The sequence below is a fragment of the Kluyvera huaxiensis genome (genome assembly GCF_040149365.1).
Taxonomy (GTDB): domain Bacteria; phylum Pseudomonadota; class Gammaproteobacteria; order Enterobacterales; family Enterobacteriaceae; genus Kluyvera; species Kluyvera intermedia_A.
Genome location: NZ_JBEFLV010000002.1, coordinates 1 through 57671, shown reverse-complemented (window position 1 = coordinate 57671; position 57671 = coordinate 1). Strand labels below are relative to the sequence as shown.

Sequence of the window (57671 nt, the reverse complement as noted above, 5' to 3'; positions counted from 1 at the left end):
ACGCGTTCGCCAAATCCCTAACCATCACGAACAGCACTTTCTGGCACTGCTGTTTATGCTGCTCAAAATCCCTGACCCGCATGATGATGCTCGTGAACAGGACCAGCAGTTACAACACGCCGTGACCCGATTAGTTGACCATTTTCAGCAGGTCGCCGGCTGCCGCTTTACCGACGAAAGCGGAGTCAGCAATCACCTTTATATTCATCTGGCGCAGGCGCTCAACCGCTGCGTCTTTGGGATCGGTATCGACAACCATTTATCCGAAGAGATCCACCGCCTTTATCCTCGGCTGATCCGCACCACTCGCGTGGCACTGCTGGAATTTGAAACGCGCTATTCCCTGCGTTTTAGCGATGATGAAGCGGCGTTGATTGCGGTGATTTTTGGCGCGGGGCTGATGCAGGAGAGCGAATTGCACGAAAAACAGGTGGTGTTATTAACCGGTGATAATCCGTCGCTGGAACAGGAAATTGAGCAACAGCTGCGCGAGTTGACCCTGCTGCCGCTCAATGTGAAGTATCTGGCGGTACCGATATTCCAGAAAGAAGGTGCGCCGAAGGACAGCACCCTGGTTATCTCGCCTTACGCCATCGTCCTGCCGTTGTTCTCACCGCCGCTGATTCACGCCGAGCAGTCGCTCAGCGAGCATCAGCAGCAGCACATCTGTAAAATACTCGAGACTTAGCGCGCGACGGTTTTAGGCCGTAACAGCAAGGCCGGTAGCGCCACCAGAGCCATTACCCAGAACAGCCCCTGATGCAGGTGCTGGTAGAGGAAACCGGCAAACATGGTCATCACCGCAATGCTACCGCCCATCGCCACCGCTGAGTAAATGGCCTGTAGGCGAATAACCTCACCGCCCTGACGCGCCGCAATGTAGCGCATCGCCGCCAGGTGGCAGACGGTGAAGGTACCGCAGTGGAGGATTTGAATCAAAATCAGCCACGGCAGGCTCGTCGTCCAGCCCATTAGTCCCCAGCGAATCACGCCGCAAATGGCCGACAGCAACAGCAGATCGCGGGCGCTAAAGCGACGGAAGACCTTTTTACTCAACGCAAAGGTCACCACTTCCGCGACCACGCCTAACGACCATAAATAACCAATGGCCGATGCCGAATAGCCCGCCCCTTCCCAGTAGATCGCGCTAAAGCCGTAATAGGCCGCGTGCGCACCTTGCAGCAGACTGACGCAGGCAAGGAATCGCCAGTTTTGGGCGACTAACGTACGCCAGGCCGACCAGCCGACCGACTCCTGATGACGAGATTCGCCGAGCGGCATCACCGACGGTTTTAGCAACATACCCAACAGCATGGACGCCACACCCAGGCTCAACATCAACAAAATGACCTGATAACCGTATAGGCTCACCAGTTTGCCGGTCAGCGCGGAGCCAATCACAAAGGCAATAGAGCCCCACAGGCGTACCCGCCCGTAGTCCATGGTTATCTGTTTTTGCCAGGTATTGGCCAGCGCGTCGGTTAACGGCACCAGCGGCGAGAAGAACAGGTTAAAGCCGATCATCACCACCATCAGCCAGGCAACGTTGGTACCCGCCCAGAACATCAACGCAAACAGCAGCGTCATCAGGGCCAGAATACGCAGAACGTTGATTAGACGCGACGGGTCACTGACGCGCGGAGCAATCAGCAGGCTGCCCAGGAAACGAGCCACCAGACCCGCGCCGAGCAAAAGACCGATGGTTTCGGGCGACAGTCCCGCCCCTTTGAGCCAGACGCTCCAGAAAGGTAGAAAAATACCGTAGCTAAAGAAATAGGTGAAGTAACTGAGCGCCAGCCAGCGCGTGGAGTGCAAAACCATGGTTCCTCCCGTTTTGGAGGCCTTAGTCTACTGACTTAGCACTCATTCTGAAGAGCATTACTCACCTCGCTTACCGAATAAATGTGATGAGCATCACTTTTACTTGTGCGTTTCAGGATACAACCAGTGACGGTTAGGCCAGCTGCGCAAAGTACACTCCATTTTTAAAAGCCGCGTGAATAGCGTGCTGGTTCGCGCAAGCTCTCATTTAGCCTGTTAGATAAAGTCCTCAAAGACGGGCTTAAGCTTGCCCTTTTCCCAAAGCCTTTACCGCGACCATGTTATCCGCCCGAAAAACCACCTTATTTAGTATTTAAAAAATACATATAACCGGGTATCAAAGTCACACCCGCTCTCACCTGGCGAGGTTTACGGTCAGCCAAAATACTGATTTCACGCTCCTGTGTGGCAGGTCACAAAATTGTGTATTACGTTTAAATCATACGCACTTACACAAAGGAACTGCCATGAACTGTCTTCGCTATCTCGACTTTGGCGCTTCACGCGATCTACTGCTGCTGATCGCCCGTATCGCCATCGTGCTGCTGTTTATTCTCTCCGGCTATCCCAAAATGCTTAACTTTGACGGTACGGTACAATACATGACCTCATCCGGCGCGCCGATGCCGTCACTGGCCGCCATCATTGCTATTTTGATGGAGGTGCCGGCCGTTATTCTGGTGATCCTGGGCTTCTTCACGCGCCCATTGGCGGTTATCTTTGTCTTCTATACGCTGGGGACGGCGGTCATTGGCCACCATTTCTGGAATATGACCGGCGATGCGGTGATGCCGAATATGATTAACTTCTATAAGAACATCAGTATCGCTGGCGGGTTCCTGCTGCTGGCGATTGTCGGGCCGGGGAAAATCTCGCTGGACAGACGTTAAGGCATTGCCCGATGGCGGTTTCGGCGGGGGCGCTGCGCATATCCCGTAGGTCGGATAAGGCGCAGCCGCCATCCGACAATCAGGCAGCTCACGTGCCGGGTTTTTGGCGGGGGCGCTGCGCTTGCCCGCCCTACAACCGAGTATATTGGTAGGTCGGCAGCCACCATCTGACACAAAAAAGGCCGCATTCGCGGCCTTTTTCACATCTGACGATTAACGCTTATGCGTAAACCGGGAAGCGTGCGCAGATATCCAGCACTTTCGCTTTGATGCGTTCGATGGTGGCTTCATCATTGATGTTGTCCAGCACATCGCACATCCAGCCAGCCAGCTCTTTCACTTCAGCTTCTTTAAAGCCACGGCGAGTCACCGCTGGGGAACCGATACGAATACCAGAAGTCACAAACGGGCTCTTCGGATCGTTTGGTACGCTGTTTTTGTTGACGGTGATGTTAGCACGGCCCAGCGCAGCATCCGCTTCTTTACCGGTCAGGTTTTTGTCGACCAGATCCAGCAGGAACAGGTGGTTCTCAGTACCGCCAGAAACCACTTTGTAGCCACGGTTCAGGAACACTTCTACCATTGCTTTGGCGTTTTTCGCGACCTGCTGCTGGTAGATTTTGAACTCTGGCTCCATGGCTTCTTTCAGCGCCACCGCTTTACCCGCGATAACGTGCATCAGTGGGCCGCCCTGAGCGCTTGGGAAGACAGCAGAGTTCAGTTTTTTGTACAGCTCTTCGCTACCGTCTTTCGCCAAGATCAGGCCACCGCGTGGGCCAGCCAGAGTTTTGTGGGTAGTGGTGGTGACGACGTGAGCGTGTGGAACCGGGTTCGGGTAAACGCCAGCGGCAATCAGACCCGCAACGTGGGCCATATCGACGAACAGATACGCGCCGATGCTGTCTGCGATTTCACGCATTTTTGCCCAGTCAACGATACCGGAGTAAGCGGAGAAACCACCGATGATCATCTTCGGTTTGTGGGTCTGCGCCTGCTTAGCCATATCTTCGTAGTCAATTTTACCGGACTCATCAATACCGTAAGGGATGATGTTGTACAGTTTACCGGAGAAGTTAACCGGGGAACCGTGAGTCAGGTGACCGCCTTGCGCCAGGTTCATACCCAGAACGGTATCACCTGGCTGCAGCAGCGCGGTGTAAACCGCGAAGTTAGCCTGAGAACCGGAGTGCGGCTGGACGTTAGCGTAGTCTGCGCCAAACAGCTCTTTCGCGCGGTCAATCGCCAGTTGTTCAACGATATCAACGTATTCACAGCCACCGTAGTAACGCTTGCCCGGATAACCTTCAGCATATTTGTTGGTCAGCTGAGAACCCTGAGCCTGCATGACGCGCGGGCTGGTGTAGTTTTCGGAGGCGATCAGTTCAATGTGCTCTTCCTGACGTACTTTTTCTTGCTCCATAGCCTGCCACAACTCGGCATCATAATCGGCAATGTTCATTTCACGCTTTAACATCCGCATCTCCTGACTCAGCTAACAATAAAATTTTGACCTGAAAAAGGCAGTCCCGTTGGACAACGGCCAACAGTATAACCGAATCGTTCTGTGATAACAGGTCTTGACAAACGAAATTACGCAAACGTTTACCTTCAAGCCACACAAGGGCTTGAGGAATAAAGGCCTTACGTCATGAAGTGGATTTCTTTTCAGGATTGTGATGCGAATAATTCATCTTGTAACCGAGTTGGTGCATTCTCACAAAGAACCATTTACAAAGCAGGGGTATTTTTATAAGATGCATTTAATATGCAACATTAAGTGATAATCAAAGGAAAACCTGCCATGCTTGATGCTCAAACCATCGCTACCGTAAAAGCCACAATTCCACTGCTGGTTGAAACCGGCCCAAAACTCACCGCCCACTTTTATGACCGGATGTTCGCCCATAACCCGGAACTGAAAGAGATTTTCAATATGAGCAACCAGCGCAACGGCGACCAGCGTGAAGCACTGTTCAACGCGATTGCCGCCTACGCCAGCAATATTGAAAACCTGGCGGCCCTGCTGCCTGCCGTTGAGAAAATTGCGCAGAAGCACACCAGTTTCCAGATTAAACCTGAGCAGTACGACATCGTCGGCGGCCACCTGCTGGCAACACTTGATGAAATGTTCAGCCCGGGCCAGGAAGTGCTGGACGCCTGGGGTAAAGCCTACGGCGTGCTGGCTGGCGTGTTTATTAATCGCGAAGCTGAGATCTACCGTGACAGCGCCAGTAAAACCGGCGGCTGGGAAGGCACCCGAGCTTTCCGCATCGTCAACAAAACTCCACGCAGTGCGCTGATTACCAGCTTCGAAATGGAACCTGTCGATGGCCTGCCGGTGGCTGACTATCAGCCGGGGCAGTATCTGGCGGTATGGTTGAAGCCGGAAGAGTTCGAGTTCCAGGAAATTCGCCAGTACTCACTGACGCGTAAACCGGACGGTAAAAGCTATCGTATCGCGGTAAAACGCGAAGATGGCGGCCAGGTTTCAAGCTGGTTGCATAACGCAGCCAAAGAAGGTGATGTGATTTATCTGGCAGCACCGGCCGGGGATTTCTTCTTGCAGGTTACGCCACAAACTCCGGTGACGTTGATCTCTGGCGGCGTAGGCCAGACGCCAATGCTGTCGATGCTGGACACGTTGGCGAAAAACCGCCATTCGGCGCAGGTTAACTGGTTCCATGCGGCGGAAAATGGCGAAGTTCATGCCTTTGCCGACGAAGTCAACGCGCTGGGCGCACAGCTGCCAAACTTTACCTCTCACCTGTGGTATCGCACCCCAACCGACGCTGACCGTCAGGCAAAAGCCTTTGACAGCGAAGGTCTGATGGCGCTGTCCCCGCTGGCCGATAGTCTGCAAGACGCACAGATGCAATTCTATCTCTGCGGTCCGGTGGTCTTTATGCAGTACGCAGCCAAACAGCTGGTTGAGCTGGGCGTGAATGCCGACCATATTCATTATGAATGTTTCGGGCCGCATAAAGTACTGTAAGGTTATCTTTCCTGGCGAGCATTTTTTGCTCGCCTTTTTACCCCTCCAACAAGCGCCAACGCAGGCTACAGCCCAAAATTGAGAAGGGAATTATGTTATCATCGCTAACTTATCCCGTTCTTTTCTTTGGCGACTCATTTTTATGCAACAACCGGTTGTACGCGTCGGTGAATGGCTAGTCACGCCTTCTGTTAATCAAATCAGCCGTCCTGGACGCCAACTCACCCTCGAACCTCGACTCATCGATCTGTTGATGTTTTTTGCCCGTCATCCCGGCGAAGTACTGAGCCGCGATGAGCTCATCGATAACATCTGGATGCGCCATATTGTGACCAGCCATGTGGTCACCCAGAGCATTTCTGAGCTGCGTAAATCTCTACGCGATAGCGCCGACAGTAACGCTGATTACATTATCACCGTGCCCAAAAGAGGCTACCAGCTAACCGCGCCGGTGGTGTGGCTCGATAATACAAGCGACGAACCGCTCGACGAAGAACCCGCGGCGGAATCACTGCCTGCACCGCTATCAGCGCCAGTATCAACGCTCGTACCAGCATCAGCATCAACACCACGCCCGATATCCAGACCTCGTCGCTGGTTCGCCAATTTATGGACTCTGGGCGCCTTGTCACTGTCACTCGGCGTGCTCATTGCCATGGTGTTGCTGTCCGTGGCCCGCCCTCACCCGCAAGTGACTCGCGCCCATCTGTTGCTCAACCCACGCGATATTGATGTACGCTTTGAACCCGGTGCCTCGTGCAACAACTGGGCTTCACAGCAGTCCTATGTCATTGGGCTGGGGACGTTGATCACCACCTCGCTGAATACCTACTCCACCTTTATGGTTCACGATAAAACTGACTATAACGTCAATGAACCTAGCAGCTCCGGGAAAACGTTGACCATCAGCTTCGTGAACCAGCGTCACTACCGCGCACAGCAGTGCTTTATGTCCGTGCTGTTAATCGACAACGCCGACGGTTCTACGATGCTGGACAAGCGCTACTTCGTCACCGACGGCAACCTGGTATCGATTCAAAGCGATCTCTTCGACAGCCTTTCTGCTGCGCTGGTACAGCCATGGCCTGAAAATCTGCAAAAGGAACTGGACCATTTAAAGCTGGCGCAAACGCTCTCTCTGGCGCAGTTCTACCAGGCATTGCAGCTCATTACCGTTGGTGACGCTCAGTCTTTAAATAAAGCCAGTGACCTGCTGGGCAACACCATTAAATCCTCCCCGGACTTCACCTACGCGTATGCCGAAAAGGTAATGGTGGATGTTTTACGTCATTCACAGCAGCCTTTTGATAGCCAACAGCTCATTTTACTTAATGAGGAATTAACCCGCGTCGCGCAAATACCTGCGATGCAGAACAGTGCCGTTCTCTATCGCATTCAGGCTATCGATTTTTTGACTAAAGGCAACGTGGATAATGCATCCGCCGCTATTAATAAAAGCATTGAACTGGAAATGTCATGGTTGAATTACGTGCTGCTGGGCAAGGTATATGAAATGAAAGGTGAGAGCCGTCTGGCTGCCGATGCTTATATTACCGCATTTAATTTACGCCCCGGTGACAACACCCTGTACTGGATTGAAAACGGTGTATTTCAAACCTCAATAGAAAAAATCGTCCCTTATTTACAGACATTCCAACCTAAAGAATCTTAAACGTTCCCGCGGATTAATTACTCAGGTTAAATATCCCCTAGCAGAATGTAACCATGATGTTGTTGTGAGGTTTTAATTGTTACCTCACAACAACATTATACCTCTCCAAAAATCAAGACTACCACTTTGTAATTACTCGTTATTTATCTTTCCATGATATAAAGATTTTATCCTGACATGTTAATGTAAAAAGCTAAAGACCTCATTTTTTTCATGTTTGTTTTTATTTCACTTTAACTTTAGGACTTCTCTTAACCCGCTCAGTAACATTGCCATCAGTTGGTCGGGTCACTCGTCATTACTCATCTCGCGATCCGGTCCTAAAAATACTGTTCAGGAGAAACGAACATGAGTTCTACCAAAAAGATCGGGCTATTTGCCTGTACTGGCGTGGTTGCCGGAAATATGATGGGGAGCGGGATTGCTTTATTACCCGCGAGCCTCGCCAGCATCGGTGGCATTGCCATCTGGGGTTGGATTATTTCTATTATTGGCGCCATGTCACTGGCTTATGTTTACGCCCGATTGGCGACCAAAAATCCACAGCAGGGTGGTCCTATTGCATACGCTGGTGAATTATCTCCGGCCTTCGGTTTCCAGACCGGCGTACTGTATTACCATGCAAACTGGATTGGTAACCTGGCTATCGGGATTACCGCAGTCTCTTATTTATCTACCTTTTTCCCAATTTTAAATGACCCAATTCCTGCCGGTATCGCGTGTATTGCTGTTGTTTGGCTGTTCACCTTTATCAATATGTTGGGCGGAACTTGGGTAAGCCGTCTGACCACCATTGGTTTGTTCCTGGTACTGATTCCGGTTGTACTGACCGCGATTGTCGGCTGGCACTGGTTTGACGCTGCGACCTATCACGCAAACTGGAATACCTCTACCACCACCGATCCACACGCGGTAATCAAAAGTATTCTGCTGTGCCTGTGGGCATTCGTTGGCGTTGAATCCGCCGCGGTCAGTACCGGTATGGTAAAAAATCCAAAACGTACCGTTCCGCTAGCAACCATGCTGGGTACCGCCATGGCCGGTATTATCTATATCGCTGCCACTCAGGTTATCTCTGGTATGTATCCGGCTTCCGTCATGGCAGCCTCTGGGGCACCGTTTGCAGTCAGCGCCTCGACCATTCTGGGCGGCTGGGCAGCACCGCTGGTTTCCGCTTTCACCGCCTTTGCGTGTCTGACTTCACTGGGTTCCTGGATGATGCTGGTTGGTCAGGCAGGCGTTCGTGCCGCAAGCGACGGCAACTTCCCGAAAGTGTACGGCGAACTTGATAAAAACGGCATCCCGAAAAAAGGCCTGCTGCTGGCTGCCGTCAAAATGACCGCGCTGATGATTATCATCACCATCATGAACTCCAGCGGTGGTAAAGCTTCCGACCTGTTCGGCGAACTGACCGGTATCGCAGTCCTGCTGACTATGCTGCCGTACTTCTACTCATGCGTTGACCTGATTCGCTTCGAAGGCTTCAACATCCGTAACCTGGTAAGCCTGGTGTGCTCGGTTCTCGGCTGCGCCTTCTGCTTTATCGCGCTGATGGGCGCCAACTCTTTCGAACTGTCCGGCACATTCATCATTAGCCTGGTCATCCTGATGTTCTATGGTCGCAAAATGCACCAGCGCCAGAGTGATGACAAAGACAACAAACCGGCCCAGGCGCTTTAACCGCTAACCCCTTTTTCACAAGGTCCTTTCCTCACCTGCCACATCGCTGCGGGAAGGGCCTCTTTTACCTGGAAAAATGACTATGAACGTTATTGCTATCATGAACCACATGGGCGTCTACTTTAAAGAAGAGCCTATTCGTGAACTTCACCGTGCGCTGGAAAGCCTCGACTTCCGTATTGTTTACCCGAATGACCGCGAAGATCTGCTGAAGCTGATTGAAAATAATGCCCGTCTGTGCGGCGTTATTTTCGACTGGGATAAATACAATCTGGAGCTGTGCGAAGAGATCAGCGCCATGAACGAGTACATGCCGCTGTATGCGTTTGCCAACAGCTACTCGACGCTGGACGTTAGCCTGAACGACCTGCGTATGCAGGTCCGTTTCTTCGAATACGCACTGGGTGCGGCAACTGATATTGCGGCTAAAATTCGTCAAACCACCGATGAGTACATCGACAACATTCTGCCTCCGCTGACTAAAGCGCTGTTCAAATACGTTCGCGAAGGCAAGTACACCTTCTGTACCCCAGGCCATATGGGCGGTACGGCTTTCCAGAAAAGCCCTGTCGGCAGCATTTTTTATGACTTCTTCGGCCCGAATGCGATGAAGTCTGACGTGTCGATTTCCGTCTCTGAACTGGGTTCTCTGCTGGATCACAGCGGCCCACATAAAGAAGCTGAAGAGTATATTGCCCGCGTGTTTAACGCCGAGCGCAGCTATATGGTGACGAATGGCACCTCAACCGCCAACAAAATTGTCGGCATGTACTCTTCTCCTGCGGGCAGCACGGTACTGATTGACCGTAACTGCCACAAATCGCTGACCCATCTGATGATGATGAGCGACATTACGCCTATCTATTTCCGTCCAACCCGTAACGCCTACGGTATTCTGGGCGGCATTCCGCAGAGCGAATTCCAGCGTGCGACCATTGAAAAACGCGTCAAAGAGACGCCGAATGCCACCTGGCCGGTACACGCCGTCATCACCAACTCCACCTATGACGGTCTGCTGTACAACACCGACTACATCAAGAAAACGCTGGATGTGAAATCCATTCACTTCGACTCAGCCTGGGTGCCTTACACCAACTTCTCCCCAATCTATGCGGGCAAGTGCGGTATGAGCGGCGGGCGTGTAGAAGGCAAAGTTATCTACGAGACGCAGTCCACGCACAAACTGCTGGCCGCGTTCTCTCAGGCCTCCATGATTCACATTAAAGGTGACGTTAACGAAGAGACGTTCAACGAATCCTTTATGATGCATACCACCACCTCTCCGCACTACGGTATCGTGGCTTCCACCGAAACCGCCGCCGCGATGATGAAAGGTAACGCCGGTAAGCGTCTGATCAATGGTTCGATTGAGCGCGCAATCAAGTTCCGTAAAGAGATAAAACGTCTGAAAGGCGAGTCTGATGGCTGGTTCTTCGACGTCTGGCAGCCGGATCACATCGAGGGGCCAGAATGCTGGCCGCTGCGTTCCGATAGCCCATGGCACGGTTTCAAAAATATCGATAACGAGCACATGTATCTCGACCCGATTAAGGTCACGATTCTGACCCCGGGGATGAAGAAAGATGGCACCATGGATGAGTTCGGTATCCCGGCCAGTCTGGTGGCGAAATATCTCGACGAGCGCGGCATCATCGTGGAGAAAACGGGCCCATACAACCTGCTGTTCCTGTTCAGTATCGGTATCGATAAAACCAAAGCACTGAGCCTGCTGCGCGCGCTGACTGAATTTAAACGCGCATTCGATCTGAACCTGCGAGTGAAAAATATTCTGCCAACGCTGTACAGCGAATCACCTGAATTTTATGAAAATATGCGTATCCAGGATCTGGCGCAGAATATTCATAAACTGGTTGAGCATCACAACCTGCCGGATCTGATGTTCCGCGCATTTGAAGTGCTGCCAGAAATGCAGATGACGCCTTATGCCGCGTTCCAGAAAGAGCTGCACGGCGAAACCGAAGAGGTATATATGGAAGAAATGGTGGGCCGCGTTAATGCCAACATGATCCTGCCGTATCCTCCAGGTGTGCCACTGGTTATGCCGGGTGAAATGATCACTGAGCAAAGCCGCCCGGTATTGGAATTCCTGCAGATGCTGTGCGAAATTGGCGCGCATTATCCAGGCTTTGAAACCGATATCCACGGTGCCTACCGCCAGACTGACGGTCGCTATACCGTTAAAGTACTGAAAGAAAATAAAAAATAAGATGAAACACCCAGGGAAGCGGCTTGTCGCTTCCCTTTTTTCACGCCGCTTTTCACACAGTAAGGAGTCGACATGAAAACACCCTCACAACCGCGCGCGATCTACTACATCGTGGCGATTCAAATCTGGGAATACTTCAGCTTTTACGGCATGCGTGCCTTACTTATCCTTTATCTCACCCACCAGCTCAATTTTAATGACAGCCACGCGATAAGCCTGTTTAGCGCCTACGCCTCTTTGGTCTATGTCACCCCTATTCTGGGCGGCTGGCTTGCCGACCGCCTGCTCGGCAACCGTACAGCGGTGATGACTGGCGCAGTATTGATGACACTCGGCCATATTGTTTTGGGCGTCGAGTCCGATTCTATCTGGAGTCTGTACCTCGCGCTGGCGATTATTATCTGCGGCTACGGTCTATTTAAATCGAATATTAGCTGCTTGCTCGGCGAACTGTACGAACCAGAAGACCCGCGCCGGGACGGTGGTTTTTCGCTGCTGTATGCGGCGGGCAATATCGGCTCTATTGCAGCCCCAATTGCCTGCGGGCTGGCCGCGCAGTGGTACGGCTGGCACGTCGGCTTTGCGCTGGCAGGAATCGGCATGTTTATCGGCCTGATGGTTTTTTTAAGCGGTCATCGCCACTTCCGTCATACCCAGGGGGTGAATACACCCGCACTACGCGCAGTGACGTTTGCCCTGCCGACCTGGGGCTGGCTGGTTCTGATGCTCTGCATCGCGCCGGTGTTCTTTACTGTGCTGCTGGAAAATGACTGGGCGGGTTATCTGCTGGCCATTGTTTGCGCCATCGCCGCCGTTATCATGGCGCGCATCATGATCCGATTTCCACACGCCCGACGGGCGTTGTCGCAGATTGTCTTACTGATGCTTACCGGGACGCTGTTCTGGGTCCTCGCTCAGCAAGGCGGTAGCTCGATTAGTTTGTTTATCGATCATTTTGTGAACCGCCATTGGCTGAACACTGAAGTGCCAACCGCCCTGTTCCAGTCGGTCAATGCGGTAGCGGTCATGGCGGCAGGCGTAGTGCTAGCATGGCTGGTTCGTCCATCGGGAAATATCCGTTCGGCGCTGCGCGTCTGGCTGAAGTTTGCTTTCGGTTTGGCGCTGATGGGCGCGGGCTTTATGCTGCTCGCGCTGAATGCACGTGGCGCACAGTTGCACGGCCAGGCATCGATGGGAATGATGGTTGCCGGGCTTGCATTGATGGGCTTTGCGGAGCTCTTTATTGACCCGGTCGCGATGGCGCAAATAACCCGCCTGAACCTACCTGGCGTCACCGGTGTGCTGACCGGCGTCTATATGCTGGCAACCGGTTCAGTCGCCAACTGGCTGGCGGGCGTAGTCGCGCAGAAAACCACCGAATCACAGATTAGCGAAACGGCCATCGACGCCTATGGGCGCTTTTTCTCACAAATGGGGGAATGGACGCTGGGCTGCGTGGCCTTGATTGTCCTGTTGGTCGTCGCAAAACGTCTGCTCTGGACGCCGGTTGCACCGCTAGTAGAAGAGTAAATAGAGGACGCTGCCTGCACACGATGCGCAGGCAGCGTTGAACATTAAATTGCCGCGTCGTCTTCTTCGCCGGTACGGATACGAACCACGCGCGCAACGTCAAAGACGAAAATTTTACCATCGCCGATTTTACCGGTCTGCGCGGTACGAATGATGGTATCCACACAGGTATCGACGATATCGTCGGTTACTACGATTTCAATTTTGACCTTCGGCAGGAAGTCCACCATGTACTCCGCGCCACGATACAGCTCGGTATGGCCCTTCTGACGACCAAAGCCTTTCACTTCCGTTACCGTCATCCCGGTGATGCCCACTTCCGCCAGCGCTTCACGTACGTCATCGAGTTTGAAGGGTTTAATAATCGCATCAATCTTTTTCATGGTGTTCCTGTCGTTTTTATCGCGTAACCGGTTGCTCACCGTATCATAAATCAGTCGTTTGTCCGGTGCTACTCTTTAAAATCGTTCGCATCCAGTTCATGGCGGGAGAGTAATTTATAGAATTCGGTACGGTTGCGCCCGGCCATTCGGGCAGCATGGGTGACGTTGCCTTTGGTGATTTGCAGCAGCTTACGCAGGTAGTTGAGCTCAAACTGATTACGCGCCTCGACGAAGGTCGGCAGCGCGGTATTCTCCCCTTCCAGCGCCTGCTCCACCAGCGCGTCGCTGATTACCGGCGAGGAAGTTAGCGCCACGCACTGCTCGATAACGTTGACCAGTTGGCGCACGTTACCCGGCCAGTTTGCGGCCATCAATCGCTTCATCGCATCCGTCGAGAAGGCACGCACAAAAGGTTTGTGGCGGTCGGCGGCCTGACGCAGCAGGTAGTTTGCAAGCAGCGGAATATCTTCGGTACGCTCGGCAAGCGTCGGGATCTTGAGATTAACCACGTTGAGGCGGTAGAAGAGATCCTCGCGGAACTCGCCACGGGCCATTGCTTTAGGCAGATCCCGGTGAGTGGCGGAGAGGATACGAACGTTGATGTCCAGATCGCGGTTACTGCCCAGCGGGCGCACCTTACGCTCCTGCAATACGCGCAGCAGCTTCACCTGCAGCGGCGCGGGCATATCGCCAATTTCGTCGAGGAACAGGGTGCCGCCTTCCGCCGCCTGGAACAGCCCTTCCCGATTGCTCACCGCGCCGGTAAACGCCCCGCGCGCGTGACCAAACAGCTCAGACTCCAGCAGTTGTTCCGGCAGCGCGCCGCAGTTAATCGCCACAAAAGGCCTGGCGTGACGCGGACTGGCGTTGTGAATAGCCTGCGCCAGAATCTCTTTCCCGGTACCGCTTTGCCCGTTAATCAACACGCTGACATCGGACTGCGCCACCATCTGCGCCTGCTCCAGCAGGCGTAGCATCAGCGGGCTGCGGGTGACAATAGCTTCCCGCCACTGTTCATCCATCGCCGGAGACGAGCGCTCCAGCGCTTCGTCAATCGCCTTGTACAGCGCGTCTTTATCAACCGGTTTGGTTAAGAAGCTGAAAACACCCTGCTGAGTGGCGGCCACCGCGTCGGGAATGGACCCGTGAGCGGTGAGGATAATCACCGGCATACCGGGCTGCACTTTCTGGATTTCACTAAACAGCTGCAGACCGTCCATCTCATCCATCCGCAAATCGCTGATGACCAGATCGATACGCTCTTTCGCCAGCACCCGTAATCCTTGCTGGCCGCTTTCGGCGGTCTGCACCCGATAGCCCTCGCTGGTTAAACGCATGCCCAGCAGTTTTAACAGGCCGGGATCGTCATCCACCAGCAGCAGGTGTGCGGGTTTACGGTTAGTCATGTTTATCCTCGTCAGATGCGCCGCCGTGAGTCATATCCGCCCCCGGCTTGCGGCTGGAGAGCTGGCGTTCAATATCCGTCAGGTTTTGCAGTTTACGGGTGGTTAAATCCAGTTCCGCCTGCAATTGCTGTTGCTGCACACGCAGCGCGTCCAATTGAGCATCGCTGGTTTCCTGCAGTTTACTGTAGCGCTGTCGTTCTTCGGCGAGTGACAGCTGTAGCACCTGACCGTCGCGCCAGACCTGATACAGAGGGCGGATGCGCGACGGGATAGCGGAACTAAGCGCGTCAATATCTGCAACCGCCTGTCGACGTTCGGTTGGGGTAATTTTAGCATTCGCCAGCAGGATGCCGCGCTTGAAAGCTCCCTGCCAGTTTCCTATCGGCAGCACGTTAGCATCGGCACGCGCACGAGCCGCAGGAAGGCGATCGGCGCAGTCCATGCCGCGCAGCCAATAAAGAGGGTTATTTTCAGCAGCATCGCCGCTGAGCGCCCAGATATCATCGCAATCGGTCGACAGGTAATCGGCAACCTGTTGACGGGGTTCATTACCGTCGGCGCTGGAACCGGCATTATGCGGCGTCAGCGAGGTATTACACCCGGACAGCAGCAGGCAGGCGAGGCCAAATAACCCGCCACGCCACGGCAGCGGCCGCCGACCCGTACGCGTTAAAAATTGGGGCATAGTGACTCGATATCGTTTCATGTGGTTGTTTTTTCAAGCCCTGGGGTTGGGAGTTCAATACGAAAACAGACGTTGCCGTCCTGTGCGTCGCTAAGATATAGCTCGCCGTGCATTTTCCGCACCGAATCGCGCGCCAGGCTTAAGCCAAGACCGCTTCCCTTCACCGCGCCTTTGCGCTGATGGCTACCCTGATAAAAAGGCTCGAAGATCATTAATTTTTCAGCATCCGGGATCGGGGCTCCAGTATTGATTATATCAATGATTACCTTAGTTCCTTCCCGGCGGCTATGCAGATAAATGTTACCGGATTCAGTGCCATAGTGCACCGCATTCGAATAGAGATTATCCAGCGCATTCATCAGAAGCGTCGGTTCTGCCAGGCAGGTGGGAGCCTGGAGGTCAACCTGCGTGCGCATCATTTTAGCCCTCGCTGGCAGGCTGTGCGCGGAAACCACCATTTCGACCAACGGTGCGAGGGTCACGGGCTCCATGTGTATGGCTGTTTCGCTTAGCTTACGGTTATAGTCCAGCAGTTGCTCAATCAGCGTTTGTAAGTTGCGACTGCTGCTGTCGAGAATAGCCACGACCTCTTTTTGCTCCGCATTGAGCGGCCCAACAATCTGATCGGCCAGCAGCTCGGTACCCTCGCGCATGCTGGCGAGCGGCGTTTTCAATTCATGAGACAGATGACGCAAAAACTGGTGGCGCTGCGACTCGAGCCACGACAGGCGTTCACTTAACCAGACGATGCGCTGCCCGACGGAGCGCAGTTCACGCGGCCCGCGGAACATGACTTCGCCGTCAAGAGACTGCCCTTCCCCCAGACGATTGATCATACTCTCAATTCCCTTCACCGGGCCGATAATCATGCGTGTGAATAACAGCACCATCGCCAGACTGACCAGAAACAGCACCAGCGCCTGCCAGCCAAAGAACTGGCCACGTTCGGCAATCGCCTGCTGTAATTGCTGTCCGCGCGAGAACACGACGGTACGCGTTGCCTGAACCAGTTCGCTATTGGCGCTGGAGAAGGCCGCCAGCCGTTCTGCCGCCGACTTTTGCGGCCCGCTATTGGTACATTGCAGCAGCGCCAGATCATTGAGGTTCTGACGTAATTGCTGATAAAGGGTGACATCAGGCAGCACGCCCGCATGCGCCTCCAGCATATCGCCATAACGCTTGCGTTGATTCTGGTAAACCTTCGCCAGCGTTGGATCGTCTAGCACGCAGTACTGGCGGTAGCTGCGCTCCATATCCAGCGCAATGTTAGCCATCGCTTCGCTGCGTCGTGCATCGATAAGCGTGGTGCGGTTGGTCTGTTCAGCCTGCGCACTGAGCATATTCAGGCTCTGCCATGCCTGCCAGGCCAGCACTAACAGCGGCAGCAGGATCAACAGAAAGGACAACGTCACCAGTTGGCGCAGCGATCGTGGAGAAAGAGAGAGGCGTTTCAAAAGCGGTGTCTCAATAAAGCAACATACTGGAATGCTAACTGAGGTTATCGGAGAGGGAAAGGCCAGAAACAACAAAGCCGGGCATAAGCCCGGCTTTGTTATGGAATAAGGCGGTGCCTAACTCAACGTTTCGCCCGATGATTGATAAAGCAGAGCTGTTATCAGTTGCTGGACGGCAGGCACCTTGTTGTGCGTCATTCGAAGTTTATGTAGCACGTCCCGAAGGGGCTGACATAAGGAGGTGAATGAGCCACTGATTAATATTATGCACGATGCGTGCCACAATACAAAACAATAAATTAACACAATGATAAATATAAGAAATATACCCAAAAAGGCACGGTGGTGTTTTGGGCGTTTTTTAACCACCCTGTCGCTAATTAGCAACACTCATAGGGCTACAAAATAAAACCATTTAAAATCAATAAATTAAATGTCTCCATTTAACGACAGTGCGATACCCTCAATGTCGGGGTTTCCCGACACAGCGGAGAGACCTGGAGGATAAGCCCGGCAATTTTCAGAAACCAATAAAAAAGCCCCTCACAAGGAGGGGCCTGATCTTATGGTACGACAACCTTAGCCGAGCTGTTTACGCGCGTTGCGGAAAATACGCATCCACGGGCTGTCCTCACCCCAGTTTTCCGGGTGCCAGGAGTTCGCCACTGAACGGAATACACGCTCAGGGTGCGGCATCATAATGGTGACGCGACCGCTTTCGTTAGTGACTGCGGTAATGCCGTTTGGCGAGCCATTTGGGTTGGCCGGGTAGGTCTCAGTGACCTTGCCGAAGTTATCGACGAAGCGCAGCGCCACCAGGCCTTTGCTTTCCAGCGCCGCCAGATGAGCGCCATCGCGGACTTCTACGTGGCCTTCACCGTGAGAAACGGCGATTGGCATACGCGAACCTTCCATCCCCTGCAGCAGCAGAGATGGGCTGCTGGCTACTTCAACCAGGCTAAAGCGCGCTTCAAAGCGGTCGGAGTGGTTACGCACGAAGCGCGGCCACAGGTCGCTGCCCGGGATCAACTCACGCAAGTTAGACATCATCTGGCAGCCGTTACAAACGCCCAGCGCCAGCGTCTGCGGACGGTGGAAGAAGGTAGCAAATTCGTCACGAACGCGATTGTTGAACAGAATGGATTTCGCCCAGCCTTCGCCCGCCCCTAACACGTCACCGTAAGAGAAGCCGCCACAGGCAACCAGCGCGTCGAAAGCGTCAAGACCGAGACGACCGGCCAGCAGATCGCTCATGTGGACGTCAATGGCGTCAAAGCCCGCACGATGGAAGGCCGCCGCCATCTCTACATGGGAGTTCACGCCCTGCTCACGCAGTACGGCCACTTTAGGACGCGCACCGGTAGCAATGTACGGTGCTGCTATATCGGCATCGATATCGAAAGTGAGCTTCACGTTGAGGCCCGGATCGTTATCGTTCGCTTTTGCGTTATGTTCCTGGTCGGCACATTCCGGGTTATCGCGCAGACGCTGCATCTGCCAGGTGGTTTCTGCCCACCACATGCGCAGCTGGGAACGGCTTTCACTGAACACCGGCTGGCCGTTGGCCGTCAGGGTGAAACGGTCGCCTGCAACTGCCTGACCAAGGTAATGTACGCAGTCAGCCAGACCATTAGCCGCCAGAATCGCTTCTACCGCTTCACGGTCGGAGGCACGAACCTGAATCACCGCGCCCAGTTCTTCAGTAAACAGCGCCGCCAGACGGTCGTCGCCTAAGGTCGCGATATCAGCTTCAACACCGCAGTGCCCGGCAAACGCCATCTCTGCCAGAGTCACCAGCAGGCCGCCATCGGAACGGTCGTGATACGCCAGCAATTTACGCGCGGCAACCAGCGCCTGAATGGCATCGTAGAAGCCTTTCAGCTGCGCAACGTCGCGGACGTCGGCAGGCTTGTCGCCCAGTTGACGATAAACCTGCGCCAGCGCAGTCGCCCCCAGCGTATTGTGGCCTTTGCCGAGATCGATAAGCAGCAGGGCGTTATCTTCCGTTACCAGCTGCGGGGTGATGGTATGACGCACATCTTCCACGCGAGCAAAGGCAGTAATCACCAGCGACAGCGGCGAAGTCATCTCGCGCTGTTCATTGCCTTCCTGCCAGCGGGTTTTCATCGACATGGAGTCTTTGCCCACCGGAATTGTCAGGCCCAGTTCAGGACACAGCTCTTCACCAATGGCTTTCACCGCTTCATAAAGACCGGCGTCTTCACCCGGATGGCCGGCAGCAGACATCCAGTTAGCGGAGAGTTTGATCTGTTTGATATCGCCAATCTGCGTGGCGGCAATGTTGGTCAGCGCTTCACCCACCGCCAGGCGAGCGGAGGCGGCGAAGTCCAGCAGCGCCACCGGCGCACGTTCGCCAAGCGCCATCGCTTCACCGTAGTAGCTATCGAGGCTAGCGGTGGTCACAGCGCAGTTCGCCACCGGGATCTGCCATGGGCCAACCATCTGATCGCGTGCAACCATACCGGTAACAGTACGGTCGCCGATGGTCACGAGGAAGGTTTTCTCGGCCACCGTTGGCAGGTGCAGCACGCGGTTTACCGCATCGGCCAGGGAGATATTTTCCCGCGCCAGCGCTTCACCTTTCGCCTTCAGCGTCTGGACGTCACGGGTCATTTTCGGCGTTTTGCCTAGCAGCACGTCGAGTGGCAGATCGATAGGTTGATTGTCGAAATGACGGTCATTCATGGTCAGATGCTGTTCTTCGGTGGCTTCGCCGATAACCGCATAAGGCGCGCGCTCGCGTTTACACAGCTCTTCAAACAGCGGCAACTGGTCAGCAGCGACCGCCAGCACGTAGCGCTCCTGGGATTCGTTACACCAGATTTCCAGCGGGCTCATGCCTGGTTCATCGCTAAGAATGTCACGCAGTTCGAATTTACCACCGCGTCCACCATCGCTTACCAGTTCCGGCATGGCGTTAGACAAGCCGCCCGCGCCGACATCATGGATAAACAGAATTGGGTTCGCATCCCCCAACTGCCAGCAACGGTCGATAACTTCCTGGCAACGGCGTTCCATTTCTGGGTTATCGCGCTGTACGGAAGCAAAATCAAGGTCGGCATCAGACTGGCCGGAGGCCATGGAAGAAGCCGCGCCGCCGCCCAGACCGATGTTCATTGCCGGGCCGCCGAGGACGATCAGTTTTGCACCGACAACGATCTCGCCTTTCTGCACGTGATCGGCGCGAATGTTGCCGATCCCACCGGCCAGCATCACCGGCTTATGGTAACCGCGCAGCTCTTCGCCGTTGTGGCTGTTAACCTTCTCTTCGTAGGTACGGAAGTAGCCGGTCAGCGCCGGACGACCAAATTCGTTGTTAAACGCAGCGCCGCCCAGCGGGCCATCGGTCATGATATCCAGTGCGGTAACGATACGATCCGGTTTACCGAAATCTTCTTCCCACGGCTGTTCAAAGCCTGGGATACGCAGGTTAGATACCGAGAAGCCCACCAGCCCCGCTTTTGGCTTCGCACCGCGTCCGGTTGCGCCTTCATCGCGGATTTCACCGCCGGAGCCGGTTGCAGCACCCGGCCACGGAGAGATCGCCGTCGGGTGGTTGTGAGTTTCGACCTTCATCAGAATATGCGCTGGCTCCTGATGGAAATCGTAGCGGCCAGTTGCATAGTCGGCAAAGTAGCGGCCAACCTCAGAACCTTCCATCACCGCGGCGTTATCTTTATAGGCTGACAGCACATGTTCCGGCGTGGTTTCGAAGGTATTTTTAATCATTTTAAACAGCGACTTCGGCTGTTTTTTACCATCGATAATCCAGTCGGCGTTGAAGATTTTGTGGCGACAGTGCTCGGAGTTCGCCTGGGCGAACATATACAGTTCGATGTCGTTCGGGTTGCGCCCCAGTTTGCTAAATGCGTCCTGCAGATAGTCGATTTCATCATCGGCCAGCGCCAGGCCAAGACGGATGTTGGCATCAATCAGCGCCTGACGCCCCTGCCCCAGCAAATCAACGCTGGCAACCGGTGCCGGTTGATGATGAGCAAACAGTTTTTCCGCGTCCTGCAGGGAGGCAAATACGCACTCCATCATACGGTCGTGCAGTTCTGCGGCGACGGCATTCACTTGTTCAGCGGTCAGACTCGCGGCATCAATATAGTACGCCACGCCGCGTTCCAGACGCAGAACCTGCGGCAGGCCACAGTTGTGAGCGATGTCGGTAGCTTTCGAAGACCAGGGGGAGATAGTGCCAGGGCGGGGAGTGACGAGCAGCAGTTTGCCGGTAGGCGTATGGCTGTTGAGATTTGGGCCATACTGCAACAGTCGCTCAAGTCGGGCCCGCTCTTCTTCGGTCAGCGGCGCTTCCAGGTCAGCAAAATGGACATACTCGGCGTAAATATTGCTTACCGGGAGGTTGGCTGCCTGAAAACGCGTCAGCAGCTTGTTAATGCGAAATGCAGACAGTGCAGGCGAACCACGCAGAATTTCCATCATAAGTCTCTCGTCTTCTCAGCTTTCAGTGTGCGCAATGGGGGAGAACGGGCGCTATTATAGAGAATCCTGCGCCCTGACGAAACCGTTTGCGTCGAAATAAAATCATTGCCGCGCTTTACCAATAGATGTGACTCACTTCTCGAATCAGTTGCCAACTGGCGTAATGTTAAGCAAAATGCCGCTCAATCTGTAGCAAACCTTAGTGTCGTCAGGGATAACTTTTAACATCTCAGCGAATTAACTATTTGAAAAAACTAAAGATTAATTACCTGCTCATCGGCGTTGTGACGCTGTTGCTGGCAGCGGCCCTGTGGCCATCTATTCCCTGGTTTGGCAAACCAGAAAACCGAATCGCCGCGATCAAAGAGCGGGGGGAGCTGCGCGTCAGTACCGTGCTCTCGCCGCTGACCTATAGCACCTTTAATGATAAAGATATCGGCCTCGACTACGAGCTGGCTCAGCAGTTTGCTGACTACCTTGGCGTGAAGCTGAAAATTACCGTACGCCAGAACATCAGCCAGCTTTTCGATGACCTCGATCACGGCAACGCCGATATGCTGGCCGCAGGGCTGGTCTATAACAGCGAGCGGAGCAAAAACTATCAGCCCGGCCCCACCTATTACTCCGTTTCGCAGCAGATGGTTTACCGTGTCGGAAACACGCGCCCGCGTAATCTGAGCAACGTCACCGCCGATAAGCTCACCGTAGCGCCGGGTCAGGTGGTGATTAGCGATCTGCAAAGCTTAAAAGAAACGAAGTACCCCGACCTCTCATGGACCGTTGATGAAAAACGCGGTTCGGTAGATCTGATGCAGGCGGTGATCGACGGTAAGCTGGACTACACCATTGCCGACTCGGTCGCCATCGGTCTGTTCCAGCGCGTACACCCGGAACTGGCGGTGGCGCTGGATATCACCGACGAGCAGCCGGTCACCTGGTTTAGCCTTCAGGACGATGACAATACGCTCTCTGCGGCGATGCTCGACTTCTTCAATAATATGAATGAAGACGGTACCCTCGCTCGCCTGGAGGAGAAGTATCTCGGGCATGGCGACGATTTTGACTATGTCGATACCCGCACGTTCCTGCGCGCAGTGGATAACGTGCTGCCCGATCTGCGGCCGTTATTTGAAAAGTACGCCAGCGAAATAGACTGGAAGCTGCTGGCCGCCATCTCTTATCAGGAGTCTCATTGGGACCCGCTAGCCACCTCACCCACCGGGGTACGCGGGTTGATGATGCTGACCCGAAATACCGCCCAGAGCCTGGGACTGAGCGACCGTACCGACACTGAGCAGAGCATTAGCGGCGGCATGCGCTATATCCAGGATATGATGACCAAAGTGCCGGAGAGCGTTCCGCAGGAAGAGCGGATCTGGTTTGCACTGGCGGCTTATAACATGGGCTACGCTCATATGCTTGACGCCCGGGCGCTTACCGCCAAGCAAAAAGGCAATCCGGACAGCTGGGCTGACGTTAAACAGCGCCTGCCGCTACTAAGCCAGAAGCCATGGTACAGCAAGCTAACCTACGGCTATGCGCGCGGGCACGAGGCCTACACCTACGTCGAAAATATCCGTAAGTATCAGATTAGCCTGGTCGGTTATTTGCAGGAAAAAGAGAAGAAGGCAACGGATGAGATGGCGATAGCGCAGGCTTATCCGGCGGTATCCGCAGATGAGCTAAATCGGAATCACTACAGCCTGTTCTCATTTATACCGTCACCGAATCAAAACGACGCGGTGTCGTTTTTAATGTCACGGCATAAAAAATAAGCTATTGGGCCGCGGGGGGATTCGCTTTCGTGGCCTGCTTCAGCGTTTTTTGCTGCTGACGACGGTAGCGGAAAAAATCGCTCAGCATGCCAGAACACTCGTCGGCCAGCACCCCTTCGGTAAATTCAATCCGGTGATTCATTCCAGGGTGATGCAGCACGTCGATTAATGACCCCGCCGCACCGGTTTTCGCATCGCGGGCGCCAAACACCAGATGCCCAATCCGGCTGTGGACCATCGCCCCGGCGCACATCACGCAGGGTTCCAGCGTCACATACAGCGTGGTATCAATCAGACGATAGTTTTGCAACACCAAACCGCCCTGACGCAGTGCCATGATTTCCGCATGCGCGGTTGGGTCATGGCGGCCAATCGGACGGTTCCAGCCCTCACCAATCACCTGGTTGTTATGTACCAATACCGCACCCACCGGCACCTCGCCCTCTTCCCAGGCGCGTTTGGCCAGCATGAGCGCATGGCGCATCCAGTATTCATGGTTTAGTTCAATGTCGGACAACGTGAAGACTCCAGATGATAAAACGCCGCGCATTATACACAAAATCCGCCAAAGCGCAGCGCCCGCTTATTCCAGCTGTTCAAGCTCACCGCGCGGCGTCACCCGCCAGCGATGCTCACAGAAAAAGAGTAGCGGGTTATCCTGCTTGCTGTCGCTGTATCCGCTATATAAACGTAGCGGTGCGCCAAGACGTTGCTCCAGTTGTACCACTTTCTCATGCCCCAGGCAGCGGACTGATAACACGCGGCCACCGAACCCACGCTGCATCTGGCTGCCAATCAGGTTCACCCGGGCCATCCACGGTACATCGACGTAGGCACGTTCGACCAGCGTCTGCGGCGAGCCGGTAATCAGCCAGACATCGGCATCCTCACGGCTCAGGTAGCTGTCTAAGCGCTGCTGCACCACGGGAAATGGCGTCACCGTAGCGCGAAACCAGTCGATAAAATTCTCTTCCAGCGTGTTTAACGTCGCTTCCCGGCGGGCAAACGTACAACCCCAAAGCAGCACACTCATCGGCCAGCGTGCCGCGCGTCCTTTTATCAGCATTGCAGCACCGATAATAGGCAACAGTGGCACAACCAGCAGCCCATTGAGCGGCAGACGGCGCAGTAGATAGCGAATGAATGCGCCAAACAGATCCTGCTGGTGCAGCGTGCCATCAAGGTCAAAGAACACCACGCGGCGGGAATGGCTAGTCAAATGAGACTCCTGTTATTCGGTATCAGTCCAGGCAATAGATTAACAGATCCCCCACCCGCTTTCGCCAAACGGGCCTTCAACAAAGATTCGGGTGAAAAGAGTTGAGTTTTGCCGGTACACGGAATATTTAATTCGCTGTATCTGGTTATAATAGAATACATAATTCTTTCAAACGAGCAGAGTGGTGCTTCGGTACACAGTGGTCATTGTGCCCGTGAGGTTCTTATGAATTGTTTAATCAGTATTCGCCAGCGTTATCTTCAACTGGCGCAAAGCGATAGAAAGCTGGCGGATTTTATTCTGGCACAGCCGGATCAGGCGCGTCACTTAAGTTCACAGCAGCTGGCAAGCCAGGCCGGCGTCAGCCAGTCAAGCGTGGTCAAGTTTGCCCAAAAGCTCGGGTTTAAAGGCTTCCCCGCGCTAAAACTCGCGCTCAGTGAGGCGATGGCCAGTAGCGTCAATCCGCACTCGGTGCCGGTGCATAACCAGATTTGTGGCGACGATCCGCTGCGTCTGGTGGGCGAGAAGTTAATAAAAGACAACGTGGCCGCCATGCACGCGTCGCTCGACGTGAATAGCGAAGACAAGCTGGTGGAAACCGTAACGCTGCTGCGCAGTGCGCGGCGCATTATTCTCACCGGCATTGGCGCATCTGGACTGGTGGCGCGTAATTTTAGCTGGAAGCTGATGAAAATCGGCGTTAATGCCGTTTGCGAGCAGGATATGCACGCCCTGTTGGCTTCCGTTCAGGCAATGACTAAGGACGATTTGCTGCTGGCTATCTCCTATTCCGGCGCCCGCCGGGAAATTAATCTTGCCGCTGATGAAACGCTGCGAGTCGGAGGGAAAGTGCTGGCGATTACCGGGTTTTCGCCGAATGCCCTCCAGCAGCGGGCGACACACTGCCTGTATACCATCGCCGAAGAGCAGGCCACGCGCAGCGCCGCCATCTCTTCAACCAGCGCCCAGATGATGTTAACCGACCTGTTGTTTATGGGGCTGGTGCAACAAGATCTGGAAAACGCACCGGAACGTATTCGCCACAGCGAAGCGCTGGTGAAAAAACTGGTTTGAACGGGCCGAGTTCGACCCGTTCAGGATTATTCCTCTTTCCAGGGAATAGCCGGCACGTCTTCTTCACCGGTAATAACGCGGTCCGGATGTGCCACCTGTTCGCCTTTCACAAACCTCGCGCTGACGGCACCAAATAAGGTGAACCCCAGAATGGTTGCCACGCCGCCATACATCAACGCCTTATCACCAGAGTTCATGAGCGCGAAGTAGCTGTAAGCCGCCCCTACGCCCGCGATGGCGTTATTAATAAGTGCCCGATGTTTCGGTACTTTATTGATTGCCTGGATGGTTACCAGTGCCGCCATCGACAAAATATAAGGGATAAGATTGGTCACCACCGATAAATCCACCACCGCCGAGAACTGGTCGGAAACACCAACGTTGCTGGATACCTGGTGGTGAGCCCAGCCATAGCGCGTGCCATCCGGACTTGCGGGAATAGAAAACCAACTCAGAACCGTCTGTATCACCAGCAAAATAAGCATCCCCGCGATGGGCGTGCCATGCTTATTGCACTTCGCAAATATCTTCACAAAGTAACCAACATCGGCGGAACTCTTAAAGACCTGCGCTGTAGTGAACTGCCAACCCAACAGGGAGCCGATGCAGGCGATAATCATCAAGCCCGTCACGATATTCCCCACAACCGGGGTAAACATGGTGGCGAATGCGAGGCCAAAAGGCGCGCTGGAGTGAGCAAGTTCCAGGTTAGGAATGATGCCGCCAATGACGTTGGTTGAGACAATGTAGATAATTGCCGAGCCGAGAGTGCCGAACAGTACCGCAATTGGAACGTTTTTCTGCGGGTTATCCACCGCATCGCTATTGGCACAGGCGGACTCCAGCCCTAAAAACGCCCACAGAGTAACCGCAACCGAAGAGCCTGCGGCGCCAAACAGTGAACTGTTATGCGGGTTCCAGCCGGCTGCATAGATTTCGGGTTTAAACCAGAACCAGCCAACGGTACACACCACTACCACGGGTGCAATCACGCCCCACACCGTAATTCCACCAATTTTACCGGTGATACTTGCCCCACCGAAATTGGCGAATGTCGTTATCCACAATAACACTATCGTCATCAGACCAATCTGTAACGGATTGGGATTAATATGAAACAGGCCGATAATATAGCCTACAGCCGTAATGGCGATAGCCACATTGCCTATCACAATTGCTACACCATAGGTGTAATTGGCAATATAGTTTCCGGCTTTCCCGAAAGCATATTCTGCATAACCGCCCATCCCCCCGGGTTTATTACTCATGGTCCCGCAGCAAGCAAAGGCCCAAGCCAACGCCATTGACCCGGTGGCAGTCACCAGCCACGATACAATGGAAATATTGCCTACCTGCGCGAGCTTAGCTGGTAGTAAAATAATTCCCGAGCCCAGCATATTTATCGCAGTCAGCATTGTTAACTGCGTAACGCTCATTTTTTTAATTGCCATAATATTTTCCCATTAAAAGGATTAACGTGCGTTACTTGCTGGTTTTCAGGCACTGGACGTAATAAATGCCATTTTCATTTTCTACGCCATGAATATCATGAGCAAAGCCAGGGAAACGCTGATCCCACTGCTGCAGAATTTTTAAATAACGTATGTAAGGGCTACCTTTCCCACCGGCGCTCTCCCCAGGCATCAGCATCGGTATTCCAGGCGGATAAGGCACAACGCCGGTAGCGAGAATACAGTTGTACAGGTTATCTACACTTACGGTTTCAATGTCGTTATGCACTAATTTGACGTAAGCATCCGCCGGGGTCATTACCGGTTCAGGAAGTGTGGTAAATGCCTCTGCCTGGACGTGAGTTAACCCAGTATCTTTAAAGAAGGTAAACATTTCATCCGCCAGGGTTTTCAGCCCCTTGCCTTTGTAAACTGCCGGGCAATCACTCTCCTGGGTATACAGCAACTGTTCGACAGGGACGTTGGCATCATAAGCATCTTTAAACTTCAGCAAGGCGTTTAGCAGCGTGCCATATTTACCTTTGGTAATTCCAAGTGAGAAGAGGAACAAGATTGTGAAATCGGTGGTTTTCTCTACCTGGATACCGCGCTGACTAAGAAACGCGGTCACCAGCACCGCGGGTATCCCCATTGCCTCTAGCGACCCATCGATCGCCATGCCGGGCATCACGACCGACACTTTTATCGGGTCGAGCATGCAGTAACCGTCTTCAATCCCCTGAAAACCGTGCCATTTATCATCTGCCCGCAGCTCCCAGCAACGCGGATCGTTTACCAGCAGACTAAGCGGCGCATCTTCAAAGGAAACGGTTTTTCCTGAGTCAGGATCGGTAACAAAATCCGCGTTCCAGGTGGAGAAAAACCAGTCCTGGTTATCCTGCAATTCACGGCGAATACGTCTAACGGCTTTACGAAAACGTACCGCTTCAGTAATCGACTCTGTCGTCAGGTACTTTCCGCTCTGCCCGCGCATCATTTCCGCAGAAACTTCGTTCGCCATGATGATTGGATAGAGCGGCGAGGTCGATGCATGCATCATGTAAGATTCGTTGAAGCGGGAGTGCGGCACAGGGTTACGCCCATCTCGAACGCCGATAAGTGAGGCCTGAGAAAGTGCAGCCAGCAGTTTGTGCGTGGAGGTAGTTGTGAAAATGGTCGGTAGGTTTTTCGGATAATCCTCCGCTTCGCCATACATGCCAAAACGTTCGGCATACAGCGGATTGAACCGTGCGTAACCGTACCAGGCTTCGTCAAAATGGATACGATCTACGCTAGCATCAAGCTGTTTGACTACCGTCGGCACATGATAGGTCAGGCCATCATAGGTCGAGTTAGTGATTATCGCGTGTAGTGGTTTCTGTTTTTTATCCGTCGCGAGTGGGTTGCAGGCGATGGCTTTTTTGACTTCATATGCGCTCAGCGTCCTGGCATAAACCGGACCGATAATGCCAAGGTAATTACGTGACGGCATTAAATAGGTTGGCACCACGCCGGTCATTGTTAGCGCCTGCTCCGTTGACTTGTGCGCATTACGGTCACATAAAGCATAATCGCCACGTGCTACCGAGGACATCATGATGACGCGGTTGGACATCGATGAACCATTCGTGACCGTATAGGCTCTATCCGCGCCGAAAACTTTGGCGCAGAATTTTTCACTCTCCCCGATCGGCCCGCTGTGATCCAGCAACGACCCCAGTTCACCCACCGAAATAGAAAGGTCCGAACGCAACAAATTTTCACCGAAATAATCATGGAAGGCTCGCCCAACGGCAGATTTCATAAATGCCGTTCCTCCCGCATGACCAGATGTATGCCACGAATATTCGTATTTTTGAGCAAACTCAAAAATAGCACGCGTTAATGGGGGCACTGTTTTTTGTCGATAAGATAAAATTGCGGAATGCGCTCTCCCGGCGAGAAAAAATGGCGTATCTTCCTGAATCCATATTAATTCATCTGTCTCCCGCATAATCTCATGCGTAAGATTTTCGCCTTGTCGATTATCAAGTAATAAAAATAATGGCACCATCTGACTTTTACTGCGTAAGGATTCAATCACCTTTTTGGCAGATTCATTATGCTGCTCATCTTCACTTATTACCCAATCAAGTATAACCAATTCAATTGTTGCGTCATTATGTATCACCGCTGCAGCACCATCCGCAGAATCTGCAAGTACAGTAGTGATACCTTTACTATTCATCTCGTTAATTAGTGTCGTTATCGAGTCGTTAACGACGCTGACATGACTAGTACTATTATGAACAATTAATGCTTTTAACGTAATAAGTCTTTCACCGTGAACTTCCATGATTACCTCCGTTTTAGAATCCTTCCCAGGGAAATATTTCTTCAGGTATCGATAAAGAATACAGCTGTAATAAAACATGAAAAACAATACAAAGCATTTAACGAAAATGAAGTTTTATTAGACGGATAAATAACTCTAATTACATTTATAAGCCAGGGGAATATAATTATCTTTATTAAGGTTATTATCGCGCTACAACTTAATAAGTACATTTAAATGTTAATATAAAGCGATTGGAAAGTGTAACGACGTAATAATGTCGTTAAATTTCATTAAATTGAAATTTAAATCGGTTGAAAAACATACGTAAAACCAATAAAAACGTGGCCCAGAAGGAGAATGAGCGTATAATGCCGCCCTGTTTATTATGTTTCTGAGAATTTCCTGATGGCGCTGTTAATCACCAAAAAATGTATCAACTGCGATATGTGCGAACCGGAATGTCCGAATGAGGCCATTTCGATGGGTGATAGTATCTATGAGATCAACAGCGATCGTTGCACCGAATGCATCGGCCATTACGACACGCCAACCTGTCAGAAAGTGTGCCCGATCCCGTATACCATTTTAAAGGATCCGGCACATCTGGAAAGCGAAGAACGGCTGTGGGACAAGTTTGTCCAGATGCACCACGCGGACAAAATTTAGCTTTCAACAATCACCGTGGCACAAGCATAGTGGCGTTCATCGGCGAGCGTCACGTGTATATTCGCAACCCCCATCCGCTCCGCCAACAGTTTTGCTTCACCCCATAACCGCAGCTTCGGTTTGCCCAGCTCATCGTTGTAAACTTCAAACTGATTGAACGCCAGCCCATTACGAATACCGGTGCCCATCGCTTTTGACGCCGCCTCTTTGACCGCAAAGCGTTTCGCCAGAAAACGCACCGGCTGCTGATGCGTCTCCCAGATAGCCCATTCATTATCGCTCAACACACGGCGAGCGAGGCGATCGCCGCTACGGGCGATCACTCCTTCAATACGGGCGATTTCGACGATGTCGGTACCTAACCCTAAAATAGCCATTAGCCGCGTGCTTCCAGCATCAGGCGTTTCATCTCGGCTACCGCCTCTTTCAGGCCGGTCATCACCGCGCGACCAATAATCGCGTGGCCAATGTTCAGCTCGTGCATTTCCGGCAGCGCGGCAACGGCTTTCACATTGTGATACGTCAGGCCATGCCCGGCATTGACCTTCAGGCCAAGGCTTGCCGCGTAGGTAGCTGCTTTGGCGATGCGTTCCAGCTCTTTAGCCTGTTCAGCGTCGGTCGTCGCGTCGGCATAGCAGCCGGTATGGATTTCGATATATGGCGCGCCGACATCAGCGGCGGCTTTAATCTGTGCGTTGTCAGCATCGATAAACAGTGAAACCAGGATACCGGCATCCGCCAGACGTTTGCAGGCGTCGCGCATTTTATCGAACTGACCGGCAACGTCCAGACCGCCTTCGGTGGTCACTTCCTGGCGTTTCTCTGGCACCAGGCAGCAGAAATGCGGTTTGGTTTCGCAGGCGATCGTCAGCATCTCTTCCGTCACCGCCATTTCCAGGTTCATACGGGTATCCAGCGTCTGACGCAGAATGCGCACGTCGCGATCGGTAATATGGCGACGGTCTTCGCGTAAATGCACGGTGATGCCATCGGCACCGGCCTGCTCGGCAATAAATGCCGCCTGTACCGGGTCCGGATAGGCGGTGCCGCGCGCGTTACGCAGGGTGGCAATGTGGTCAATATTGACGCCTAACAGTAATTCAGCCATGACAATCCTCGTGTTTATAATTTTAACGTTCTTTTTCCCTCACCCCGCCCTCTGCCCAAAATGGCGAGAGAGAAAGCGGGGCGAGCGCAATATCGGCTACCGCTTCGGGACAAACTGGCGGAACAATTCGCGGCTTTTTAACGGTTTCCCACCAAGATACGGCTTTAGCGCCATACGGGTAAAGCGTTTCGCGGCACGCAGTACATCGACATCAGGAAAATCCCGGTTCGCCAGCGCCTTTAGGTGCCGTCCGGTAAAGGTGTTGTTATCAATCACAATACTGGCGATAAAGCCCTTTTCTTCACGATAGCGGTAGGTCATGGTGTCATCGACCTCATCGCCACTCCCGGCACAGTGCAGGAAATCAACCCCGTAACCCAGATGGCCCAGCAGCGCCAGCTCGAAACGACGCAGCGCCGGTTCAGGTGAGCCTGTCGCGCCAGCCAGCGCCTGGATGCAGTGCAAATAGTCGAAGAAGAGTTCAGAGAACCGGGTTTCATGTTCAAGCACGCGGGAGACCAGTTCGTTGACGTACAGGCCGCTATAGAGCGTGATGCCGCTTAACGGTAGCGCCAGAGAGACAGCTTCTGCGCTACGCAGCGTTTTGACTTCGCCGCGTCCGCCAAAGCGAACTAACAGGGGGGTAAAGGGCTGAAGGGCACCTTTCAGGTTGGAACGTTTGGAACGTGCGCCTTTAGCTACAAGGCGCACGCGACCCGATTCTTCCGTGAAGACGTCCAGCATAAGGCTGGTTTCGCTCCAGGGACGACTATGCAGGACAAAAGCGCGCTGCCAGCCCTCCATCATACTCGTCGTCTTTCAGGCTGCAGGTGCGTTGGCTGCACCTGTTCACCCCAGTCACTTACTGAAGTAAGCTCCAGGGGATTCTCAGTCTTGCCGCCTTCCTGCAACCAGAAAGCCATAGAGTAGTTTACTCAGAGATCGTCGGTGTAACCGAGACTGCGCAGTGCGCGTTCGTCATCGGCCCAGCCTGATTTCACTTTCACCCACAGTTCCAGGTGAACAGGCGCTTCGAACATATCCTGCATGTCCTTACGGGCTTCAATACCGATGGTTTTGATCTTGGAACCTTTGTTACCAATGACCATCTTCTTCTGCCCTTCACGCTCAACCAGAATCAGGCCGTTGACATCATAACCACCGCGCTCGTTAGAGACGAAGCGTTCGATTTCTACGGTCACTGAATACGGCAGCTCTGCGCCCAGGAAACGCATCAGTTTTTCACGGATGATTTCAGACGCCATAAAGCGCTGTGAACGGTCGGTGATGTAATCTTCCGGGAAGTGGTGGATAGCTTCCGGCAGGTGCTTACGCACGATACCAGCAACGGTGTCCACATTCAGTCCGCTCTCAGCCGAGATAGGGACAATGTCGAGGAAGTCCATCTGACTGCCGAGGAACTGCAGGTGCGGCAAGAGATCCGCTTTTTCCTGCACGTTATCGACTTTGTTCACCGCCAGGATGACCGGCGCTTTACCGCCGCGCAGTTTATTGAGCACCATTTCGTCGTCAGGCGTCCAGCGGGTGCCTTCGACCACGAAAATGATCAGCTCAACGTCACCGATAGAGCTGCTCGCCGCTTTGTTCATCAGACGGTTAATCGCGCGCTTTTCTTCCATATGCAGGCCCGGGGTATCGACGTAAATCGCCTGATAGGCCCCTTCGGTATGGATACCAACAATACGGTGGCGCGTGGTCTGCGCTTTTCGGGAAGTGATGGAAATCTTCTGCCCGAGCAGCTTATTCAGTAAGGTTGATTTGCCAACGTTCGGACGACCGACGATGGCAATAAATCCGCAGTAGTTTTTTTCTTCGCTCATTCCAGCTCCAGCTTTTTCAGCGCCTCTTCGGCGGCAGCCTGTTCCGCCTTGCGACGGCTAGAACCTGTGCCAACCACCGGTTCACTCAGGCCGCTAACCTGGCAGTGGATAGTAAATTCTTGATCGTGTGCTTCCCCACGTACCTGCACCACCAGATAAGATGGCAGCGGTAAATGGCGGCCTTGCAGATATTCCTGCAAGCGCGTTTTAGGATCTTTTTGCTTATCGCCAGGACTAATTTCGTCCAGACGGGTCTGATACCAGGAGAGGATCAGTCGTTCAACGTTTTGAATATCGCTGTCGAGGAACACCCCGCCAATCAATGCTTCAACCGTATCCGCCAGAATGGATTCCCGACGGAAACCGCCGCTTTTCAATTCACCCGGCCCTAAGCGCAAGCATTCGCCCAGTTCAAATTCACGGGCGATTTCCGCCAGCGTATTTCCACGAACCAGCGTCGCGCGCATCCGGCTCATGTCGCCTTCGTCCACGCGAGGGAAGCGGTGGTAGAGCGCGTTGGCGATCACGTAGCTTAGAATCGAATCACCCAGAAACTCTAAGCGTTCGTTGTGTTTGCTGCTAGCGCTACGGTGCGTTAACGCCTGTTGCAACAGCTCCTGATGAATAAAAGTGTAGCCCAGCTTCCGTTGAAGCCGATTAATTACGATGGGGTTCATGCGATACCAAATAAATGAATGCGTCAACAATGCAGCACACGAAACAGACCTGAGGAAAACCAATGCGGTTTCGTGTGCCGTGTCTCCCGGTCAGAGACATCCAAACTTCGGGGGGATATTCTATACGCAACGACAATGGATGTCGTTAGTTTGAATGGATTAAAACATTAAATAATTCACGCGGCAGTAATTTGGCTGCCGCGTGAAGTCTGGCAGTGAATTAATGGATCCCACCGATGCGGCTTAAACGCACGCCGGTTGGCCATTGACCCTCTTGTTTTTCAAAGCTCATCCAGATGGCGGTTGCTTTACCCACCAGGTTCGCTTCCGGCACAAAGCCCCAGTAACGGCTATCCGCGCTGTTGTCGCGGTTGTCGCCCATCATGAAGTAATGTCCCGGCGGAACGATCCAGGTGGCCAGCGGCAGACCGGACTGGTGGTAATACATCCCAGCCTGGTCCTGGGCAATTGGCACGGTCAGGATCCGGTGATTAACCTCACCGAGAGTTTCCTGACGCTGCGCCAGACGAACGCCGTTCTCTTTGCTTTCACCCTGCGGGACTTCAAAGAAGCCGCTGGTCGCCTCGCCACCGTTGCTGCGGGAGAACGTCTGTACGAAATCGCTCGGTTCAACGTTGGAATAGGTCACTGGCAGCGCATTACCACACGCCTGGCCGGAACTGCATCCTGGTTGAATCGTGACCTGCTTCGCTACTGGATCGTAGGTCACTTTGTCACCCGGCAGGCCCACGGTGCGCTTGATGTAATCAAGACGCGGATCTTCCGGATACTTGAATACCACGATGTCGCCGCGCTTTGGATGGCCGGTTTCAATAATCGTTTTCTGATAGATAGGGTCTTTAATCCCGTAGGCAAATTTCTCCACCAGGATAAAGTCACCGATCAGCAGGGTTGGCATCATCGAACCAGACGGAATCTGGAACGGCTCATAGATAAATGAGCGCACAATCAGCACGATCGCCAGCACCGGGAAAACCGATGCTCCCGTTTCAAGCCAGCCCGGCTTCGGGCCCACTTTTTTCAGCGTCTTTTTATCCAGCGAATCGTCAGTTGCCGCCTGCGCAGCAGCCTGACGTTCCCGTCGTTTAGGTGCAAAGATAAATTTATCAATGCACCACAACACGCCCGTGACCAGTGTGGCAATCACCAGAATCAGGGCAAACATGTTCGCCATGCCAACTCCTTAAGATTATTTGCTGTCTTTACCGACATGCAGAATGGCGAGGAAAGCTTCCTGCGGCAGTTCGACGTTACCGATCTGCTTCATACGCTTCTTACCATCTTTCTGTTTTTGCAGCAGCTTTTTCTTACGGCTGATATCGCCACCGTAGCATTTCGCCAGAACGTTTTTACGCAGCTGCTTAACCGTTGAACGCGCAATGATGTGCGTACCAATGGCCGCCTGAATCGCGATATCAAACTGCTGGCGAGGGATGAGTTCTTTCATCTTCTCAACCAGATCACGACCACGGCTCTGCGAGTTATCACGGTGAGTGATCAGCGCCAGCGCATCAACGCGGTCGTTGTTGATGAGGACATCAACACGCACCATGTCAGACGCCTGGAAACGTTTGAAGTTGTAGTCCAGCGACGCATAGCCGCGAGAAGTAGACTTCAGACGGTCGAAGAAGTCGAGCACCACTTCCGCCATCGGAATTTCATAGGTCAGCGCAACCTGATTACCGTGGTAAACCATGTTGGTCTGTACGCCACGTTTCTCGATGCACAGGGTAATGACGTTGCCCAGGTACGCCTGCGGCAGCAGCATATGACACTCGGCAATCGGCTCACGCAGTTCGTAGATGTTATTCAGCGGCGGCAGCTTAGATGGGCTATCAACATAGATAGTCTCTTTGCCGGTGGTTTCCACTTCATACACTACGGTTGGCGCGGTGGTTATCAGATCCAGATCGTACTCACGTTCCAGACGTTCCTGAATGATCTCCATGTGCAGCAGACCCAGGAAGCCACAGCGGAAGCCGAAGCCCAGCGCGGTGGAGCTTTCTGGCTCATAGAACAGAGAAGCATCGTTCAGGCTCAGCTTGCCTAACGCATCACGGAAGTTTTCGTAATCGTCGGAGCTTACCGGGAACAGACCGGCATAAACCTGCGGTTTCACCTTTTTAAAGCCAGGCAGCGCTTTGTCAGCCGGGTTACGCGCCTGCGTCAGCGTATCGCCGACCGGTGCGCCCAGAATGTCTTTAATCGCACAAACCAGCCAACCTACCTCGCCGCAGTTCAACTGGGTACGGTCAACCTGTTTTGGCGTAAAGATGCCCAGACGGTCTGCGTTGTAGACCTGGCCGGTGCTCATCACTTTGATTTTGTCGCCTTTACGCATGGTGCCGTTTTTAATACGCACCAGCGAGACCACGCCCAGGTAGTTATCGAACCAGGAGTCGATGATCAGCGCTTGCAGCGGACCTTCTGGATCGCCTTCCGGCGCCGGAATATCGCGCACCAGACGTTCCAGAACGTCGGTCACACCAATGCCGGTTTTCGCCGAGCAGCGTACTGCATCGGTGGCATCAATACCGACAATGTCTTCAATCTCTTCCGCTACGCGCTCAGGATCGGCGGCCGGCAGGTCGATTTTGTTCAGAACCGGCACCACTTCCAGATCCATTTCCAGCGCGGTATAGCAGTTCGCCAGCGTCTGCGCTTCTACGCCCTGCCCGGCGTCAACCACCAGCAGTGCGCCTTCGCAGGCAGCCAGAGAACGTGAAACTTCATAAGAGAAGTCAACGTGGCCTGGGGTGTCGATAAAGTTAAGCTGATAGGTTTCCCCATCGGACGCTTTGAAATCCAGCGTCACGCTCTGTGCTTTAATAGTAATGCCACGTTCGCGTTCCAGATCCATTGAATCCAGAACCTGCGCTTCCATTTCACGATCGGAAAGGCCACCGCAAATCTGAATAATACGGTCAGACAGCGTTGATTTACCGTGGTCGATATGTGCAATGATGGAGAAGTTACGTATATTCTTCATATATTAATATATTTATGCCTTACGAATACTTTGAGGCCGCGGTACGGAGCCTGACGTTTGTGTCGTTCGAAAACGCCGCATTCTACACTACAACCGCGTAACCAGGAAATGCTCTTCCCGCCAAGCATAGCGCTTCCTGCGAGGAGTGTTCTAAAAATAATAAAGCCAGTGTAATCACTGGCTCATTTCGGAAGAAGATACGGTACGTATCAGGTCTGGGGGGAGCCCAACGCTTAGGATGATGGGTTGCCATGTTTCCCGTGCCGCCAGACGAGGCGAGAGACCTTTGGCAATCAAAAAGCCCCCAACGCCGCCCAATATCGCGCCAGACAGCGCGGCGATATCTGAGCCGAACAGGACCTGAAACAGCGTCGCCACAACAAACAGCCCGAGCAGCGGCGACATATACACCAGCATCGCGGAACCAAGCAGGCTGCTTTCAGTAATACCCAGCTCCACTTTCTGCCCGACAACCAGCGGCTCAGCGCAGGGAACCGTGATGGTGTGACTGGTTTGTGGCCCCAGTTTGTTCAGGACCCGAGTCCCACAACCGGCACGTGACGAGCAGCTATTGCATGAAGTTTTGACGTCGCAGCTCACCTGCGCCATGCCGTTATCCCATGCGATAACGGTAGCCCACTCTTTAATCATTGCGCACCCTTAAAGCTAATACTATCGGCAATGCGCTTCGCCGTTGACGGTGGCAGTTCACCAACGATGGTGATTTCTGCCTGGTTACGCACGGAGGTACTCACCGTACGGCGACCGGTGCGCAGCAGCTGCTCGCTGCTGTTCGAAGTCGCCCGACTGATGTTGATTGAGAAGCTGAACAGGCCATCGGAGAAGAGGCGTGATTCGATTGCCGTTTCAATGGTTGGTAGGGTACGACGACTGCTGGAGACTTCGCTGAAGCCCTGCGGCAACCATGTTGGCGACCAGTTGAAGTTCACCTTAGTGCCCACAGGCACAGACAGCAGCGGAGGCAAGCTGGCTTTCGCCAGTTTATCCATGCTGCTATCAACGCTATCACCGACATTAAAGGCAATCACGCGGAACTGTTCCAGGGTTTCCCCATCGCGATCGAGCAGGTCGACGCGCATCGGCAGTTTGCTTTCCGAATCCAGCCAGACGATGTAGCTGTAGCGGGTACCATCTCGCGCCACAACGCGGATCACCTCACATAAACGATCGGCAATACGGGTACGCCCGACAGAGATAAAATCGTAGTAGGGAGCCAGACGTTTAAAGTCGGTATAGACCAGCGAAGGCAGAGAGTCGACGATGTAGTCGCCGTTCAGCGTAAATGGATCAAGGCCGGGTTCAAAATAGCTGATTTCGCTACCACGCTGTACCACTTCGCGACGCGGACCATCCATTTGCAACAGTTGTGCAAGCGGCTGCCCGTTAAGACGCGCGTGACGATAGCGTAGTGATTCGACGCCTGATTTATTAATGCTGACAAACGACAGCTCGTAGTTGAGTGACTGACTGGCCAGATTCATCTGCTGCAACAACGCCCCGGACGATACATCTGCCGAGGCGTTTGCACAGAAGAACAGGCTACCAGCCATAAGTGACATGGCACACCAAAGTTGCTTCATTACTGCGATTGCGTTCCTAGAGTTTGATAGCCCGGCACCTGAACAGCAGCCTGCTGAGTTTGTGCCTGCTCAAACTGAAGCTGTTCTGAATGCAAGCGACGCTGCAATTCGTAATCCTGCAGCATAGCATTAATACGGCGACGCTGTTCCTGAACCTGCTGTTGGCCGGTAGAACCTGCGGAAGCATCCGAAGGAACACCCAGACTCACCGGGCTGGCTTTACCCATCATCGGCAGAGTATTAAACACCGGCGACTCAGGTTGAGATGTATCCGATTGCCCATTGTAGTGTTGAACGCCAACAATAACAGCGAGCGATACACACGCCGCCACACCCATTTGGGTGAGCGAACTGGCCCACGGACGGACTTTATTCCAGAACGGCATTTTTTGCCATTGATGCGGCGCTGGCTGGGCTTCAAGAATGAGCGGAGTTGTCGTTTGACGAACGGGCTCATTTTCGATGGCGGCCATGACGCGAGAAGAGATATCAAAGTGAAGCACATCAGCCGTGTCGCCTCGCAGCGAATCACGAATGAGGTGATAGCTCTCCCAGGTTTCTTGCAACTCTGACGAGCGTGACAATTCAGTCAGCAGCTCGTTATCCAGCGTTTCACCATCCATTAAGGCGGAAAGTTGTTCTTTCTGCATGCCTAATACCTTTTCCAGTATCCCGCTTCCGTCAACGCCTGATAAGCGGTTGAACTTTATTATCGATAGCTTCTCGCGCACGGAAGATACGTGAACGAACCGTACCGACCGGACAATCCATGATAGCTGCTATCTCTTCATAGCTTAGGCCATCGAGCTCCCGCAGGGTAATCGCCATGCGTAAATCTTCCGGAAGCGCGTCAATGGTGCGAAAAACAATCTGTCTCAGTTCTTCTGACAACATTAAGTTCTCAGGGTTCGAAATTTCTTTCAAAGCGCCGCCGCTTTCAAAGTTTTCAGCCTCACTCGCGTCAACATCACTAGACGGCGGGCGACGCCCCTGAGCAACCAGGTAATTTTTGGCCGTATTCACTGCAATACGATACAGCCAGGTATAGAAAGCACTATCTCCCCGGAAAGAATCCAGCGCTCGATAGGCCTTTATAAAAGACTCTTGTACGACATCCGGCACATCGCCAGATGGCACATAGCGGGAGACCAGGCTTGCAACCTTATGCTGATAGCGTACCACCAGCAGGTTAAAAGCTTTCTGATCTCCTTTTTGGACCCGTTCAACCAGGACCTGGTCCGTTAACTGCTCGCTCATCCGAGGTAATGTCTCCCCAAACCCTATTCCCATGCGTAATCAGAATGCCACTCCACCACTGCATTATGAGCAAGCAGAAGCTTAGAGTGTCCGATTTTCGTAAAGTTCCGTTACGCTTTGTTTTTTGTTTAGCAGCAGACGTTTCATTGTCTGTCATTATAAGTCTGCCGATGCACATCGATACGTAAGTTGCGAAATAAAAACGCAAATCCAGTGCAGAGTAACGTAACCCGGCCTTTATTTCACCATAAATAGCTGCCACCGAACGTAGCTTTCCTCTTATTTCGCTCCACCGCCAGATTCTCCCCTGCATGGCAAATGTTTAGTCATTACAACTTTAGTGCAAAAAATTCCTGCACAGGTCGCTTTTATAGTGCTACTCTGCGATTACCGTGTTTAGTAAATTAAACAAAGCTAATGAACTCACTTCCAGAACTTTCTTGTGATGTCCTGATCATCGGTAGCGGTGCTGCCGGTCTGTCGCTGGCGCTGCGCCTCGCTGAACACAGTTCGGTTATCGTGTTAAGCAAAGGCCCGATTAGCGAAGGCTCAACGTTCTATGCCCAGGGCGGGATTGCCGCCGTGTTCGATGAGACCGACAGCATTGACTCGCATATCGAGGATACGCTGATTGCCGGTGCTGGAATTTGCGATCGCCAGGCCGTGTCGTTTGTCGCCAGCAATGCCAAAACCTGCGTGCAGTGGCTTATCGATCAGGGCGTGTTGTTTGACACACAGGTACAGCCCAACGGGGAAGAGAGTTACCATTTAACGCGCGAAGGTGGTCACAGCCATCGGCGAATTCTGCATGCCGCCGATGCCACCGGGCGAGAAGTTGAAAATACGCTGGTGAGCAAAGCGCTTAATCATCCGAATATCCGTGTCCTTGAACGCAGCAACGCAGTCGATCTGATTGTCTCCGATAAAATCGGTTTACCGGGCACCCGTCGCGTAGTCGGCGCGTGGATCTGGGATCGTAATAAAGAGAAGGTTGAGACCTGCGCGGCGAAATCGGTGGTGCTGGCAACCGGCGGCGCATCGAAGGTCTATCAGTACACCACTAACCCGGATATCTCCTCAGGCGACGGCATTGCCATGGCCTGGCGCGCGGGATGCCGGGTCGCCAACCTTGAGTTCAACCAATTCCACCCTACTGCACTCTATCATCCGCAGGCGCGCAATTTCCTGCTCACCGAAGCCCTGCGTGGCGAAGGCGCGCATCTGAAACGCCCGGACGGTAGCCGCTTTATGCCTGATTTCGACGAGCGTGGCGAACTGGCGCCTCGTGATATCGTGGCCCGCGCGATTGACCACGAGATGAAGCGTCTCGGCGTCGATTGCATGTATCTGGATATCAGCCACAAGCCAGAAGCCTTTGTCCGCCAGCACTTCCCGATGATTTATGAAAAATTGTTAGGCCTGGGGATCGATCTCACCAAAGAGCCGGTACCGATTGTTCCGGCGGCGCACTATACCTGCGGCGGTGTAATGGTCGACGACTACGGACGTACTGATGTTGACGGGCTATACGCGATTGGCGAAGTTAGCTATACCGGCCTGCACGGGGCAAACCGCATGGCGTCAAACTCACTGCTGGAATGCCTGGTCTACGGTTGGTCGGCCGCCGAGGATATTCATAAACGAATGCCTTATGCTCGCCAGACGGAAAAATTGCCTGCCTGGGATGAAAGCCGGGTAGAAAACTCGGATGAACTGGTAGTCATTCAGCACAACTGGCACGAATTGCGCCTGTTTATGTGGGACTACGTCGGCATTGTGCGCACCACCAAACGTCTGGAGCGCGCGCTGCGCCGTATTACCATGCTGCAACAGGAGCTGGACGAATACTATTCCCGCTTCCGCGTATCGAACAATCTGCTGGAGCTCCGTAACCTGGTACAGGTCGCGGAGCTGATTGTACGCTGCGCCATGATGCGTAAAGAGAGCCGGGGCCTGCATTACACCCTGGATTATCCAGAACTATTAGCTGAATCCGGCCCGTCGGTGCTCTCGCCGCTAACTCACATAAATAAATAGAATGCCTGGGTCAGCGCAGTGTAGCCTTCAGAGTACTGCTGCTCTGGCCCACGAATCACCAGCCTGTCGCTAAAGTACTCCCCTTCTTTCGGCGAGAACGCCAGCAGCACCCGATGCGGCAGGCGTATTTCTGTTTCCGCCACGTCGGTACGCAGGCGCAGATGCCAACCCATCGACAACGCTTGGGTGGTAAAGGTCTGGCCGATATTTTCCGGCAATACAACACAAAAGAAGCCGTCTTCGGTGATAGCATCGGCAGCACAGGCCAGCAGCGCTTGATGATCGAGCGTAGTGGTGTATCGCGCCTGCTCACGCTGTGGCGTCGCGCACTCAACGCCCTGCTCGTAATACGGCGGATTGCTGACAATGAGGTTATAGCGCGTCGTCAGGCCTGCGACCCACTGCTGAATATCCGCCGTATGGATGTGAATTCTTGCAGCCCAGGGAGACTCGGCGACGTTTTCCCGCGCCTGCTCCGCCGCCTCAACATCGAGCTCAACGGCATCGATACTGACGCTATCGTCAGTGCGCTGCGCCAGCATTAACGCCAGCAGCCCGCTCCCGGTGCCAATATCAAGCACTCGATTAACGCGAGCAATCGGTGACCAGGCGCCCAGTAAAATGCCATCGGTACCGACCTTCATCGCACAGCGATCGTGAGCCACAAAAAATTTTTTAAAGGTAAATCCGTTGCGGCGCAGCACGGATTTAGAATCAGACGTCATATGCGACCTTGCCGATGAAACGAGAGAATATTTCGGTTATGAACAATACCCGAGAACAGATAGCCATACAAACAGATGAAGATTAAAGCCGTAACGTCTATAATCACCGCCTCACACAGAGGTAATCATGACTGTAACGACTTTTTCCGAACTTGAACTTGACGAAAGCCTGCTGGAAGCCCTCCAGAGCAAAGGCTTTACGCGCCCAACTGCCATCCAGGCTGCCGCTATTCCGCCTGCGCTCGAAGGACGTGACGTTCTTGGTTCTGCGCCAACCGGCACCGGTAAAACAGCGGCGTATTTGCTGCCTGCGTTGCAGCACCTGCTCGACTTCCCGCGCAAAAAATCCGGCCCGCCGCGAATTTTGATCCTCACGCCTACGCGTGAACTGGCGATGCAGGTCGCCGATCATGCCCGCGAGCTGGCAAAAAATACTCACCTGGACATCGCGACCATCACCGGCGGTGTGGCGTATATGAACCACGCTGAAGTGTTCAGCGAAAACCAGGATATTGTTGTCGCGACCACCGGTCGTTTGATGCAATACATTAAAGAAGAGAACTTCGACTGCCGTTCCGTTGAGACGCTGATCCTCGACGAAGCGGACCGCATGCTGGATCTGGGCTTTGCTCAGGATATCGAGCATATCGCCGGTGAAACCCGTTGGCGTAAACAGACGTTGCTGTTCTCCGCAACGCTGGAAGGCGATGCGATTAAAGATTTCGCTGAGCGTCTGCTGGAAGATCCGGTAGAAGTGTCTGCCGATCCGTCCACCCGCGAGCGTAAGAAGATTCATCAGTGGTACTACCGCGCCGATGACTTCGACCATAAATTCAAACTGCTTGAGCATCTGCTAAAGCAGGAAGATGCGACCCGTACTATCGTGTTTGTGCGTAAGCGTGAGCGTGTGCATGAGTTGGCAGATAAACTGCGTTCAGTCGGTATTAACAACTGCTATCTTGAAGGCGAGATGGCGCAGGTTAAGCGTACCGAGGGTATCAAGCGTCTGACTGAAGGCCGTGTTAACGTGCTGGTTGCTACCGACGTTGCGGCCCGTGGTATCGATATTCCTGATGTCAGCCACGTTATCAACTTTGATATGCCGCGCAGCGGAGACACCTACCTGCACCGTATCGGCCGTACGGGCCGCGCGGGTCGTAAAGGTACCGCAATCTCGCTGGTTGAGGCTCATGACTACGTGCTGCTGATGAAAATCGGTCGTTACGTTGAAGAACCGCTGAAAGCCCGCGTGATTGATACGCTGCGTCCGGTGACTCGCCCGCCAAGCGAGAAGATGACCGGTAAGCCATCGAAGAAGGTGCTGGCTAAACGTGCTGAGCAAAAAGAGAAAGATAAAGAAAAACCACGCGTGAAGAAACGCCACCGCGATGCCAAGAACATAGGTAAACGCCGTAAACCAAGCGGTACCAATGCCACAGAGCAGAGCACCGAAGAGTAAACAAACGCCGGGATAACTTCCCGGCGTTTTCGTATTCAAGGATCAGAGCAGCCATTCATGAAGAAAAAAGAGTTTGTGACCCAGGATCTCCTCAGCAAGATTTACCAGCAGCACAGCGACGGGGCTCGCAAACTGCCGCCTGAACGCCAGCTGGCGCAGGAATACGGTGTCTCACGCTTTACTATTCGTCAGGCGCTGGAGAAGCTGGCCAGTATTGGCGTCGTCCGTATTGTGCAGGGTTCAGGGATCTGGATTAACGAACAGACGCGCAGCAATCCGCTGGTCTATAACTCCATCACCGAAAAACGATTCGATCAGATGCGCTACCGCATGATAAGCCTGCATAAAAAGCGCCCCAGCCGCGAAGACCAGCAGATTTTCGGTCTTACCGAGGACGATTTTATCTGGCAATTCTGCCGCCTGCGTTTTGTTGACGAAGTGGCCACGCAAATCGAAATATCCCGCATGCCCGCCGCGATGTTCACCGACCTGAGTCAGGAAGTGATTGAACGCTCGCTCCAGCAGTACGTGCTGGTGAAGGGGTATCAGATTTCTCATCTGCTGACCAGTTATCGCGCGGTCAGCGTCAGCCGGGAGCAGGCGGTGCTGCTTGACTGTAAAAAAGGCGCACCGGCGATGCACATCAATAATCGCGGGATTCTCGACGGTGGGCGGGTCTATGAGATAAGCGATATCATTGATATCAACTACTCCTGCACCTACGTTATCCCGCACAACCGTGACAACCTCACCTTCCGCCAGCAGCCGCCAGAATAAGTTACGGCGTGTGAATCGCGCCATCCGGCAAGCGGCTTTGCGTCCACTCATGCGGGCGATAGACCACCGGGTGCGCTAACGCCAGTGCTTCATCAAAGCCCACCCCGATGCCCGGGGCGGTCGGCGGATAGATAAAACCATTTTTCACTTCAGGCGCACCGGGGAAGACCGCATCGGTGGTGGCCGAACGCGGGATATATTCCTGGATAGCCGCGTTATGCAGGTGAATATTCAGATGCGTATTGACCGCCACGCCGATTGGCGTCATATCCCCCGGCCCATGCCATGCCAGACGCACACCGAACGCCTGACACAGTACCGCCAGTTTTAACGCAGGTGTAATGCCGCCAATCTGCGAGACATGACAGCGGATAAAATCAATCTGCCGGTTAACGATGAGGTCCTGCCACTCTGCCGGATTGTTAAACAGCTCGCCCATTGCCAGTGGCACGCTGCTCTGCTGACGAATTTGCGCCAGCCATGGGCTTTGCTGTGGTGACAAAATATCCTCAATAAACCATGGCTGATAAGGTTCCAGCTGCTTCGCTAGCTGTAATGCTTGCTGCGGGAACAGACGCTCGTGAACATCGTGCAGAATGTGGAAACGGTGGCCGTAACGCACACGTAGCAAACGGAACATCTCGACGGTGTTGCGGACATATTCATCCTGATCGAACCACGCGCCGGGCGTTGGATTCTCCGGGGTCTGCATTTCGCGCGGCGTACCGCCGTAGAAACCAAGCTGGCAGCGGATATGGCGATAGCCCTGCTCCAGCAGCTTATCAACCGAAACAAACAGTTCTTCCGGCGTTTCGCCGCTGGCATGGGTGTAGGCGGCAATCGCATCGCGCGATTTGCCCCCCAACAGCTGATAAAGCGGCATGCCGGCCAGCTGTGCTTTGATATCCCACAGCGCCATATCCACGCCGGAGATAGCATTGTTCATCAGCGGGCCGTTACGCCAATATGCGTTGACGTTCATCATCTGCCACAGGTCTTCAATGTTGTTGGCATCACGCCCGAGAAGCAGCGGCTGCAAATATTCGTCCACCAGCGTTTTTACCGCCAGCGGTCGCTGCTGGAACGTGGCGCAGCCAAGCCCCACCGTTCCGTTGTCGGTCGTGACGCGAACCGTCACCAGGTTATGGCGGTCAGGACGGGTGATAAAGCACTCAATCGCAGTAATCAGCGTAGGTTTCACAGACGGCTCCCTGTGGAAAATAACAATAAGATTGACATTATCTTCGCCCTATTTTTATCAGCGGGTAAACCTTTTTATTATTTAATTTTTTTTGGTCTGCAAATAAGCTTATTTATATTTAAAAAACGAACCAATTAACTCATAAAACAACATCACTGCCACTACTGATGGCAAATTGTGATTATCATCATACTTTATTGGTTTGTTTTTGTTGATTGGCTTATTTACCATGCAGCGACACAAAGAAAACAACGAACTTATCGCAGGAGCCGTTATGGGGACGCAAGAAGCTATCAGCAGAATTATTCGTCTGGTGGGCGGACCGGAGAATATTAATAAAGTCTGGCACTGTATGACTCGACTACGCTTTGATTTAGTTGACGATAATAAAATCGCGCAGGATGAGATTAAACAACTGCCGGGTGTATTAGGCGCGCAGCTACAAAGCGATCAGTTCCAGATAATCATCGGCCCGAAGGTCAACAGTTGGTTTGAGTTATTGCAGGATACGCTGGGCACCAGCGGCCAGGCACCGGCTGCCACCAGCGCGAAAAGCAAAGAACGTAAAAGCCTGGTTTCTCTGTTTATGGATACCGTTTCTGGCGTCTTTGGTCCCATTGTTCCGGCGATTGCCGGTGCCGGGATGATCAAGGGCCTGTTAGCTGGGCTTATCGCTCTCAAACTGGTATCGACCAAAAGCGATACGGTGATGATTATCGACCTTATCGCCAGCGGCGTATTTTACTTCCTGCCATTTTTCCTGGCGGTGTCGGCGGCGAAAATCTTCAAAACCAATGAATATCTGGCGGTGGCCGTGGCGGCCTGCCTGATGTATCCCACGCTTATTGATGCGGCAAAAGCGCTGGCGGCGCATCAAGACGGCGCAGTCTCTGCGCTCTGGCTGCTTAACGCGATCCCTGTTTCGGTATTTAACTATGCCTCCAGCGTGATCCCGGTGATCTTCTCGATACTGGCATTGAAATACATCCATCAGGCGGTAGACCGCATCATGCCTGAGGTGCTGAAGACCGTCTTTACGCCAACGCTGACGCTGTTTATCGGTGCGCTGGCGGCGCTGGTGATCATCGGCCCGATTGGTATCTGGCTGGGCAAAATGCTGGCGTGGTTTATTGAAGGATTGTTTGGCGTATCGGCGAGCTTTGCCGGTCTGGTAGTTGGCGCGATTCGTCCGGTAGCGATCCTCACCGGGATGCACCACGCCATGACGCCGATTGCCCTGCAAAACTTCAGCGATCGTGGCTACGACATGCTGATGCCAATGATGTTTATGGCCAATATGGCGATTGCCGGTGCGACTTTTGCTATCTGGCGTTTGAACAAAGACAATCGTACGGTAACGTTATCTGCCGCCATCTCCGCGCTGCTGGGTATTACCGAACCGGCACTGTTTGGCGTCCTGACGCGCTATAAAAAAGCATTTGTTGCCGCCACCGTGGCCAGTTCACTGGCATCGGCCTTTATCGCGTTCTTCGGCGTGCGCCTGTATGGCTATATTTTATCGAGCATTTTCAGCCTGCCCGCCTATATCGGCCCATACTTTATCTTCGCCATCTCCGGCGTGGCGATTGCCCTGGTTCTTTCCTTCACCCTGACCACCATTCTGGTTGGCCGCGAGCAGACCAAATAAAAAATCCCCCGCAGGCACCCTGCGGGGGATTGATATCATGGCGTCGGGTTATCCCGGCGCGCTAACTTCCCACCCCTGAGAAATTACAGGCTTTCGGTGAAAGTACGAGCGATAACGTCGCGCTGCTGTTCTGGAGTCAGGGAGTTAAAGCGTACTGCATAACCGGAAACACGAATGGTCAGCTGCGGATATTTTTCTGGGTGCTCAACCGCATCCATCAGAGTTTCACGACGCAGAACGTTAACGTTCAGGTGCTGACCACCTTCCACGCGAACTTCTGGTTTCGCTTCAACCGGGATTTCACGGTATTCGATGTCGCCCAGTTCTTTCACTGCAACCACATCATCTTCCGCATAACCACCTTTTGCACACAGGCAGCGCGCTTCGCCTTTCTCGCTGTCGAGCAGCCAGAATGAGTTCAGCAGGTCTTTGTTAGCAGTTTTAGTAATCTGGATACCTGTAATCATTTGATGCCTCCCAAGGCTTTTTATATTCGTTTTTAACTGGCCGTCTCGCGGCCAATTGGTAAAACCATTGTTGCTTGAGTGTATATATACCCCGCAAACACCCTCGTTTCTTTGATTTAAATCAATAAAAACCACACCACAAAAGTGGTCATAAGGGAAAATACTTGTTTTGCATCAAGTTACGCCTAGAGGAAAAAGCAAAAATCTTTGTAAACATTAAAATTTTTTTATGGTGACGGCGAGTGGTTTCACCATCCGACTTTGTGATGATGAAAGAAGCAGTTAAGCTATGAACATTAAGAATCGCAGGAGAGCGAGATGACAACCCCCTTAACCTGGCATGATGTGCTGGCAACTGAAAAGCAGCAGCCCTATTTTGTGAATACTCTGGCTACCGTCGCCAGCGAGCGTCAGTCGGGCGTCACCATTTATCCGCCACAGAAAGATGTGTTCAACGCTTTCCGCTTCACTGAGCTCAACGATGTCAAAGTGGTGATTCTGGGACAGGATCCGTATCACGGCCCTAACCAGGCGCACGGTCTGGCCTTCTCGGTCCAACCCGGTATCGCTACGCCACCGTCATTACTGAATATGTATAAAGAGCTGGAAGGGACCATTCCCGGCTTTACTCGCCCGAACCACGGCTATCTGGAAAGCTGGGCTCGTCAAGGGGTACTATTGCTGAATACGGTATTAACCGTGCGCGCGGGTCAGGCTCATTCGCATGCCAGCCTTGGCTGGGAAACCTTTACCGATAAGGTCATTGCGCTGATTAATGAGCATCGGGAAGGCGTAGTGTTTTTACTCTGGGGCGCTCATGCACAGAAGAAAGGCGCCATTATTGATACCCAGCGCCATCACGTACTGAAGGCACCGCATCCATCGCCGCTGTCGGCGCATCGTGGTTTCTTTGGTAGCAATCATTTCGTGCAGGCTAATCAGTTGCTGGAGCAACGCGGTGACGCACCTATTGATTGGATGCCGGTACTGCCAGAATAAGATGCGGCCTTTTTCTGCCGCCAGTGAATAACTGCAGATATAAAAAAACCGGTAGACGCCAGGCGCTACCGGTTTTTTTTCAGTTCGCGATATTACGCTTTATGCTGACGCCACCATTCGCCCAGCAGTACGCCGGTTGCGACTGAAACGTTCAAACCTTCTACCGCGCGAGTGCCGTCAATCGAGACGCTCATGTCAGCAATCGCTGCCGCTGCGTCGGAAACACCGTCGCGATCCTGGCCCAGAGCCAGCACCATTTTCTTCGGCAGCTCAGCTTTAAACAACGGCATACCGTTGCCATTGCTGCTGGTCGTGACGATGGTATAGCCCGCTTTGCGGAACTGCTCCAGCGCGTCAATGAAGCTGTCGCCGGTGATCGGCTGAACGTGCTCAGCCCCGCCTTCTGCGGTACGAATTGCCGCACCGGATTCCAGCAGTGCTGCGTCCTGCAGTACAACGCCTTTGACGCCGAAATGCGCGCAGCTACGGATCATCGCGCCGAGGTTATGCGGGTTGCCCGCATCTTCCAGCGCCAGTACGCAATCATCTTCACCGCTCTGCGAAACCCACTGTTGTACAGAGGTGCCGTTACGCTTTTTGATAAGGAAGCAGACACCGCCGTGGTGTTCAGTACCGGACGCTTTCGCCAGCTCTTCTTCATCAACCACGTGATAGGCTTTGCGGTTTGCCGCCATCCAGCGCAGCGCTTCTTTAAAGCGCGGGGTAACGCTCTGCACGAACCAGGCGCGAACAATCGCATCCGGACGGCTCTGGAACAGCGCCTGACAGGCGTTTTCGCCGTACACGCGGGTCTCTTCCGCGCGCTGACGACGCAATACTTCTGGATCGATAAAGCTTTTACCGCTGATACCACCGTGATCGGCCTTCGGTGCGGTTTCATCGCCCGGTGCGCGAGAAACGGTGCGCCACGGAGAGCCTTCGCCGCGGTCACGGTCGCGCTCTACATCACGGTCACGACCACGTTCACGGCCACGTTCGCTGTTAGGACCCTTTCTCTCATCACGGGCAGGGCGACGACCGCCTTCGGCACGGGAAGTACCAGCACGGGATGTGCCAGGACGGCCTCCGCCTTTACCAGTACGAGGATTTTGGGTGCGTTTGTCCGAGTCATCGTCACTGCGGACGTACATCACTTTGACCTTGCCGTTTTTGTTCTTCAGTTCGTCGCTCATGTTTTTCTCCACCTGCGCTGCGCGAAGCGCGCAGATTACCTGATGTGTTAGCGCTTAGCCATTACTTCATAAAAAAGACCGCGACTATTATACCCATTGGATAAAACGCATTGTTGATTAATACAGTCTCGCTGATAATGTGTAACATTATAGAAACATCCGGCAACATTGCCGTCCTCAACACGATGACCCAGAGGTGAGTTATGAATACCGTTTGTGCCCACTGCCAGGCGCTTAATCGCATTCCTGAAGAGCGTCTCAACGACGCCGCAAAATGTGGACGCTGTGGTGAAGATTTGTTTGATGGTGATGTTATCAACGCCACAGACAGCACGCTGGATAAACTGCTGAAGGACGATCTCCCGGTTGTCGTCGATTTCTGGGCGCCGTGGTGCGGCCCTTGCCGCAATTTTGCGCCCATTTTCGAAGACGTTGCAGAAGAGCGTAGCGGTAAAGTACGCTTTGTAAAGGTGAATACCGAGGCAGAACGTGAGCTCAGCGCCCGTTTTCGTATTCGCAGCATCCCAACCATTATGATTTTCAAAAATGGTGAAGTGATCGACATGCTTAACGGCGCGGTTCCTAAAGCACCATTTGATAGCTGGTTGAACGAAGCACTGCATCAGTAGTCCTCTCGGGGCACATCTTGTGCCCCGTATCCACCTCTGCGACAATAGCGTTTTTGCCACGCCATTCGCCATTCCCATGACTGAAAATGCCGTTCTACGGTTGCGCGCCGAGCGTTTAGCCCGCGCGACTCGCCCGTTTCTTGCCCGCGGTAATCGGGTTCGTCGCTGCCAGCGCTGCCTGCTGGTAAAAGGCTATTGCCTGTGCGAAACCATTGCTCCACATCCGGCTAACAGCCGATTTTGCCTCGTTATGTTCGACACCGAGCCAATGAAGCCCAGCAATACTGGCCGCCTGATTGCCGATATTTTGCCACAAACCGAGGCTTTCCAGTGGTCACGTACCGAGCCGCCCCAGGCGCTGCTGGATCTGGTGAAAAACCCCGACTATCAGCCGATGGTGGTATTCCCATCGTCTTACGCTGGCCCAGAACGTGAGGTGCTGAACGCACCGCCCTCAGGTAAACCACCGCTGTTTATTATGTTAGACGGGACCTGGCCGGAAGCGCGGAAAATGTTTCGTAAAAGCCCGTGGCTGGATGGTCTGCCGTTAATTTCCGTCGACCTCGCGCGCGTCTCGGCCTACAGCCTGCGCGAAGTGCACGCCGAAGGGCAGTATTGCACTGCGGAAGTGGCGATTGCTTTACTGGATCTCGCCAATGACACCGGTGCCGCCTCCGCACTCAGCCAGCATTTCACCCGTTTCCGTGAAAACTATCTGGCAGGAAAATCACATCATCAGGGCAACATCACAACCGCCAGCGTGGAAAACGGTTAAACTCTTACTGTCATCGTCGCGTAAGGAAGACCGGTATGAGTCAGCGTGGGCTGGAAGCACTTCTGAGGCCAAAATCTATTGCGGTTATTGGCGCTTCAATGAAGCCACAGCGTGCCGGATTTTTGATGATGAAAAACCTGTTGGCCGGTGGTTTTGCTGGCCCGGTTTTACCCGTGACTCCCGCGTGGAAAGCGGTGCTTGGCGTACTGGCCTGGCCGACTATCGAAAGCCTGCCCTTTTCTCCCGACCTTGCGGTATTGTGCACCCATGCTCGTCGCAATCTCGAACTATTAGAGTCGTTGGGGGAAAAAGGCTGCAAAACGTGCATCATTCTCTCTTCTACACCCGATCAGTTCAGCGCCCTTAAAGAGTGTGCCGCGCGTTTTCAGATGCGCCTTCTGGGGCCAAACAGCCTCGGGCTGCTGGCGCCGTGGCAAGGACTGAACGCCAGCTTCTCGCCGGTGCCGATTCGTAAAGGCAAACTGGCGTTTATTTCGCAATCTGCAGCCGTCTCCAATACGATTCTGGATTGGGCGCAACAGCGTGAAATGGGCTTCTCCTACTTTATCGCCCTGGGCGATAGCCTTGATATTGACGTCGATGATCTGCTGGATTATCTGGCACGAGATAGCAAGACCAGCGCTATTTTGCTCTACCTGGAGCAGCTCAGCGATGCCCGCCGCTTTGTCTCCGCCGCTCGTAGCGCTTCACGTAACAAACCGATTCTGGTGATTAAGAGCGGGCGTAGCCCTGCCGCTCAGCGCCTTCTGCACGTCAATTCAGGCATGGATCCCGCCTGGGATGCCGCCATTCAGCGTGCCGGTTTGCTGCGGGTGCAGGATACCCATGAACTATTCTCTGCCGTTGAAACGCTCAGCCATATGCGCCCGCTGCGCGGTGAGCGCCTGATGATTATCAGCAACGGTGCGGCACCTGCTGCGCTGGCGCTGGATGAACACTGGGCACGCAACGGCAAACTGGCAACGCTTAGCGAAGAAACGCGTCAGCAGCTTCAGGCACAATTGCCCGACACCGTCGAAGCTAATAACCCGTTAGATCTGCGGGATGACGCCAGTATCAGCCACTACTCATCTGCAGTGAACATTTTGCTCGATAGCGCAGATTTAGATGCTTTGATGATTATCCATGCCCCTAGCGCTACCGCCACCGGAAGCGAGAGCGCCGCCGCGCTGATTGAGCTTATCAAGCAACATCCACGGGGCAAATTTATCAGCGTGCTGACCAACTGGTGTGGCGAGCATTCCTCCATTGAAGCACGGCGGATGTTCAGCGATGCGGGCATTCCGACCTACCGGACGCCTGAAGGAACGATTACCGCCTTTATGCATATGGTGGAATACCGGCGTAACCAAAAACAGCTGCGGGAAACCCCGGCGCTGCCGCACAGTTTGACCGCCAATACCGCACAGGCGCATGAGCTCCTGCAGCAAGCGATTGATAATGGCATCAGAGCGCTGGATACCCACGAAGTGCGCCCAATTTTAAATGCTTATGGCCTGAACACGCTGCCTACCTGGATTGCCTCTGACAGCGCCGAAGCCGTGCATATCGCCGAGCAAATTGGCTACCCGGTCGCGTTGAAGCTACGCTCACCCGATATTCCGCATAAATCAGAAGTCCAGGGTGTAATGCTTTATCTGCGTACCGCCGCCGAAGTACAACAGGCGGCGGAGGCAATCCTTGACCGTGTGAAAATGGCCTGGCCGCAGGCGCGCATTCACGGCCTGCTGGTGCAAAGTATGGTTAATCGTGCGGGTGCGCAGGAGCTGCGAGTCGTCGTTGAACACGACCCGGTGTTTGGCCCACTGATTATGCTGGGTGAAGGCGGCGTAGAGTGGCGTGCGGAAGATCAGGCCGCCGTTGCCTTGCCACCGCTCAATATGACGCTGGCGCGCTATTTGGTCATTCAGGCGATCAAGAGCAAGAAAATACGCGGGCGCAGCGCTTTACGTCCCCTGAATATTGCCGGTCTTAGCCAGCTTTTGGTGCAGGTTTCTAACCTGATTGTCGATTGCCCGGAGATTCAGCGCCTTGATATTCATCCCCTTCTTGCTTCTGGCGATGAATTTACCGCGTTAGATGTCAGCCTCGATATCGCACCGTTCAGTGGTTCCAGTGAGAGCCGGTTGGCGGTTCGTCCCTACCCGCAGCATCTTGAAGAGTGGGTGACGATGAAGAACGGCAGTCGCTGTCTGTTCCGCCCCATCCTGCCGGAGGATGAGCCGTTGTTGCAGCAGTTTATCGCCAGAGTCACAAAAGAAGATCTCTACTATCGCTATTTTAGTGAGATCAACGAATTTACCCACGATGATTTAGCCAATATGACGCAGATCGACTACGATCGGGAAATGGCCTTTGTTGCAGTGCATGATTCAGGCGATCGTACCGAGATCCTTGGCGTGACGCGGGCGATCTCCGATCCCGATAATATCGATGCGGAATTTGCCGTGCTGGTGCGTTCAGATCTGAAAGGCCTCGGCCTCGGTGGCCGCCTTCTGGAGAAGCTTATTGTCTATACTCGTGCTCACGGCTTAGCCCGGCTGAACGGGATTACCATGCCAAACAATCGCGGAATGATAGCGCTGGCGAGGAAGCTCGGCTTTGAAGTAGATATTCAGCTGGAAGATGGCATTGTCGGTCTATCATTACGCCTAAGTGATGACTAAGTTGCTGGAAATGCTACCCTTGCTCGAAAGAGGTGGTATCATTGACCGCTTACGTCATCTGCCTGGTACAGAAGACCCTTCACTAAATCAGAGAAGAAACGCACTGTGATGTTGTCAAAATTTAAGCGTAATAAACATCAACAACACCTTGCCCAACTACCCAAGCTTTCACAGTCTGTTGATGATGTTGAGTTTTTCTATACTCCAGCAGATTTTCGTGTCGCTCTGCTCGCAAAAATCGCCAGCGCTACGCGCCGGATTTGTATCGTCGCCTTATATCTCGAACAAGACGATGCCGGAAAGACGATTCTGCAAGCCCTGTACGATGCCAAGCGTCAACGTCCGGAGCTTGATATTCGGGTACTGGTTGACTGGCACCGCGCACAGCGTGGGCGTATTGGTGCTGCGGCCTCTAACACCAACGCGGATTGGTATTGTCGTACTGCCAAAGAGAACCCGGGCGTAGACGTCCCGGTTTACGGCGTGCCTATCAATACCCGCGAAGCGCTCGGCGTTCTGCACTTTAAAGGCTTTATCATTGATGACTGCGTGCTTTACAGCGGTGCCAGCATCAACGATGTTTATCTGCATCAACACGATAAGTATCGTTATGACCGCTATCAGTGCATTCGCAATCCGCAGATGTCCGACATTATGTTTAACTGGGTTTCAGAAAACCTGGTTGAAGGACGCGGCGTTAATCGTCTGGATAATAGCGAACGGCCAAAGAGCCCAGAAATCAAAAATGATATCCGTCAGTATCGCCAGGAACTGCGCGATACCAGCTATCATTTTGACGGCAACGCCGGTGATGACGAATTAACCGTTACGCCGCTGGTAGGGCTGGGTAAATCCAGCGAGCTCAACAAAACCATTTTCCACCTCATGCCGTGCACTGAGGAAAAACTCACTATCTGCACGCCATACTTCAACCTCCCCGCGCTGCTGGTTCGCAGCATCATTCGTCTGTTGCGAGAAGGCAAGAAGGTGGAAATTATTGTCGGCGATAAAACTGCTAACGATTTTTACATCCCGGAAAATGAGCCGTTTAAGATAATCGGTGCATTGCCCTATCTGTATGAAATTAACCTGCGCCGCTTCCTGAGCCGCCTGCTGTATTACATTAATACCGATCAACTGGTTGTACGCCTGTGGAAAGACGCGGATAACACCTACCACCTGAAAGGGATGTGGGTCGACAATGAGTGGATGCTGTTGACCGGCAATAACCTCAATCCTCGCGCCTGGCGCCTGGATCTGGAAAATGCAGTACTGATCCACGATCCGAAAAAACAGCTGGCTTCTATGCGTCAGAAAGAGCTGGAGCTTATCCGCAAGAATACCACGGTCGTAAACCACTATCGCGACCTGCAGAGCATTGCGGAATATCCGGTCAAAGTACGCAAACTTATCCGCCGTCTGCGACGTATTCGTATCGATAGGCTCATCAGCCGTATCCTTTAAAATATAGCCCCGTTCCAACGGGGCTTTTTTTCAGGAGTTTCTATGTCTCGAACTGCTCTTCTATGTTGTACGCTCATACTTAGCGGCTGTAGTCATATGGCAAACGATGCCTGGACCGGCCAGGATAAAGCCCAACACTTTATTGCGTCGGCAATGCTGGCTGCTGCTGGCAACGAATATGCGCAACATCAGGGCCTAAGCCGCGACCGCAGTGCTTCAATTGGCTTGATGTTTTCTATCAGCCTTGGCGCATCAAAAGAGTTATGGGACAGCCGTCCCACCGGGAGTGGCTGGAGCTGGAAAGATTTTGCCTGGGACGTTGCCGGTGCCACAACCGGCTATGCGGTGTGGCAACTTGCGCAGCATTAGTTCTACAGACGTAAACCTTTCCCTTTGCGGTGTAGTTTGAGCGAAACCAGAAACGCCAGCGCGGCCATTACGGTAACGTACCAGAAGAAAGCGTTTTCGATACCCGCTGATTTTAGCGACAGCGCAACATACTCCGCCGAGCCACCAAACACAGCGTTGGCGACAGCGTAAGAGAGCCCCACACCTAATGCACGTACCTGCGCCGGAAACATCTCCGCTTTAAGGATCCCGCTAATAGAAGTGTAGAAACTGGTGATTAGCAGCGCACATATAACCAGTGCAAATGCCAAATACGGAGAGCTGACGTTTTGCAGCGCCGATAAAATTGGCACGGTAAAGAGCGTGGCCAATGCGCCAAAGCATAGCATTGAGGTACGACGCCCCACTTTATCCGACAGCATGCCAAAGAACGGCTGTACCAGCATATAGACGAACAGTGCGGCCGTCATAATCATACTTGCGAGGTTAGCGCTCATACCGGCTGTATTAACCAGGTATTTTTGCATGTAGGTAGTGAAGGTATAGAAACTGAGCGAGCCGGCAGCGGTAAAGCCAAGCACCATTACAAATGCCTTACGATTACGCCACAACCCTTTGAACGATCCAGCCTCTTTCAGGGTTCGTGTCTCTTTCTGTGATGTTTCATCAAGTTGGCGACGCAGCCATAGGGCAACAACGGCTAATACCGCCCCCATAGCAAACGGAATGCGCCATCCCCAGGCGTGCAAATCTTCACTACTCAGGATGTTTTGCAATATCACCACCACGAGTACCGCCAGCAGTTGGCCGCCAATCAAAGTCACGTACTGGAATGAGGCATAGAATCCTTTACGTCCTTCCACGGCAACTTCACTCATGTAGGTTGCGCTGGTGCCATATTCCCCCCCCACGGATAACCCCTGGAATAGACGAGCCAGCAGCAATAAAGCCGGAGCCCAGGTGCCAATCACGCTATAGCCCGGTAGACAAGCAATAACCAGCGAGCCAAAGCACATCATGCAGACGGAAATCAGCATCGACACTTTACGGCCACGACGGTCGGCAATACGGCCAAATAACCAGCCCCCAATAGGGCGCATCAGGAATCCGGCAGCAAATACCCCTGCGGTCTGCAGCAGTTGGGTGGTGGTATTTCCGGTTGGGAAAAAGATATGGGCAAAATACAGGGAACAGAACGAGTAAACATAAAAATCGAACCATTCAACAAGGTTCCCTGAGGAAGCCCCGACAATCGACATGATTCGACGGCGGGTATCGTTGTCGGTTAGCGTCCTTTCTGAGGTCACACTGGTTACAGCCATTCGTTAACTCCTGCCAAAGGCGAGCTCCTGCCTTATCGGTCGTCATACGACGCATAGGCAGATATTTTAGTAAACGAAATGTTATACAATTGTTACCGCATAATTAGTGATGGATGTCACATTTTTCATTAGCAAGATCACGATTTAGGATTAGCTGTAGCGCTTAAAGATAGATGAATAATGGAGTGGATTTGGGGAGTTGATGACGCACTTTATGATCGGTTTTTTACCACTGCACAGACGCAAAAAAGCCCAGTCTTCCGACTGGGCTCTTCGCTTTATTTGATGCCTGGCAGTTGAATGCCGGGCTTTCCTGCCCGTCACCCTTCGGGCAGCACTCCGTGCTGTGCAAATTCGTTCCCGACGAATTTGTCCTACTCAGGAGAACGTTCACCGACAAACAACAGATAAAACAAAAGGCCCAGTCTTTCGACTGAGCCTTTTGCTTTTATTTGATGCCTGGCAGTTCCCTACTCTCGCATGGGGAGACCCCACACTACCATCGGCGCTACGGCGTTTCACTTCTGAGTTCGGCATGGGGTCAGGTGGGACCACCGCGCTACTGCCGCCAGGCAAATTCTGTTATTAACCCGCCTTCCGGCCAGTTAATTTATCTGTATCAAGCTGATTATTGATGTCTCTTTCACCAAAACATCTTTGGCGTTGTAAGGTTAAGCCTCACGGTTCATTAGTACTGGTTAGCTCAATGTATCGCTACACTTACACACCCAGCCTAT

General features: G+C 53.2%; 47 protein-coding genes and 1 rRNA gene (1 of these 48 running past the window's edge). 20 read left to right on the top strand and 28 right to left on the bottom strand.

The window, feature by feature from the left end; translation table 11 throughout:
• Positions 1–688, top strand: partial view of a stationary phase inducible protein CsiE gene (csiE, locus tag ABOC97_RS02425; RefSeq protein WP_349593663.1) — the 3' portion only. The gene continues 590 nt to the left of window position 1, outside the view; only the last 688 of its 1278 coding nucleotides appear in the window; its start codon lies off the left edge, out of view; its stop codon occupies positions 686–688.
• Here csiE and ABOC97_RS02420 read toward each other — a convergent pair.
• The gene (locus ABOC97_RS02420) at positions 685–1821 is read right to left on the bottom strand and encodes a 3-phenylpropionate MFS transporter (RefSeq protein WP_349593660.1); all 1137 of its coding nucleotides are present in this window, start codon (positions 1819–1821) and stop codon (positions 685–687) included. The genes csiE and ABOC97_RS02420 overlap by 4 nt on opposite strands.
• Before the next feature lie 467 nt (positions 1822–2288).
• On the opposite strand from ABOC97_RS02420, the gene ABOC97_RS02415 reads away from it, so the two are divergent.
• The gene (locus tag ABOC97_RS02415) at positions 2289–2711 is read left to right on the top strand and encodes a DoxX family protein (RefSeq protein WP_234502413.1); all 423 of its coding nucleotides are present in this window, start codon (positions 2289–2291) and stop codon (positions 2709–2711) included.
• Between the two features lie 220 nt (positions 2712–2931).
• Here ABOC97_RS02415 and glyA read toward each other — a convergent pair whose 3' ends face one another.
• Positions 2932–4185: a serine hydroxymethyltransferase gene (glyA, locus tag ABOC97_RS02410; protein ID WP_349593656.1), complete on the bottom strand. Its 1254-nt coding sequence runs from the start codon at positions 4183–4185 to the stop codon at positions 2932–2934.
• A 327-nt stretch (positions 4186–4512) separates the two neighbouring features.
• On the opposite strand from glyA, the gene hmpA reads away from it, so the two are divergent.
• The 5 genes from hmpA (at position 4513) to dtpD (ending at position 12812) form a co-directional block, all read left to right on the top strand.
• Entirely contained in the window at positions 4513–5703 is a 1191-nt protein-coding gene (gene hmpA, locus ABOC97_RS02405; protein WP_349593653.1) for an NO-inducible flavohemoprotein, read from the top strand.
• A gap of 142 nt (positions 5704–5845) precedes the next feature.
• Positions 5846–7375: a lysine decarboxylation/transport transcriptional activator CadC gene (gene cadC / locus ABOC97_RS02400; protein ID WP_349593650.1), complete on the top strand. Its 1530-nt coding sequence runs from the start codon at positions 5846–5848 to the stop codon at positions 7373–7375.
• Between the two features lie 348 nt (positions 7376–7723).
• A complete protein-coding gene (gene cadB, locus ABOC97_RS02395) occupies positions 7724–9055 on the top strand; it encodes a cadaverine/lysine antiporter (RefSeq protein WP_234502419.1) in 1332 nt (443 codons plus the stop codon).
• 82 nt (positions 9056–9137) lie between these two features.
• Positions 9138–11282 (top strand): lysine decarboxylase CadA, encoded by a 2145-nt coding sequence (gene cadA / locus ABOC97_RS02390; protein WP_349593646.1) that lies wholly within the window; start codon positions 9138–9140, stop codon positions 11280–11282.
• A gap of 72 nt (positions 11283–11354) precedes the next feature.
• The gene (dtpD, locus tag ABOC97_RS02385; protein WP_349593643.1) at positions 11355–12812 is read left to right on the top strand and encodes a dipeptide permease DtpD; all 1458 of its coding nucleotides are present in this window, start codon (positions 11355–11357) and stop codon (positions 12810–12812) included.
• A gap of 44 nt (positions 12813–12856) precedes the next feature.
• Here the strand turns inward: dtpD and glnB are convergent, their stop codons facing one another.
• The 5 genes from glnB to purL form a co-directional block, all read right to left on the bottom strand.
• Positions 12857–13195, bottom strand: coding sequence for a nitrogen regulatory protein P-II (gene glnB, locus ABOC97_RS02380; RefSeq protein ID WP_002438074.1), 339 nt, complete (start codon positions 13193–13195; stop codon positions 12857–12859).
• Positions 13196–13263: 68 nt separating this feature from the next.
• On the bottom strand, positions 13264–14601 hold the full coding sequence (glrR, locus tag ABOC97_RS02375; RefSeq protein ID WP_234502424.1) for a two-component system response regulator GlrR: 1338 nt from the start codon (positions 14599–14601) through the stop codon (positions 13264–13266).
• Complete coding sequence (gene qseG / locus ABOC97_RS02370; RefSeq protein ID WP_416013229.1) at positions 14594–15307, bottom strand: two-component system QseEF-associated lipoprotein QseG; 714 nt, start codon at positions 15305–15307, stop codon at positions 14594–14596. The genes glrR and qseG overlap by 8 nt, the downstream gene beginning before the upstream one ends.
• Complete coding sequence (locus ABOC97_RS02365; protein WP_349593635.1) at positions 15304–16740, bottom strand: sensor histidine kinase; 1437 nt, start codon at positions 16738–16740, stop codon at positions 15304–15306. The genes qseG and ABOC97_RS02365 overlap by 4 nt, the downstream gene beginning before the upstream one ends.
• 579 nt (positions 16741–17319) lie before the next feature.
• The gene (gene purL / locus ABOC97_RS02360; RefSeq protein ID WP_349593632.1) at positions 17320–21207 is read right to left on the bottom strand and encodes a phosphoribosylformylglycinamidine synthase; all 3888 of its coding nucleotides are present in this window, start codon (positions 21205–21207) and stop codon (positions 17320–17322) included.
• Positions 21208–21452: 245 nt separating this feature from the next.
• Between purL and mltF the strand changes: the two genes are divergently transcribed.
• Positions 21453–22982 (top strand): membrane-bound lytic murein transglycosylase MltF, encoded by a 1530-nt coding sequence (mltF, locus tag ABOC97_RS02355; RefSeq protein ID WP_349593629.1) that lies wholly within the window; start codon positions 21453–21455, stop codon positions 22980–22982.
• Between the two features lies 1 nt (position 22983).
• Here the strand turns inward: mltF and tadA are convergent, their stop codons facing one another.
• Together tadA and yfhb are read right to left on the bottom strand one after the other, a co-directional pair.
• Positions 22984–23532 (bottom strand): tRNA adenosine(34) deaminase TadA, encoded by a 549-nt coding sequence (gene tadA, locus ABOC97_RS02350; RefSeq protein ID WP_349593626.1) that lies wholly within the window; start codon positions 23530–23532, stop codon positions 22984–22986.
• A 33-nt stretch (positions 23533–23565) separates the two neighbouring features.
• A complete protein-coding gene (yfhb, locus tag ABOC97_RS02345) occupies positions 23566–24201 on the bottom strand; it encodes a phosphatidylglycerophosphatase C (protein ID WP_349593623.1) in 636 nt (211 codons plus the stop codon).
• A gap of 225 nt (positions 24202–24426) precedes the next feature.
• Between yfhb and ABOC97_RS02340 the strand changes: the two genes are divergently transcribed.
• On the top strand, positions 24427–25275 hold the full coding sequence (locus tag ABOC97_RS02340) for a MurR/RpiR family transcriptional regulator (RefSeq protein ID WP_349593620.1): 849 nt from the start codon (positions 24427–24429) through the stop codon (positions 25273–25275).
• Between the two features lie 26 nt (positions 25276–25301).
• On the opposite strand, the gene potE is transcribed toward ABOC97_RS02340, so the two are convergent.
• Together potE and ABOC97_RS02330 are read right to left on the bottom strand one after the other, a co-directional pair.
• Positions 25302–26726 carry a putrescine-ornithine antiporter gene (gene potE / locus ABOC97_RS02335; protein ID WP_349593617.1) on the bottom strand — a complete coding sequence of 475 codons (1425 nt, stop codon included), beginning with the start codon at positions 26724–26726 and terminating at the stop codon, positions 25302–25304.
• A gap of 31 nt (positions 26727–26757) precedes the next feature.
• Positions 26758–29061 carry an Orn/Lys/Arg family decarboxylase gene (locus tag ABOC97_RS02330; protein ID WP_349593614.1) on the bottom strand — a complete coding sequence of 768 codons (2304 nt, stop codon included), beginning with the start codon at positions 29059–29061 and terminating at the stop codon, positions 26758–26760.
• Positions 29062–29448: 387 nt separating this feature from the next.
• Here ABOC97_RS02330 and ABOC97_RS02325 point away from each other — a divergent pair, with 387 nt between their 5' ends.
• Positions 29449–29709, top strand: coding sequence for a YfhL family 4Fe-4S dicluster ferredoxin (locus ABOC97_RS02325; RefSeq protein ID WP_349593611.1), 261 nt, complete (start codon positions 29449–29451; stop codon positions 29707–29709).
• Here ABOC97_RS02325 and acpS read toward each other — a convergent pair.
• From acpS to rpoE, 11 genes are all read right to left on the bottom strand, one after another.
• Complete coding sequence (gene acpS, locus ABOC97_RS02320; RefSeq protein ID WP_349593608.1) at positions 29706–30086, bottom strand: holo-ACP synthase; 381 nt, start codon at positions 30084–30086, stop codon at positions 29706–29708. The genes ABOC97_RS02325 and acpS overlap by 4 nt on opposite strands.
• On the bottom strand, positions 30086–30817 hold the full coding sequence (gene pdxJ / locus ABOC97_RS02315) for a pyridoxine 5'-phosphate synthase (protein WP_349593605.1): 732 nt from the start codon (positions 30815–30817) through the stop codon (positions 30086–30088). Before pdxJ ends, acpS begins: the two co-directional genes overlap by 1 nt.
• Positions 30818–30913: 96 nt before the next feature.
• Complete coding sequence (gene recO, locus ABOC97_RS02310) at positions 30914–31621, bottom strand: DNA repair protein RecO (protein WP_349594319.1); 708 nt, start codon at positions 31619–31621, stop codon at positions 30914–30916.
• 131 nt (positions 31622–31752) lie between these two features.
• The gene (era, locus tag ABOC97_RS02305) at positions 31753–32658 is read right to left on the bottom strand and encodes a GTPase Era (protein WP_234502437.1); all 906 of its coding nucleotides are present in this window, start codon (positions 32656–32658) and stop codon (positions 31753–31755) included.
• Positions 32655–33335, bottom strand: a complete 681-nt coding sequence (gene rnc / locus ABOC97_RS02300; RefSeq protein WP_052282246.1) for a ribonuclease III — start codon at positions 33333–33335, stop codon at positions 32655–32657. The genes era and rnc overlap by 4 nt, the downstream gene beginning before the upstream one ends.
• Positions 33336–33555: 220 nt before the next feature.
• On the bottom strand, positions 33556–34530 hold the full coding sequence (lepB, locus tag ABOC97_RS02295) for a signal peptidase I (RefSeq protein WP_234502438.1): 975 nt from the start codon (positions 34528–34530) through the stop codon (positions 33556–33558).
• A 15-nt stretch (positions 34531–34545) separates the two neighbouring features.
• Positions 34546–36345: a translation elongation factor 4 gene (gene lepA, locus ABOC97_RS02290; protein WP_349593597.1), complete on the bottom strand. Its 1800-nt coding sequence runs from the start codon at positions 36343–36345 to the stop codon at positions 34546–34548.
• A 174-nt stretch (positions 36346–36519) separates the two neighbouring features.
• A complete protein-coding gene (rseC, locus tag ABOC97_RS02285) occupies positions 36520–36996 on the bottom strand; it encodes a SoxR-reducing system protein RseC (RefSeq protein ID WP_349593594.1) in 477 nt (158 codons plus the stop codon).
• Positions 36993–37946, bottom strand: a complete 954-nt coding sequence (rseB, locus tag ABOC97_RS02280) for a sigma-E factor regulatory protein RseB (protein ID WP_234508096.1) — start codon at positions 37944–37946, stop codon at positions 36993–36995. The genes rseC and rseB overlap by 4 nt, the downstream gene beginning before the upstream one ends.
• Positions 37946–38596, bottom strand: a complete 651-nt coding sequence (rseA, locus tag ABOC97_RS02275; protein ID WP_349593591.1) for an anti-sigma-E factor RseA — start codon at positions 38594–38596, stop codon at positions 37946–37948. The genes rseB and rseA overlap by 1 nt, the downstream gene beginning before the upstream one ends.
• A gap of 31 nt (positions 38597–38627) precedes the next feature.
• Positions 38628–39203: an RNA polymerase sigma factor RpoE gene (rpoE, locus tag ABOC97_RS02270; protein ID WP_052282240.1), complete on the bottom strand. Its 576-nt coding sequence runs from the start codon at positions 39201–39203 to the stop codon at positions 38628–38630.
• Between the two features lie 417 nt (positions 39204–39620).
• Here rpoE and nadB point away from each other — a divergent pair, with 417 nt between their 5' ends.
• Positions 39621–41240 (top strand): L-aspartate oxidase, encoded by a 1620-nt coding sequence (nadB, locus tag ABOC97_RS02265; RefSeq protein WP_234508092.1) that lies wholly within the window; start codon positions 39621–39623, stop codon positions 41238–41240.
• Here nadB and trmN read toward each other — a convergent pair.
• Positions 41225–41965, bottom strand: a complete 741-nt coding sequence (gene trmN, locus ABOC97_RS02260; RefSeq protein WP_349593587.1) for a tRNA(1)(Val) (adenine(37)-N(6))-methyltransferase TrmN — start codon at positions 41963–41965, stop codon at positions 41225–41227. The genes nadB and trmN overlap by 16 nt on opposite strands.
• Positions 41966–42092: 127 nt before the next feature.
• On the opposite strand from trmN, the gene srmB reads away from it, so the two are divergent.
• Both srmB and ABOC97_RS02250 read left to right on the top strand, forming a co-directional pair.
• The gene (gene srmB, locus ABOC97_RS02255; protein WP_234508088.1) at positions 42093–43424 is read left to right on the top strand and encodes an ATP-dependent RNA helicase SrmB; all 1332 of its coding nucleotides are present in this window, start codon (positions 42093–42095) and stop codon (positions 43422–43424) included.
• Positions 43425–43481: 57 nt separating this feature from the next.
• Positions 43482–44201: a GntR family transcriptional regulator gene (locus tag ABOC97_RS02250; protein WP_349593584.1), complete on the top strand. Its 720-nt coding sequence runs from the start codon at positions 43482–43484 to the stop codon at positions 44199–44201.
• 1 nt (position 44202) lies between these two features.
• On the opposite strand, the gene ABOC97_RS02245 is transcribed toward ABOC97_RS02250, so the two are convergent.
• Positions 44203–45402, bottom strand: coding sequence for an enolase C-terminal domain-like protein (locus ABOC97_RS02245; protein ID WP_349593581.1), 1200 nt, complete (start codon positions 45400–45402; stop codon positions 44203–44205).
• 274 nt (positions 45403–45676) lie between these two features.
• Between ABOC97_RS02245 and ABOC97_RS02240 the strand changes: the two genes are divergently transcribed.
• A complete protein-coding gene (locus ABOC97_RS02240; protein WP_349593579.1) occupies positions 45677–47050 on the top strand; it encodes a PTS transporter subunit EIIC in 1374 nt (457 codons plus the stop codon).
• 83 nt (positions 47051–47133) lie between these two features.
• Here the strand turns inward: ABOC97_RS02240 and grcA are convergent, their stop codons facing one another.
• Positions 47134–47517 carry an autonomous glycyl radical cofactor GrcA gene (gene grcA / locus ABOC97_RS02235; protein WP_061282861.1) on the bottom strand — a complete coding sequence of 128 codons (384 nt, stop codon included), beginning with the start codon at positions 47515–47517 and terminating at the stop codon, positions 47134–47136.
• Between the two features lie 318 nt (positions 47518–47835).
• Between grcA and ung the strand changes: the two genes are divergently transcribed.
• Positions 47836–48516 (top strand): uracil-DNA glycosylase, encoded by a 681-nt coding sequence (gene ung, locus ABOC97_RS02230; RefSeq protein ID WP_349593575.1) that lies wholly within the window; start codon positions 47836–47838, stop codon positions 48514–48516.
• A gap of 92 nt (positions 48517–48608) precedes the next feature.
• Here the strand turns inward: ung and ABOC97_RS02225 are convergent, their stop codons facing one another.
• Positions 48609–49709: a tRNA/rRNA methyltransferase gene (locus ABOC97_RS02225; RefSeq protein WP_349593573.1), complete on the bottom strand. Its 1101-nt coding sequence runs from the start codon at positions 49707–49709 to the stop codon at positions 48609–48611.
• Between the two features lie 203 nt (positions 49710–49912).
• Here ABOC97_RS02225 and trxC point away from each other — a divergent pair, with 203 nt between their 5' ends.
• The 5 genes from trxC (at position 49913) to ABOC97_RS02200 (ending at position 55633) form a co-directional block, all read left to right on the top strand.
• The gene (gene trxC / locus ABOC97_RS02220) at positions 49913–50338 is read left to right on the top strand and encodes a thioredoxin TrxC (protein WP_234508076.1); all 426 of its coding nucleotides are present in this window, start codon (positions 49913–49915) and stop codon (positions 50336–50338) included.
• A 76-nt stretch (positions 50339–50414) separates the two neighbouring features.
• Complete coding sequence (locus tag ABOC97_RS02215; protein ID WP_349594316.1) at positions 50415–51113, top strand: tRNA-uridine aminocarboxypropyltransferase; 699 nt, start codon at positions 50415–50417, stop codon at positions 51111–51113.
• Positions 51114–51148: 35 nt separating this feature from the next.
• Complete coding sequence (locus ABOC97_RS02210) at positions 51149–53800, top strand: bifunctional acetate--CoA ligase family protein/GNAT family N-acetyltransferase (RefSeq protein ID WP_349593570.1); 2652 nt, start codon at positions 51149–51151, stop codon at positions 53798–53800.
• 108 nt (positions 53801–53908) lie between these two features.
• Entirely contained in the window at positions 53909–55264 is a 1356-nt protein-coding gene (pssA, locus tag ABOC97_RS02205) for a CDP-diacylglycerol--serine O-phosphatidyltransferase (RefSeq protein ID WP_349594313.1), read from the top strand.
• Positions 55265–55306: 42 nt separating this feature from the next.
• Positions 55307–55633, top strand: a complete 327-nt coding sequence (locus ABOC97_RS02200; RefSeq protein ID WP_349593567.1) for a YfiM family lipoprotein — start codon at positions 55307–55309, stop codon at positions 55631–55633.
• A gap of 2 nt (positions 55634–55635) precedes the next feature.
• Here the strand turns inward: ABOC97_RS02200 and ABOC97_RS02195 are convergent, their stop codons facing one another.
• Together ABOC97_RS02195 and rrf are read right to left on the bottom strand one after the other, a co-directional pair.
• Positions 55636–56934, bottom strand: a complete 1299-nt coding sequence (locus ABOC97_RS02195; RefSeq protein WP_349593564.1) for an MFS family transporter — start codon at positions 56932–56934, stop codon at positions 55636–55638.
• A 457-nt stretch (positions 56935–57391) separates the two neighbouring features.
• Positions 57392–57507: ribosomal RNA gene (rrf, locus tag ABOC97_RS02190) — 5S ribosomal RNA — on the bottom strand.
• Positions 57508–57671: the final 164 nt, after the last annotated feature.

What these genes read in the sequence shown, in the direction of transcription:
- ABOC97_RS02420 (WP_349593660.1), bottom strand. Translation starts at nt 1,821, where the DNA reads ATGGTTTTGCACTCCACGCGCTGGCTGGCGCTCAGTTACTTCACCTAT.
- ABOC97_RS02415 (WP_234502413.1), top strand. Translation starts at nt 2,289, where the DNA reads ATGAACTGTCTTCGCTATCTCGACTTTGGCGCTTCACGCGATCTACTG.
- glyA (WP_349593656.1), bottom strand. Translation starts at nt 4,185, where the DNA reads ATGTTAAAGCGTGAAATGAACATTGCCGATTATGATGCCGAGTTGTGG.
- hmpA (WP_349593653.1), top strand. Translation starts at nt 4,513, where the DNA reads ATGCTTGATGCTCAAACCATCGCTACCGTAAAAGCCACAATTCCACTG.
- cadC (WP_349593650.1), top strand. Translation starts at nt 5,846, where the DNA reads ATGCAACAACCGGTTGTACGCGTCGGTGAATGGCTAGTCACGCCTTCT.
- cadB (WP_234502419.1), top strand. Translation starts at nt 7,724, where the DNA reads ATGAGTTCTACCAAAAAGATCGGGCTATTTGCCTGTACTGGCGTGGTT.
- cadA (WP_349593646.1), top strand. Translation starts at nt 9,138, where the DNA reads ATGAACGTTATTGCTATCATGAACCACATGGGCGTCTACTTTAAAGAA.
- dtpD (WP_349593643.1), top strand. Translation starts at nt 11,355, where the DNA reads ATGAAAACACCCTCACAACCGCGCGCGATCTACTACATCGTGGCGATT.
- glnB (WP_002438074.1), bottom strand. Translation starts at nt 13,195, where the DNA reads ATGAAAAAGATTGATGCGATTATTAAACCCTTCAAACTCGATGACGTA.
- glrR (WP_234502424.1), bottom strand. Translation starts at nt 14,601, where the DNA reads ATGACTAACCGTAAACCCGCACACCTGCTGCTGGTGGATGACGATCCC.
- qseG (WP_416013229.1), bottom strand. Translation starts at nt 15,307, where the DNA reads ATGAAACGATATCGAGTCACTATGCCCCAATTTTTAACGCGTACGGGT.
- purL (WP_349593632.1), bottom strand. Translation starts at nt 21,207, where the DNA reads ATGATGGAAATTCTGCGTGGTTCGCCTGCACTGTCTGCATTTCGCATT.
- tadA (WP_349593626.1), bottom strand. Translation starts at nt 23,532, where the DNA reads ATGCGCGGCGTTTTATCATCTGGAGTCTTCACGTTGTCCGACATTGAA.
- ABOC97_RS02340 (WP_349593620.1), top strand. Translation starts at nt 24,427, where the DNA reads ATGAATTGTTTAATCAGTATTCGCCAGCGTTATCTTCAACTGGCGCAA.
- potE (WP_349593617.1), bottom strand. Translation starts at nt 26,726, where the DNA reads ATGGCAATTAAAAAAATGAGCGTTACGCAGTTAACAATGCTGACTGCG.
- ABOC97_RS02330 (WP_349593614.1), bottom strand. Translation starts at nt 29,061, where the DNA reads ATGGAAGTTCACGGTGAAAGACTTATTACGTTAAAAGCATTAATTGTT.
- ABOC97_RS02325 (WP_349593611.1), top strand. Translation starts at nt 29,449, where the DNA reads ATGGCGCTGTTAATCACCAAAAAATGTATCAACTGCGATATGTGCGAA.
- acpS (WP_349593608.1), bottom strand. Translation starts at nt 30,086, where the DNA reads ATGGCTATTTTAGGGTTAGGTACCGACATCGTCGAAATCGCCCGTATT.
- pdxJ (WP_349593605.1), bottom strand. Translation starts at nt 30,817, where the DNA reads ATGGCTGAATTACTGTTAGGCGTCAATATTGACCACATTGCCACCCTG.
- recO (WP_349594319.1), bottom strand. Translation starts at nt 31,621, where the DNA reads ATGGAGGGCTGGCAGCGCGCTTTTGTCCTGCATAGTCGTCCCTGGAGC.
- era (WP_234502437.1), bottom strand. Translation starts at nt 32,658, where the DNA reads ATGAGCGAAGAAAAAAACTACTGCGGATTTATTGCCATCGTCGGTCGT.
- rnc (WP_052282246.1), bottom strand. Translation starts at nt 33,335, where the DNA reads ATGAACCCCATCGTAATTAATCGGCTTCAACGGAAGCTGGGCTACACT.
- lepB (WP_234502438.1), bottom strand. Translation starts at nt 34,530, where the DNA reads ATGGCGAACATGTTTGCCCTGATTCTGGTGATTGCCACACTGGTCACG.
- lepA (WP_349593597.1), bottom strand. Translation starts at nt 36,345, where the DNA reads ATGAAGAATATACGTAACTTCTCCATCATTGCACATATCGACCACGGT.
- rseC (WP_349593594.1), bottom strand. Translation starts at nt 36,996, where the DNA reads ATGATTAAAGAGTGGGCTACCGTTATCGCATGGGATAACGGCATGGCG.
- rseB (WP_234508096.1), bottom strand. Translation starts at nt 37,946, where the DNA reads ATGAAGCAACTTTGGTGTGCCATGTCACTTATGGCTGGTAGCCTGTTC.
- rseA (WP_349593591.1), bottom strand. Translation starts at nt 38,596, where the DNA reads ATGCAGAAAGAACAACTTTCCGCCTTAATGGATGGTGAAACGCTGGAT.
- rpoE (WP_052282240.1), bottom strand. Translation starts at nt 39,203, where the DNA reads ATGAGCGAGCAGTTAACGGACCAGGTCCTGGTTGAACGGGTCCAAAAA.
- nadB (WP_234508092.1), top strand. Translation starts at nt 39,621, where the DNA reads ATGAACTCACTTCCAGAACTTTCTTGTGATGTCCTGATCATCGGTAGC.
- trmN (WP_349593587.1), bottom strand. Translation starts at nt 41,965, where the DNA reads ATGACGTCTGATTCTAAATCCGTGCTGCGCCGCAACGGATTTACCTTT.
- srmB (WP_234508088.1), top strand. Translation starts at nt 42,093, where the DNA reads ATGACTGTAACGACTTTTTCCGAACTTGAACTTGACGAAAGCCTGCTG.
- ABOC97_RS02250 (WP_349593584.1), top strand. Translation starts at nt 43,482, where the DNA reads ATGAAGAAAAAAGAGTTTGTGACCCAGGATCTCCTCAGCAAGATTTAC.
- ABOC97_RS02240 (WP_349593579.1), top strand. Translation starts at nt 45,677, where the DNA reads ATGGGGACGCAAGAAGCTATCAGCAGAATTATTCGTCTGGTGGGCGGA.
- grcA (WP_061282861.1), bottom strand. Translation starts at nt 47,517, where the DNA reads ATGATTACAGGTATCCAGATTACTAAAACTGCTAACAAAGACCTGCTG.
- ung (WP_349593575.1), top strand. Translation starts at nt 47,836, where the DNA reads ATGACAACCCCCTTAACCTGGCATGATGTGCTGGCAACTGAAAAGCAG.
- ABOC97_RS02225 (WP_349593573.1), bottom strand. Translation starts at nt 49,709, where the DNA reads ATGAGCGACGAACTGAAGAACAAAAACGGCAAGGTCAAAGTGATGTAC.
- trxC (WP_234508076.1), top strand. Translation starts at nt 49,913, where the DNA reads ATGAATACCGTTTGTGCCCACTGCCAGGCGCTTAATCGCATTCCTGAA.
- ABOC97_RS02215 (WP_349594316.1), top strand. Translation starts at nt 50,415, where the DNA reads ATGACTGAAAATGCCGTTCTACGGTTGCGCGCCGAGCGTTTAGCCCGC.
- ABOC97_RS02210 (WP_349593570.1), top strand. Translation starts at nt 51,149, where the DNA reads ATGAGTCAGCGTGGGCTGGAAGCACTTCTGAGGCCAAAATCTATTGCG.
- pssA (WP_349594313.1), top strand. Translation starts at nt 53,909, where the DNA reads ATGTTGTCAAAATTTAAGCGTAATAAACATCAACAACACCTTGCCCAA.
- ABOC97_RS02200 (WP_349593567.1), top strand. Translation starts at nt 55,307, where the DNA reads ATGTCTCGAACTGCTCTTCTATGTTGTACGCTCATACTTAGCGGCTGT.
- ABOC97_RS02195 (WP_349593564.1), bottom strand. Translation starts at nt 56,934, where the DNA reads ATGGCTGTAACCAGTGTGACCTCAGAAAGGACGCTAACCGACAACGAT.